Origin of the sequence: Streptomyces sp. URMC 127 (assembly GCF_051386535.1) — a bacterium.
GTDB lineage: Bacteria > Actinomycetota > Actinomycetes > Streptomycetales > Streptomycetaceae > Streptomyces.
This window is the reverse complement of sequence record NZ_JBPQTW010000033.1, coordinates 1-46,393: the sequence shown is the minus strand read 5'-3', so window position 1 is coordinate 46,393 and position 46,393 is coordinate 1. Positions and strand designations below refer to the sequence as shown.

Genomic DNA, 46,393 nt, shown 5'->3' with positions numbered 1-46,393 from the left:
GCCCCCGGGACGCCCGCCGCCCGGGGCGTGCCCACCCCCAAGGACCTCGCCACCCTCGGCCGCGGCCTCGCCGCCCAGCCCGCCGACCGCTCCGGCGGCTCCGGCAGCGGCCAGGGCGGCGCCTCCGGCCAGAGCAACGGCTCCGCCCTCGCCGCCAACGCCACCCTGCGCTGGTCCTCCGACAAGGGCTGGATCGAGCGCCCCGGCACCGGCGGGCCCGGCGAGCCCCCCGAGACCGCCGCGCTGCCGATGCTCGCCCAGCTCACCAGCGCCGAGCAGCGCTGGGCGGACCGCGAGGAGGACATCACCACCGTCGGCGGCGACCCCTTCGAGGTCGGCCAGGTCTTCGCCCGGCGCTGGGCCGAGCGCCTCACCGACGCCGTCCACCTCCAGCACCTCTCCGCCGAATACCCCCGCATCCCGCACCGCATCGACGGGGAGCTGCTGCGCTACGCCGCCCGCTTCGGCCTGCTCGCCCACAAGGACGACCAGATCGACGAGCACGACCGCTATGCCATCCGCGCCGGATTCTGGCGCGAGATCGACACCCGTACGGCGGCGGAGCGCGCTCCCGCAGGGGACTGAGCGGCACTCCGCCCGACCCGCGCCCCCCGGAGCCCGCCCCGGGCACGGGGGCGCGTACCCTCGTAGCTCGTGAGGACGGGCGTGAAAGAGGCGGCTCCAGCCGCCACGGTGTGCACCGTGCGCGGCCTGGTCAAGACCTATCCCGCCGCGCGCGGCCGGCGCGGCGCGCCCGGAACCGCCGCGGTCCGCGCCAGCGACGGCATCGACCTGGAGGTCCGCCGCGGCGAGATCTTCGGCCTGCTCGGCCCCAACGGCGCCGGCAAGTCCACCCTCGTCCGCCAGCTGACCGGCCTGCTCCGCCCCGACGAGGGCAGCGTCGAGCTCCTCGGCCACGACCTCGTGCGCCACCCCGAGCGCGCCGCCCGCCTCGTCGGCTACCTCGGCCAGCAGTCCACCGCGCTCGACGAGCTGACCGTCGCCCTCGCCGCCGAGACCACCGGCCGGCTCCGCGGCCTCACCCTGCGGGCGGCCCGCGAGGAGCGCGACGCCGTCCTCGACGAGCTGGGCCTCACCCCGCTCGCCGGGCGCCCCCTGAAGAAGCTCTCCGGCGGCCAGCGCCGCCTCGCCTGCTTCGCCGCCGCGCTCGTCGGCGACCGCCCCGTCCTCGTCCTCGACGAGCCCACCACCGGCATGGACCCCGTCGCGCGCCGCGCCGTCTGGGCCGCCGTCGACCGGCGGCGCGCCGAGCGCGGCGCGACCGTCGTGCTCGTCACCCACAACGTCATCGAGGCCGAGACCGTCCTCGACCGCGTCGCCGTGCTGGAGCGCGGCCGGATCATCGCCTGCGACACGCCCGCCGGGCTGAAGGAGCTCGTCGGCGACGAGGTCCGCGTCGAGCTCGTCTGGCGCGACCAGGCCCCCCTGCACGTCCCCGAGGTCGCGGCCCTGGGCGAGAGCGCGCAGACCGCCGGCCGGCGCTGGACGCTGCGGCTCGCCCCCGCCGAGGCGCGCGCCGCCGTCGCCGCGGTCACCGGCGGGCCCGCCTTCGCCGCGCTCGACGACTTCACCCTCACCACGCCCAGCCTGGAGGACGTCTACCTCGCGCTCGGCGGCCGCTCGGAAGGCGCGGAGGGGCTGGTGAAGGCGTGACCCGAGGCGTGTCGACCGGCTCGCCGACCGGACGGAACAGGAGCTGTGCCGGGTGAGTGCTGTATCCGCAGAGGCGGTGACCGCCGGGGCGGTCCGGACCGGGAGCGGGTCCCGGCCGCGGCCGGGCGGCGAGGACGCCGCCCCGCTCGCGCCCGCGGCGAAGCTGCTGCCCGCCCTGGCCGCCGTGTACCGCGCGCAGCTCTCGCGGGCCCGGGTCGCGCGGATCCCGCTGCTCTTCGTGGCGACGTTCCAGTCCGTCGGCATCATGATCATGATGCGGGGCGTGGTGGACGGCGGCGAGGAGGCGCGGGCCGTCGTGGCCGGCTCCAGCGTGCTCGTCGTCGCCTTCGTCGCCCTCAACCTCCTCGCCCAGTACTTCGGCCAGCTGCGCGCGAGCGGCGGCCTCGACCACTACGCGACGCTGCCCGTGCCGCCCGCCGCGGTGGTGCTGGGCGCGGCCGCCGCGTACGCCTCCTTCACCGTGCCCGGGACCGCCGTCACCGCGGTCGTGGGCAGCGCGCTCTTCGGCCTGCCGATGGGCAACCTGTGGGTGCTCGCCGCGGTCGTCCCGCTCTCCGGCGCGGCCCTCGCCGGGCTCGGCGCGGCCCTCGGGCTGCTCGCACCCCGCCAGGAGCTCGCCACGCTCTGCGGACAGCTCGGCATGTCGGCCGCGCTCCTGCTGGGCGTGCTGCCCGCCGCGCACATGCCCGCGCCCATCGCCTACGCGCGCGACCTGCTCCCCTCCACGTACGGAGTGGAGGCGCTCGCCCGCACCTTCGACGCGCGCCCCGACTGGGCCGTGGTCGCCGCCGACCTCGGCGTGTGCGCGGCCGTCGGCGTGGTGTCGCTGGCCGCGGCGACGTGGGCGTACCGCCGGGCGGCCGTGCGATGACGCGCCAGGACCGTCCTGCCGCCGGGTCCGCGGTCGCGACCTGGCACGATGACAGGGTGACCGCACCGCTGACGCCGCATGACCCGCCCTCGAACGAGCCCGGCCCCGGGGCCGGGGCCGGTCCTGACGCGGAGCACGGGCCCGTCCCCGCGGACGAGGCCGAGCGCCGTGCCGAGCTGCGCGCCGAACTGCGGCAGGCCGCGGTCGTCGCCGCGGCGGTGGCGGTCTCCGGCGTGCTGCTCGGGCTGCTGTGGGCGTGGCTGGCGCCGCGCGTCCCCCTCATCTCCGACGGCAAGGCCGTCTACCTGAAGAACAGCGAGGGCGAGCAGGCCATCGGCGCCGACGGCACGTTCGTGCTGCTGGCCCTCGGGCTCGGTGCGCTCAGCGGGGCCGTCGTCTTCTGGCTGCGGCGCCGCGGGGGCGTTCCGCTGGTGGTGGGGCTGGCGGCGGGCTCCTTCGCCGCCTCGGTGATCGCCTGGCGCCTGGGCATGTGGCTCGGCCCCACGTCCGACGTGGTGGCGGCGGCCCGCGCCGCGGGGCGCGGCGTCGTCTTCGACGCGCCGCTCAAGCTCGCGGCGAAGGGGGCGCTGCTGGCGTGGCCGCTCGCGGCGATGGCGTTGCACTTGGCTCTGACGGCGCTGTTCGGACCGCGGGACCCCGAACCGGAGCCGCACTGGGAGCCCGGGGAGCCGGGCGCTCCGGCCTGAGGCCGGTCCGGCACCGCCGGTCACCTCCGGCGGGGGTTGCGCGCCGCCGCGGCGGGGGAGAGTGCCCCGGTCCCGCCCTTTCACCGTTTCCTCCTGCGGAGGGCAGGCCTGGGCGGCCGCCCAGGACATCCCCCCGCCGCCACGGCGCATCACCACGACGGCGAGGGTCCGGCGGAATTCCCGGGCACCGGGGCGCCGGTACGTACCCCGGAACAGCCGGCCGGCTACGCCGGCCTGCGGCCGTGGTTGGCGCGGTTCTTCTTCAGGCGCCAGCGACGCTTGCGGGTGCGCTTCGACATGGGCGTCCCTCCCGAGTCGCGGGGGCGCACGCACGGCGGCCCGCTACCCGACGGTCGTAGCCCAGCGAAGGGCGGCCGTCCAGACCCCCCGCACCCGCGCGGTCACGCCCGGGCGATCGGCGCGATCACCGCGCCCGTGAGGGCGGCCAGGTCACCGGGCGAGAGCTCGACCTCCAGGCCCCGCCGCCCCGCCGAGACGCAGATGGTCGCGTGGGAGCGCGCGGAGGCGTCCAGCGCGGTCGGCAGCCGCCGGCGCTGTCCGAGCGGCGAGATGCCGCCCCGTACGTACCCGGTCGTGCGCTCCGCGGCCGCCGGGTCGGCCATCGCCGCCCGCTTGCCGCCGACGGCCGCGGCGAGGGCCTTCAGGTCGAGCGAGCCGGAGACGGGCACGACGGCGACCGTCAGCGCGCCGTCGACCTCGGCGACGAGGGTCTTGAAGACCTGCGCGGGATCCCGCCCGAGGGCCTCCGCGGCCTCCGTGCCGTAGGAGGCGGTGGCCGGGTCGTGGTCGTAGGAGTGCACGGTGAAGGCGGTCCCCGCCTTCTCCAGGGCGACGATGGCCGGGGTCGAGCCCGACCGCTGCTTGCGGGCCAAGAGTGCCGTTCCGTCCGGTCAGTTGGGGTTCGTCGGCTGCCGGGTCAGCTCCACGGCCGGCAGCGACGGGAGCTTACCGATCACCGCGGTTTCGGCGCGCAGCATTTTCAGCTCGCGCGCGAGCCGCGTCGCGGTGTCCGGCGTCTCCAGGAGCCGCTGCTTCGCCGGGACGTCGAGCATGGCCGCCGCGGCGACGAGGTAGGAGAGCACGGACGGGTCGCCCGGCAGGTCCGTCTGCCCGGCGAGCGTGCGCTCGGTCGCCCCGGCGAGCCGCTTCTGGTAGGCGCGGAAGGCCCGGACGACGCCGGAGGCCAGCGCGCCCGCCCCTTCGCCCTGCTGCTCCTCGACGTCCTCGACCTCGCCCGTCAGGTACGGCCCGGAGGCGTCGACGGACAGCAGCCGGAAGCGGGTGGTGCCGGTGGCGAGGACCTCGTACGTGCCGCCCGAGCGCTCCCGGATCGTGGCCGCCTCGGCCACGCAGCCCACGGTGTGGAACGCCTTGAGCGGGTCGGGGCCGAAGCCGGACGCCGGCCCGGGCTCGGGGCGCGCGCCCTCGGGCAGCCCGGGCGCCGTGGGCGCGACCTCGCTGCCGTCGCGGATGGCGACGACGCCGAAGCGCCGCGGAGCCTCCTCGGGGAGCGCCGACAGGTCGCGCATCAGCGCGCGGTAGCGCTGCTCGAAGACGTTCAGGGGCAGCACGAGGCCGGGGAACAGCACCGAGTTCAGCGGGAAGAGGGGCAGGCGCGCGGTGGTCACAGCCGGTAAGCCTAATGGCCTGTGCACCGTTGCCGCCCGGGCGTTCACTGCCGGCGCAGCAGCCGGGAGGCGCCCGCCGCCACGGTCGTCGCCAGCATCCAGCCGAGCAGGATGAGCACGGTGACCACCCACTGCGAGAGGCCCGTGGGCCGCCAGGCGCTGCCCTGCCCGAGGTCGATGACCGGCACGAGCAGGTCGAGGGAGTACAGCCAGGGGTTCCAGGCGGGGCCCTCGCCCGCCTTCAGCGGCGGCACGGGCCGCAGCGTGAAGTAGACGGTGGCGGCGGCCCACAGCACGGCCATCCACACGGCCGCCCGGCCGGGCCGGTAGCCGTAGGCCACCATCCAGTCCTGCAGGTAGCCCCAGGCCTTGCCGGCCGGGGGCAGCGTCTCGCGGCGGCGGCGCTGCTTGGCGAGCAGGACGGCGCGGGCGTCGGCGTCCTCGCCGCTGTCGCGCAGGGCGCTCGCCAGCTGCTCGTACGGCTCCGGCGCGTACTCCGGGGTGGCCGCGGCCACCCACTCCAGCCGCAGGCTCAAGGGGAAGCGGCCGAGCGGTATCAGCGTCTCGTAGGAGAAGCCGGCCATCACCAGGCTGCCGGGCCCGGGCCAGCTGTCGTAGCGGTCGACGAGGTTGGACACGCGGGCTCCCGAGAGCACCACGCGGCCGCGCTGCGCCCACTCGCCGAGGAAGCGCAGCTCGGGCGTCTGGATGCGGCGCAGCGACAGCTCCTGGTCGGCCTCCAGGGCGAACCGCGCCTCGCTGAAGTCGACGGCGTCGCCGAACCGGCCGTCGTCCAGCCGCACCCCGCCCCGGCACTCGAAGGCCTGGGTGCGGGTGCCGTGCGGCGGGGTGGCGGTGCCGTACGGGGGAGTGGTGCCGGTGGTGAACGGATAGCCGCGGACCCCGGCGCCCGTCAGATAGAGGGTGCGCTCGACGGTCAGCTGCGGGGCGTTGAAGGCGCGCCGGCCGTGGGGGTTGCTCAGCGTGGAGCCGCGCAGGCTCAGCGAGACCCCTATCGTCGCGGCCCGCATGCTCAGCTCGCCGTACGAGCGCATCATCTCCGCCTGCATGTCCTGACCGACGCTCATGCCGTCGGCGGCTATCGACACGCCGCGCCGGTCCGGGCGGACGACGAGCTGGTTGAGCAGCAGGTCGGTGCCTATCTGGGCGTCGGTGAGCCGTATGCCGCGCTGGACGACGCAGCGCGCCAGGTGCAGGTCGCCCTCGGCGCGCAGCCGGGCGGCCTCCAGCCGGGGGAGCGAGCAGGCGACGAGGCGCAGGGTGGTGAACTGGCTCTCGGGCAGGAGCACCTCCTGCTCGAAGCGGCAGTTGTGCATCTCGACGTAGGGCACGACCTTGCCGCCCGACAGGTCGAGGGTGCCGGTGATCTGCACGCCGTTGAGCTTGAGGGCGGTCACCCGGCCCGGCAGCGGGGCCGGGCCGTCCAGCAGCAGCAGGGCCACGACGCGGGCCCGCACGCTGCGCTCGGGGCCCCACGCGTGGGGGCCGCGCGGGTCGTTCCACTCGGGGCGGGGGGTGCGCAGGTCGTGGGTGCGGCCGGCGCGGAACGCCTTCCACATCGCCTGCTCGGTCTCGGTCAGCCCCAGCTCCGGCGGCGGGGTGCCGGCTCTCGGGTCGGTCACGCTCCGCACCCCCTCCCGTCACGCGCACCTCGGTGTACCCGTCCCATTCCCCTTGTGTGACCGGTTGAACACTCTCGGTGAAACACCTGTACCAGTGAGTGGTACGGGGCGCGGTGCGACGGGGCGGGTCTGAGACAATTACCGTGTGATCTCCCGAATCGATCTGCGCGGCGCCGCCTCCTCCGAGGCCGGTGTCGACCGCGACCTGCTGCCCCGAGCCGAACTCGACGTCGAGGCCGCCCTGGAGAAGGTGCGGCCCATCTGCGAGGACGTGCATCATCGCGGCACCGCGGCCCTGATCGACTACGCCCACCGGTTCGACGGCGTCACCCTCGACCGCATCCGGGTCCCCGCCGAGGCGATCACCCGCGCCCTCGAAGAGCTCGACCCGGCCGTCCGGGCCGCGCTGGAGGAGTCCATCCGCCGCGCCCGCATCGTCCACCGCGAGCAGCGGCGCACCGACACCACCGTCCAGGTCGTGCCCGGCGGCACCGTCACCGAGCGCTGGGTCCCCGTCCAGCGCGTCGGGCTGTACGTGCCGGGCGGCCGGTCCGTCTACCCCTCGTCCGTGATCATGAACGTGGTGCCGGCCCAGGAAGCCGGCGTCGGCTCCATGGCCGTCTCCTCCCCGCCCCAGGCCGCCTTCGGCGGTCTGCCGCACCCGACGATCCTGGCCGCCTGCGCGCTGCTCGGCATCGACGAGGTCTACGCGGCGGGCGGCGCCCAGGCCGTCGCCATGTTCGCCTACGGCACCGAGGAGTGCCGCCCGGTCAACATGGTCACCGGCCCGGGCAACATCTGGGTCGCCGCCGCCAAGCGGCTGCTCAAGGGCCGCATCGGCATCGACGCCGAGGCCGGCCCCACCGAGATCGCGATCCTCGCGGACGCCACCGCCGACCCCGTGCACGTCGCCGCCGACCTGATCAGCCAGGCCGAGCACGACCCGCTGGCCGCGTCCGTCCTCGTCACCGACTCCGAGGACCTCGCGAACGCGGTCGAGAAGGAGCTGGAGACCCAGGTCGCCGCGACCCGGCACGTCGAGGACCGCATCGTCCCCGCGCTCTCCGGCCGCCAGTCCGGCATCGTCCTGGTCGACTCCGTCGACCACGGCCTCGCCGTCGTGGACGCCTACGGCGCCGAGCACCTGGAGATCCAGACCGCGGACGCCGCGGCCGTCGCCGCCCGGGTGCGGAACGCCGGCGCGATCTTCGTCGGCCCGTACGCGCCGGTCTCCCTCGGCGACTACGCCGCCGGCTCCAACCACGTGCTGCCCACCGGCGGCTGCGCCTGCCACTCCTCCGGCCTGTCCGTCCAGTCCTTCCTGCGCGGCATCCACGTCGTGGACTACACGCGCGAGGCCCTGGCCGAGGTCGCGGGCCACGTGGTCACGCTCGCCGAGGCGGAGGACCTGCCGGCGCACGGCGCGGCGATCAAGGCGCGGTTCGAGTGGAAGGTGCCGGACGGGAAGGCGCCGGACGGAAAGTGACGCACGTGACGCACATGACCCGTATTGACGACCTCCCCATCCGGGACGAGCTGCGCGGCAAGTCCCCGTACGGCGCCCCCCAGCTCGACGTGCCCGTACGCCTCAACACCAACGAGAACCCCTACCCGCTGCCCGAGCCCCTCGTCGCCCGCATCGCCGAGCGCGTCGCCGAGGCCGCCCGGCACCTCAACCGCTACCCCGACCGGGACGCGGTCGAGCTCCGCACCCAGCTCGCCGCCTACCTCACCCGCACCGCGGGCCACGAGGTCGCCATGGCGAACGTCTGGGCGGCCAACGGCTCCAACGAAATCCTGCAGCAGCTGCTGCAGGCCTTCGGCGGGCCCGGCCGCACCGCGATCGGCTTCGAGCCCTCGTACTCGATGCACGCCCTGATCTCCCGCGGCACCGGCACCGGCTGGATCTCCGGCCCCCGCCGCGAGGACTTCACCATCGACGCCGAGGCGGCCGAGCGCGCCATCGCCGAGCACCGGCCCCACGTCGTCTTCATCTGCTCGCCCAACAACCCCACGGGCACCGCCGTCGAGGCGGAGACGGTCCTGCGGCTGTACGAGGCCGCGCAGGCGGCCCGGTCCTCGCTCGTCGTCGTGGACGAGGCCTACGGCGAGTTCAGCCACCGCCCCTCGCTGCTCCCGCTCATCGAGGGCCGGCCGAACCTCGTCGTCTCCCGCACCATGTCCAAGGCCTTCGGCGCCGCCGGGCTCCGCCTCGGCTACCTCGCCGCGGACCCCGCCGTCGTCGACGCCGTCCAGCTCGTGCGCCTGCCGTACCACCTGTCGGCCGTCACCCAGGCCACGGCGCTCGCCGCCCTGGAGCACACCGACACCCTGCTCGGCTACGTCGAACAGCTCAAGGCCGAGCGCGACCGCCTCGTCACCGAGCTGCGCGCCATGGGCTGCGAGGTGACCGACTCGGACGCCAACTTCGTGCAGTTCGGCCGGTTCGCGGACAGCCACGCCGCGTGGGAGGCCATCCTCGGCCACGGCGTGCTGGTCCGGGACAACGGCGTCCCCGGGTGGCTGCGCGTCACCGCCGGCACGCCCGAGGAGAACGACGCGTTCCTGGACGCGGTCCGCGCAGTACTTAAGGAGAACCACTCATGAGCCGCGTCGGGCGCGTCGAGCGCACCACCAAGGAGACCTCCGTCCTCGTCGAGATCGACCTCGACGGGACCGGGCAGGTCGACGTGTCGACAGGGGTCGGATTCTTCGACCACATGCTCGACCAGCTCGGCCGCCACGGCCTCTTCGACCTCACCGTCAAGACCGACGGCGACCTGCACATCGACACCCACCACACCATCGAGGACACCGCCCTCGCACTGGGTGCCGCCTTCAAGCAGGCCCTCGGCGACAAGGTGGGCATCTACCGCTTCGGCAACTGCACCGTGCCCCTGGACGAGTCCCTCGCCCAGGTCACCGTCGACCTCTCCGGCCGCCCCTACCTCGTGCACACCGAGCCCGAGAACATGGCGCCCATGATCGGCGCGTACGACACGACGATGACCCGGCACGTCCTGGAGTCCTTCGTCGCCCAGGCGCAGATCGCCCTGCACGTCCACGTCCCGTACGGGCGCAACGCCCACCACATCGTGGAGTGCCAGTTCAAGGCCCTCGCCCGGGCCCTGCGCTACGCGTGCGAGCGCGACGCGCGCGCGGCCGGGATCATTCCGTCGACGAAGGGTGCGCTCTGATGAACGGCCTGTCCACCACGCTCATCGTCGTCGGCCTGTTCCTGGTCGGCGGCATCATCTCCTTCCTCAAGCAGGGCATGCCCAAGAGCATCATCGTGCTCCTCGGCATAGGCGCCGCGATGTGCCTGACCGCCGGCACCCTCCGTATCGAAGGACTCTGGTCATGAGCGCCCCGAAGAAGAAGGTCGTCGTCTTCGACTACGGCTTCGGCAACGTCCGCTCCGCCGAGCGCGCCCTCGCCCACGTCGGCGCGGACGTCGAGATCACCGGCGACTACGAGACGGCCATGAACGCCGACGGCGTCCTCGTCCCCGGCGTCGGCGCGTTCGCCGCCTGCATGCAGGGCCTGCGCGCCGCCCGCGGCGACTGGATCGTCGGCCGCCGCCTCTCCGGCGGCCGCCCCGTGATGGGCATCTGCGTCGGCATGCAGATCCTCTTCGAGCGCGGCATCGAGCACGGCGTGGAGACCGAGGGCCTGGACGAGTGGCCCGGCGTCGTCGAGCCCCTCAAGGCGGACGTCGTCCCCCACATGGGCTGGAACACCGTCACCCCCGCCGCGGACTCCCAGCTCTTCGCCGGCCTCGACGCGGACACCCGCTACTACTTCGTGCACTCCTACGCGGTGCGCGAGTGGAGCCTTGAGGTGACCAACCCCAACATCCGCGCCCCGAAGGTCACCTGGGCCACGCACGGCGAGCCGTTCGTCGCCGCCGTGGAGAACGGCCCCCTGTGGGCCACCCAGTTCCACCCCGAGAAGTCCGGCGACGCCGGAGCCCAGCTCCTCACCAACTGGATCGGAACCCTGTGAGCAAGCTCGAACTCCTCCCCGCCGTCGACGTCCGCGACGGCCAGGCCGTACGCCTCGTCCACGGCGAGTCCGGCTCCGAGACGTCGTACGGCTCCCCCCTGGAGGCCGCCCTCGCCTGGCAGCGCTCCGGCGCCGAGTGGCTCCACCTCGTCGACCTGGACGCCGCCTTCGGCACCGGCGACAACCGCGAGCTCATCGCCCAGGTCGCCGGGGCGATGGACATCAAGGTCGAGCTGTCCGGCGGCATCCGCGACGACGCCTCGCTCGCCGCGGCCCTCGCCACCGGCTGCACCCGCGTCAACCTCGGCACCGCCGCCCTGGAGACCCCCGAGTGGGTCGCCAAGGTCATCGCCGAGCACGGCGACAAGATCGCGGTGGGCCTCGACGTCCGCGGCACCACCCTGCGCGGCCGCGGCTGGACCCGCGACGGCGGCGACCTCTACGAGACCCTCGCCCGCCTCGACCGCGAGGGCTGCGCCCGCTACGTCGTCACCGACATCGCCAAGGACGGCACCCTCCAGGGCCCCAACCTGGAGCTGCTGAAGAACGTCTGCGCCGCCACCGACAAGCCGGTCGTCGCCTCCGGCGGGGTTTCCTCCCTTGACGACCTGCGCGCGATCGCCAACCTGGTACCGGAGGGTGTCGAAGGCGCCATCGTCGGAAAGGCCCTCTACGCCAAGGCGTTCACCCTGGAAGAGGCCCTGGAGGCTGTGTCCGCATGACCGAAGCCGTGGAGCGTGTGCAGAGCGACAGTCCCTGGGAAGAGACCTTCGGTTGTGCGCGCGCGGTCGCGGCGGGAGACCGCGTGCTGGTCTCCGGCACCATGCCGTTCACCGGCACCGTGCTGCACGGCGAGGGCGATCCGTACGAACAGGCCAGGTCGGCCTTCGGCAACGCCCTCGCCGCGCTGAAGCGGTTCGGACTCGGCTCCGAGGCCGTCGTCCGCACCCGGATGTATCTGACCCACGCGCGTGACGTGGACGAGGTGGGCCGCGCCCACAAGGAGATCTTCGACGCGGTCCGCCCGGCGGCGACCCTGGTCGTCGTCTCCGGGTTCCTCGACTCGCGCGTGCTGGTCGAAGTAGAGCTGGAAGCGTACCGAGGAGCAACGAGCACATGACCCTGGCGGTCCGAGTCATCCCCTGCCTGGACGTCGACAACGGCCGGGTCGTCAAGGGCGTCAACTTCCAGAACCTGCGCGACGCGGGCGACCCCGTGGAGATGGCCAAGGTCTACGGGCAGGAGGGCGCCGACGAGCTCACGTTCCTCGACATCACCGCCTCCTCCGGCAACCGCGAGACCACCTACGACGTGGTGCGCCGCACCGCCGAGCAGGTCTTCATCCCGCTGACCGTCGGCGGCGGCGTCCGCACCGCGGCCGACGTCGACAAGCTGCTGCGGGCCGGCGCCGACAAGGTGGGCGTCAACACCGCGGCCATCGAGCGGCCCGAGCTGATCCGCGAGATCGCCGAGCGCTTCGGCCGGCAGGTGCTGGTCCTGTCGGTCGACGCCCGCCGCACCCCGTCGGGCGGCTTCGAGGTCACCACGCACGGCGGGCGCCGCGGCACCGGCCTCGACGCCGTCGAGTGGGCGCACCGCGCGGCCGAGCTCGGCGCCGGCGAGATCCTGCTGAACTCCATGGACGCCGACGGCACGAAGGACGGCTACGACACCGAGATGATCACGGCCGTGCGCAAGCACGTCACGGTGCCGGTCATCGCGAGCGGCGGCGCGGGCCGCCTGGAGCACTTCGCCCCGGCGGTGGCGGCGGGCGCGGACGCGGTCCTGGCCGCGTCGGTCTTCCACTTCGGCGACCTGCGCATTGCCGACGTCAAGACGGCACTGCGGGAGTCGGGCCACCCGGTCCGCTAGGCCGCGGCGTGCCGTGCGGCCACCCCCGGCCGGGCCGAAGCCCCGCCCGGACGGCCCCGGCTAGTCGCGTAGCAGAAGGAAGATCGCCCCGACCACCAGCGCCAGGACGATCGCCCCGATCCCGTACGCGAGGCGATGGTGCCGCAGCACCGGCAGGTACGCGTCGGCCGCGTACCGGCCCGGGCCCGTGAGCGCGAGCGCCGCCGCCGAGACGGCGACCAGGAGGGTGAACTCCACGCCCTTCGGCAGCAGGAACCCGCCCTCCCAGGTCACGCCGAGCGCATTGACCATCGTGCCCAGCACGGCGGCCGCCGCGAGCGGCGTGAGCAGTCCGAGGAAGAGGCCCGCGCCGCCGAGCGCCTCGCTCAGGCCCGCGACGACCGCCATCACCCTGGGCGCGGGATAGCCCCAGGACTCGAAGGCCTTCGCGGTCCCGTCGAGGCCGGGGCCGTCGAACCAGCCGAACAGCTTCTGCGTGCCGTGCGCCATCATGATGATGCCGAGCATCATCCGCAGGAGCAGGACCCCGAGCGAGAAGCCGGCCCCGAGGGGCGCGGCGGCGGCAGGGGCGTGGCGGGCGGATCTGCTGGCGTAGTCCATGGCGGGCACCTCTTCGGGTCGGGGCCGGGGCGGGCCCTCAGATTCCCAGCTGTGCCGCCTCCAGCTTCGCCACCGCGTCCTTGTCGCCCTCCAGCTCCACCCGTGCGGCGGCCTGGCGGCCGAAGGCGAACAGCGTCAGCTCGCCCGGTTCGCCGGTGACGGTCACCACGGGGGCGCCGCGCCGGGCGACCGCCGTGCGGCCGTCGGGCCGGCGCAGGACCAGGCCGGCGGGGGAGCGCCGGCCGAGCATCCGCGCCACCCGCTCCAGGCGGGTCCACAGCGCGTCCGCGAAGACCGGGTCCACCTCGCGCGGGGCCCAGTCCTCCTGGGCCCGGCGCACGTCCTCGGCGTGCACGTAGAACTCGACGGTGTTGGCGGCCTCGTCGATCTGCTTGAGGGCGTACGGCGACAGGCGTGGCGGCCCGGTGCGGATGAGCTGGATCAGCTCCTCGTACGGCTTGGCGGCGAACTCCGCCTGCACCCGCTCCAGGCGCGCGGCCAGGGGCTTGAAGACGATCCCGGCGGCGGCATCGGAGCGGCGCTCGCGCACGACGACGTGGGCCGCCAGATCACGCGTCCGCCAGCCGCCGCAGAGCGTCGGGGCGTTCGGGCCCGCCGACTCCAACAGATCGGCGAGGAGCAGACGTTCGCGCTGGGCGTGGGTCGACATGGCGCCACCCTACGGCCGGCGCCCCGCCGCTGCCACGCCCCGCGGCTACTTGGGCAGGGGCGCGTCCATCTTCTGGCCGCCCTGCGAGACGCTCAGCGTCATCGAGCACGTGATCTGGTCCTGGCCGCGGGAGTAGGTGACCGGGGTCGGGTAGAGCACGTACGAGTAGTAGTTCTTGCCGTCGGATATGGAGCGCATCCGGTCCTGTGCGTCCTTCTTGCACATTTCCCGGGCCTTCGTCTGGATGTCCAGCTCGGAGTCGAACTTGCCGGTCAGGGTCTCGTTGGCGATGACCTCGCCGTCGTGCGGACCGCTGCAGGGCTTCGTCTTGACCTCGCTGATGCCGGTGGACATGCGCGGGTGGTCGAAGCACTGGCCGGGCTTGAGGACCACGTACGGCACGCGGGAGACCGAGGAGGACGAGGAGGACGCGGACGGGTCGGGAACCGACGGGTCGTTGCCCGGGCCGCCCGTGCCGCCGGGGTCGGCGCTCGGCGCGGAAGGCGCGGCCGAGGGGCTCGCCGAGCCCTTGGCGACCGGGCCGTCCTTCTTGTCCTTGCCGCCGGCGGTCAGCAGGAGGCCGCCCGCGACGAGGCCGACGACCAGCACGCCGCCGATGACGATCGCGGCGACCTTCGCGCCCTTGTTGCCCGAGGGCGGCGGAGGGGGCGGCATCGGCGGGGCGAACTGCTGCCCGTACTGCTGCTGGCCGTACTGGCCGAAGCCCGGCTGCTGTCCCGGCTGACCGAAGCCCGGCTGCTGACCCGGCTGTCCGTACCCCTGCGGCGCTTGCGGCTGTCCGTAGGGCTGGGCGGGCGGCTGGGCTGACGGCGGCCCGAACTGCTGCGGCGGGCCGAACCCACCGCCGCCACCGGGCGGCTGCGGGGAGTTCGAGGGCGGAGTACTCATGGGCGAAGCATGCCGTACGCCACTGACACTCCCGCCCGGGGGGTCCCGGCCCGCCCGCGCGGCAGAATGGACCCATGACCGGCAACACCGCCCCCGCCTCCTCCCTGGACCCCGCCATCGCCGCCCGCCTCAAGCGCAGCGCCGACGGGCTCGTCCCCGCCATCGCCCAGCAGTACGACACCGGCGAGGTGCTCATGCTCGGCTGGATGGACGACGAGGCGCTCCACCGCACGCTCACCACCGGCCGCTGCACGTACTGGAGCCGCAGCCGCCGGGAGTACTGGGTCAAGGGCGACACGTCCGGACACGTCCAGCACGTGAAGTCCGTCGCCCTCGACTGCGACGCGGACACCCTCCTGGTCAAGGTCGACCAGGTCGGCGCCGCCTGCCACACAGGCGACCGCACCTGTTTCGATGCCGGTGTCCTCCCGCTGGGCCAGTAGGCTCCGCTGCCATGGCTGCCACGACCACCGGTGACGTCACCCCGGACGCCGAGACCTTCCGTACGCTCGCGAAGGACCGCCGGGTCATCCCCGTCACCCGGCGCTTCCTCGCCGACGGCGACACGCCCGTCGGCCTCTACCGCAAGCTCGCCGCCGAGCGGCCGGGCACGTTCCTGCTGGAGTCCGCCGAGAACGGCCGCACCTGGTCGCGCTACTCCTTCGTGGGCGTCCGCAGCGCCGCGACCCTCACCGCGCGCGAGGGCCGGACGCACTGGCTGGGCACCCCGCCCGTCGGCGTGCCCACCGGCGGCGACCCGCTGGAGGCGCTGCGCGCCACCGTGGCCGCCCTGCACACCCCGCGCGACCTCATGGAGGGCGCCGGGCTGCCGCCCTTCACCGGCGGCATGGTGGGCTACCTCGGCTACGACGTCGTCCGCCGCCTGGAGAAGATCGGCGAGCACGGCGGCGAGGACCGCGACCCGCTCGGCCTGCCCGAGCTCACCATGCTCCTCACCTCCGACCTCGCCGTCCTCGACCACTGGAACGGCACCGTCCTGCTGATCGCCAACGCGATCAACCACAACGACCTCGACAGCGGCGTGGACGAGGCGTACGCCGACGCCGTCGCCCGGCTGGACGCCATGGCCGCCGACCTCCACCGGCCCGCGCCCTCGTCCCCGGCGCCCCTGCCGCCCTCCGAGCTGCCCGCGTACACCGCCCGCTGGGGCGGCCCCGACTACATGGCGGCCGTCGAGGACATCAAGGAGCGCATCCGCGCCGGCGAGGCCTTCCAGGTCGTGCCCTCGCAGCGCTTCGAGACGCCCTGCACGGCCTCCGCGCTCGACGTCTACCGCGTGCTGCGGGCCACGAACCCCAGCCCGTACATGTACCTCTTCCGCTTCGACGGGTTCGACGTCGTCGGCTCCAGCCCCGAGGCGCTCGTCAAGGTCGAGGACGGGCACGCCATGGTGCACCCCATCGCCGGCACCCGGCCGCGCGGCGCCACCCCGCAGGTGGACGCCGCGCTCGCCGAGGAGCTCCTCGGCGACGCCAAGGAGCGCGCCGAGCACCTGATGCTCGTCGACCTCGGCCGCAACGACCTCGGGCGGGTCTGCGAGCCCGGCAGCGTCGAGGTCGTCGACTTCATGTCGATCGAGCGCTACAGCCACGTGATGCACATCGTCTCCACCGTCACCGGCCGCCTGGCCGCCGGGCGCACCGCCTTCGACGTGCTCACCGCCTGCTTCCCCGCCGGCACGCTCTCCGGCGCGCCCAAGCCGCGGGCCATGCAGATCATCGAGGAGCTGGAGCCGTCGCGGCGCGGCCTGTACGGCGGCTGCGTCGGCTACCTGGACTTCGCCGGGGACTCCGACACCGCCATCGCCATCCGCACCGCCGTCCTGAAGGACGGCACCGCCTACGTCCAGGCCGGCGCCGGCGTCGTCGCCGACTCCGACCCGGCGGCGGAGGACGCGGAGTGCCGCAACAAGGCCGCGGCGGTGCTGCGCGCCGTGCACTCGGCGAACCGGCTCGCCTAGCGCGACCCCGGCGGCACCGCAAACTCACCCACAAGGGATAGTGGACCCGTGAGGACTGGAAGAACCGTAGGCGCCGCGCTGCTCCTGGGCGCGGCCGGAGCCGCCCTCGCCCTGCTCGCGGGCGGCCGCACCTGGGCCGAGGGCACGACGACCGTCGCGCAGAGCACCGTGACCAAGCACGTCAGCGGCCAGGACGTCACGGGCCTGCCCGGCGCCCTGGCCGTCGTCGGCCTCGCCGCCCTCGTCGCGGTCTTCGCCGTGCGCGGCATCTGGCGCACCGTCGTGGCGGCCGGCCTCGTCCTCGCGGGCGCCGGCGTCGTGGCCGCGGCGGTCACCGGCGCGGGCGACACCTCCGCCCTGGAGGAGCAGGCCGCCAAGGCCAATGGCCTCACCAGCGGCGCCGTCGACCACGTCACCCACACCGCCTGGCCCTGGGTCGCCCTCGCCGGCGGCGTCCTGCTGCTGCTCGCCGGCCTGCTGGCCCTGCGCCACGGCCGCCACTGGCCGGCCATGTCCGGCCGCTACGAGCGCGACGGCACCCCCCGCCCGCGCCGCGCCCGGACCGCCCCGGACCCCGAGCGCCCCGAGGAGCTGTGGAAGGCCCTCGACCGCGGCGAGGACCCCACGGGCGCGTGACACGCCCCACTGCCTCCCCCGGCTCCCCCCGGATCGAGGCGGCCCCGGCCGTCGGGGAGAATGACCATCAGCGTTTTCCGCGCCCGCCGGGCGCGCCACAGCAACGAGGAGTCTTAGTCATGGCGGATGCGCACCACGGACACACCCCGGCCGCCTGGACCGGTGTCACGATCGCCTTCATCGGCTTCTGCGTCGCGGGTGCCTTCATGGTGGCCGCGAAGCCGGTCGGCTTCTGGGCCGGCATGGTCCTCATCGCGGTCGGCGGCATCGTCGGCGGCATCATGAGCATGATGGGCATGGGCCAGGGCAAGAAGGCTCCCCTGAAGGTGGTCGGGCAGGCCGGCCGGAGCTGACGCTCCGCGCTCCGCAGACCCCCAAGGCGCGGCCCGGCCCCGTACGCCCCCCGTACGACGGTCCTGAGCTGCGCCTTCGTGCTACCGGCCGGAGACTGGGCGTGTGAAGGGCTGGACGAGGGGCCGGGCAGGGGCCGCCGCGCGCCGGCTGGCCGCCCCGCTGGGCGTCGCGGCCTGCCTCGCCGCGGCCGCCGGCTACGTCGCGGCCGTGGACCCCAACCGCCCCGGCCGCTACCCCGCCTGCCCCCTGCTGCGCTGCACCGGCCTGTACTGCCCCGGCTGCGGCGGGCTGCGCGGCGTGCACGCCCTCGCCCACGGCGACCTCGCGGGCGCGCTCGGGGCGAACGCCCTGGCCGTCGCCGCGTACGCCGCGTTCGCCGTCTTCTGGTGCGTGTGGTTCACCAGGGCCCTACGAGGCCGCGGGGGCGTGTCGCTGTCGCCGCGCGCCCGCCATTGGTGGGGCCTGGGCGCCCTGGTCGTGCTCTTCACCGTCGCGCGGAACCTGCCCGTGGGCGCCGCCCTCGCTCCCTAGCGGGTGTCCGGGGGGCGTCCACAGGATGGGACCCGCGTCAACCGGATGCGAAACCTTCGCCCGGCGGCAAGTACCATCGCAGTGCCTGGTGGGGGAGGATTCCCGCCGCACCAGCCCAGACCATCCGAGTCCGGAAGGGGGCCGCTCGCGTGAGTGTGCTCGACGAGATCATCGAGGGCGTCCGTGCCGACCTCGCGGAGCGGCAGGCGCGCGTCAGCCTCGACGAGCTCAAGGAGCGGGCTGCCAAGGCGCCGCAGGCCAAGGACGGTGTCGCCGCCCTCCGCGGCGAGAACGTCGGCGTGATCTGCGAGGTCAAGCGGTCCAGCCCCTCCAAGGGCGCGCTCGCCGCCATCGCCGACCCGGCCGGCCTCGCCGCCGACTACGAGGCGGGCGGCGCGTCCGTCATCAGCGTGCTGACCGAGCAGCGCCGCTTCGGCGGCTCGCTGGCCGACCTGGAGGCCGTCCGCGCCCGGGTCGACATCCCCGTCCTGCGCAAGGACTTCATCGTCACCGCCTACCAGCTGTGGGAGGCCCGCGCCTACGGCGCCGACCTGGCCCTGCTGATCGTCGCCGCGCTGGAGCAGGAGGCCCTGGTCTCCCTCATCGAGCGCGCCGAGTCCATCGGCCTCACGCCGCTGGTCGAGGTGCACGACGAGGAGGAGGTCCAGCGCGCGGTCGACGCCGGCGCGCGGATCATCGGCGTCAACGCCCGCAACCTCAAGACCCTTGAGGTGGACCGGGGCAACTTCGCCCGGGTCGCCCCGGAGATCCCGGACGGCATCATCAAGATCGCCGAGTCCGGCGTGCGCGGCCCGCACGACCTCATCGCCTACGCCAACGACGGCGCCGACGCCGTGCTGGTGGGCGAGTCCCTGGTCACCGGCCGCGACCCCAAGGGAGCCGTCGCCGACCTGGTCGCCGCCGGCGCGCACCCGGCGCTGCGGCACGGGCGGGGCTGACCGGCCATGATCGCGTACGCACGGCTCGCCCGCGGCTGCAGGCCGCGCGGCTGCCGTGCGCCCGCGCGGCGCGTCCTCGGGCGCCGCGTGCGGTACCACATCGGCTGTGAGCCGGGTCAGATCAACGGGATGCGATGGCGCGGCACCGCCGCACCGTAGCTTCCTGTCATCGCCGGGTGCGGCGCAGTCGCGCCTGCGGCGGGCCGTTCCGCCCGCCGTCACCCGGAATCCTCACAGACCTGTTCGAGGAGTACATCCGTGTCCTCTGACTTCTTCACCCCGGACCCCGAAGGCCGAGTGCCCAACGCCTCCGGCTACTTCGGCGCGTTCGGCGGGAAGTTCATCCCCGAGGCCCTCGTCGCCGCCGTCGACGAGGTCGCCGCCGAGTACGAGAAGGCCAAGGCCGACCCCGCCTTCGCCGCCGAACTCGCCGACCTGATGGTCAACTACACCGGCCGCCCCAGCGCCCTCACCGAGGTGCCGCGCTTCGCCGCGCACGCCGGGGGCGCCCGCGTCTTCCTCAAGCGCGAGGACCTCAACCACACCGGCTCGCACAAGATCAACAACGTGCTGGGCCAGGCCCTGCTCACCAAGCGCATGGGCAAGACCCGCGTCATCGCCGAGACCGGCGCCGGCCAGCACGGCGTCGCCACCGCCACCGCCTGCGCCCTCTTCGGCCTCGACTGCACCATCTACATGGGCGAGGTCGACACCGAGCGTCAGGCGCTGAACGTCGCCCGCATGCGGATGCTCGGCGCCGAGGTCATCGCCGTGAAGTCCGGCAGCCGCACCCTGAAGGACGCCATCAACGAGGCGTTCCGCGACTGGGTCGCCAACGTCGACCGCACCCACTACCTCTTCGGCACGGTCGCGGGCCCCCACCCCTTCCCGGCCCTCGTCCGCGACTTCCACCGCGTCATCGGCGTCGAGGCCCGCCGCCAGATCCTGGAGCGCGCCGGCCGCCTGCCGGACGCCGCCGTGGCCTGCGTCGGCGGCGGCTCCAACGCCATCGGCCTCTTCCACGCCTTCCTCCCCGACGAGGGCGTGCGCCTGATCGGGTGCGAGCCCGGCGGCCACGGCCTCGCCACCGGCGAGCACGCGGCCACCCTCACCGCCGGCACCCCCGGCATCCTGCACGGCTCCCGCTCCTACGTCCTGCAGGACGAGGACGGCCAGATCACCGAGCCGTACTCGATCTCGGCCGGCCTCGACTACCCCGGCATCGGCCCCGAGCACTCCTACCTCAAGGACACCGGCCGCGCCGAGTACCGCGCCGTCACCGACGACGAGGCCATGCAGGCCCTGCGCCTGCTCTCCCGCACCGAGGGCATCATCCCGGCCATCGAGAGCGCGCACGCGCTGGCCGGAGCCCTGGAAGTCGGCCGCGAGCTCGGCGAGGACGGGCTGATCCTCGTCAACCTCTCCGGCCGCGGCGACAAGGACATGGACACCGCAGCCCGCTACTTCGGGCTGTACGACGCTTCGGGGGAGAAGTAATGGCCGGCAACATCGAACTGCTCAGCTCCGTCCTGGCCGCGGCGAAGGCGGAGAACCGCGCCGCCCTCGTCGGCTACCTCCCCGCCGGCTTCCCCACCGTGGACGACGGCGTACGGGCCGTCACGGCCATGCTCGACGGCGGCTGCGACGTCGTGGAGGTCGGCCTGCCGCACAGCGACCCCGTCCTCGACGGCCCGGTCATCCAGACCGCCGACGACATCGCCCTGCGCGGCGGCGTCAAGATCGTGGACGTCATCCGCACCGTGAAGGAGGCGCACGAGATCACGGGCGCCCCCGTGCTGTGCATGACGTACTGGAACCCGGTCGACGCCTACGGCGTGGAGCGGTTCGCCGCCGACCTCGCGGCCGCCGGTGGCGCGGGCTGCATCCTGCCCGACCTGCCCGTCGAGGAGTCCGAGGCCTGGCGCAAGGCCGCCGAGCAGCACGGCCTCGCCACCGTCTTCGTGGTCGCCCCCAGCAGCCGCGACGAGCGCCTCGCCAAGATCACGGCGGCGGGCAGCGGCTTCGTCTACGCGGCCTCGCTGATGGGCGTCACCGGCACCCGCGAGTCCGTGGGCAACGAGGCGCAGGACCTGGTGCGGCGCACGCGCGCGGTCACCGGGCTGCCGGTCTGCGTCGGCCTCGGCGTCTCCAACGCCGCCCAGGCCGCGGAGGTCGCGGCCTTCGCCGACGGCGTGATCGTCGGCTCGGCCTTCGTCAAGCGGCTCCTGGACGCACCCGACCCGGAGAGCGGCCTGGCCGCCGTCCGCGCCCTCGCGGGCGAGCTGGCCGAGGGCGTGCGCAAGCGCGGGTAACCCTTTCGCGCGGGTAACTCTTTTGAAGGAACCGGCGAGCGGGGGCGCGCTGCGGCGCGCCCCCGGTTCGTTGTAGGGGGATGTGAGCCAGAAGAACTCGGACGGTAAGCGCAGCGCCCGCGAGCGGCTGCAGGAACAGCGGCAGCGCGAAGAGGCCCGGAGCAGGCGCAGGCGCACGCTGATCGCCGCCGCGGCCGTCGTCGCCGTGCTCGGCGCGGGCGCCGGCATCGCGGCGGTCGTCGCGAGCTCGGGCGGCGAGAAGAAGGAGGCCGCCGGCCCGCTCGTCGCCCCCCAGGGCGCCACCGGCAAGGACAGCGTCACCATCCCCGTCGGCAAGCCCGCCGCGAAGGCCACCCTCGTCGTCTACGAGGACTTCCGCTGCCCCGCGTGCGCGCAGTTCGAGAACGGCTTCCGGGACACGGTCAACCAGCTGGAGCAGAAGGGCGAGCTCAAGGCCGAGTACCACATCGTCACCCTGATCGACGCCAACCTCGGCGGCAGCGGCTCGCTCAACGCCGCCAACGCCGCGGCCTGCGCCCAGGACGGCGGGAAGTTCTCCGCCTACCACGACCTGCTCTACAAGAACCAGCCGCCGGAGACGGACGACGCCTTCGGTAAGAAGGCGCGCCTGCTGGAGCTGGCCGGCCAGGTGCCCGGGCTGGACACGCCCGCCTTCCGCACGTGCGTGGACGACGGCACGCACGACAGCTGGGTGAAGAAGTCCCACGAGGCCTTCGGCAAGACGTCCTACCGCGCCACCCCGACCGTGCTGCTGAACGGCAAGAGCATCTACGGCGACCCCGCCAACCCCCTCACGCCGGACAAGCTGCGGCAGATGGTGGCCGAGGCCGCGAAGGGCTGAGCGGGCGGGCAGGGGCGTTACGCAGCTGTTGCGCCGGGTGGGTTGCCGTTCCGTCGCCCCGGCAGGGTAGCGTCGGGGATGTCATGGAACTCGCATACATTCCCAGCCCCTCGACCGGCGTGCTCCACCTCGGCCCGGTCCCGCTGCGCGGCTATGCCTTCTGCATCATCATCGGCGTCTTCGTGGCGGTCTGGCTGGGCAACCGGCGGTGGATCGCCCGCGGCGGACGGGCGGGGACGGTGGCGGACATCGCCGTCTGGGCGGTGCCCTTCGGGCTCGTCGGCGGCCGGCTCTACCACGTCATCACCGACTACGAGCTGTACTTCGGCGAGGGCCGCAACTGGGTCAATTCCTTCAAGATCTGGGAGGGCGGCCTCGGCATCTGGGGCGCGGTCGCGCTCGGCGCGGTCGGTGCGTGGATCGGCTGCCGGCGCCGCGGCATCCCGCTGCCGGCCTGGGCGGACGCCCTCGCGCCCGGCATCGCCGTGGCCCAGGCGATCGGCCGCTGGGGCAACTGGTTCAACCAGGAGCTCTACGGCAGGCCGACGGACCTGCCGTGGGCGCTGAAGATCGACGCGGACCCGGCGATCGGCCGGGTGGCGGGCACGTACCACCCGACGTTCCTGTACGAGTCGCTGTGGTGCCTGCTGGTCGCGGCCCTGGTGATCTGGGCGGACCGCCGCTTCACGCTCGGGCACGGGCGCGCGTTCGCGCTGTACGTGGCCTCGTACACGGTGGGCCGCTTCTGGTTCGAGTACCTGCGCGTCGACGACGCGCACCACGTGCTGGGGCTCCGGCTCAACGGCTGGACGTCGATCGTGGTGTTCGTGGCGGCTGTCGCCTACATGATCATCTCCGCGAAGAGGGTCCCTGGCCGGGAGCGCGTGGTGGAACCGGCGGTTGACGGTGACGCGCCCGCGGAGGACGCGTCCCCCGAAAAGAAGAAGGTCTGACGGGACGCTCGGCACCGCCGGAACCCGCCGCAGTGGCTGATCGCCGCCGCGGCGGGTTTTTCGCGCCTGCGGCGCGACCACTTGCCGCAGGCAAGAAAGACCCGCCGCGACGGCGATCAGCCCCCACCGGGGAGCCCGGCGGTGCCGAACGGGCCCGAGCCCGCAGGGCGACCGTCGCCGGCAGGCAAGAAGCCCCCGCCGCCGCGGCGCGTAACCCCCACCGGGGTCACCGGCGGTGCCGAACCGGCCTCAACGCGTACGTTCTGCCAGGTCAGCAAGGCCTTACTTGCTAGCGGATCATCGTGTTCGTGCGTACCTTCGAAGCCATCGGGGGGCGCACGGGCAAGCCGTCACGCCCCGGCGAAGGGAGCGAACCGGAGATGTCTGTCCTGGAAGCCGTCGCGGCACCGCACATAGCGCACCGCGACAACCACACCCACCGCGACGTGAACGGCGGCTGGCTCCGCCCCGCGGTGTTCGGTGCCATGGACGGGCTGGTCTCCAACGTCGCGCTCATGGCGGGCGTGGCGGGCGGATCGGCCTCCTCCGAGACGATCGTCATCGCGGGCCTGGCCGGCCTCGCCGCCGGCGCGTTCTCGATGGCCGCCGGCGAGTACACCTCCGTCGCCTCGCAGCGCGAGCTCGTCCTCGCCGAGCTGGACGTGGAGCGCCGCGAGCTGCACAAGCACCCGGCCGACGAGCTGGCGGAGCTGGCCGCGCTCTACGAGTCGCGGGGCGTGGAGCCCAAACTGGCGATGGAGGTCGCCATGCAGCTCTCCCGCGACCCGGAGCAGGCGCTGGAGATCCACGCCCGCGAGGAGCTCGGCATCGATCCCTCCGACCTTCCGTCGCCGATGACCGCCGCCGTGTCGTCGTTCGGCTCGTTCGCGCTGGGCGCGCTGCTGCCCCTGCTGCCGTACCTGCTGGGGGCCACGGCCCTGTGGCCGGCCGTGCTGCTGGCGCTGCTCGGCCTGTTCGCCTGCGGCGCCGTCGTGGCGCGGGTGACGGCCCGCTCGTGGTGGTACAGCGGCCTGCGCCAGCTGTTCCTGGGCGCCGCGGCGGCGGGTGTGACTTACGCCCTCGGTATTGCCTTCGGCACCGCCCTCGGATAATGCTTATGCGGGGTCCCGCATAACGTACGGATGACGGAGCGGTTTCAGGCCCTCGACGACCGGGCACAATCCGGGAGCGCAGCGGGCAACGCCGCCCGCTCTTGCTGTGTCCGGCGCCGCCGGGCCGGGCGATCCCCGAGGCTTCCGGCAGCTCGCCGCATCACCCCGCAGTGTCCACATGCTGAACCGGTGCTTCCACTTTTCGGGAAGCACCCCATCATGTAACCTGCACCAACTTCTCTTCCGCAGAGGGCCAACGTCGTCCCTCGGCACCTGCACTGGCCACCCGGCCAGGACGGCCAAGACGACGACGGGAGCCGCCGATGCGATCCGCATCCCACCCCGCCCAGCAGGGAATGTACGACCCGCGGAACGAGCACGACGCCTGTGGTGTCGGCTTCGTCGCGACCCTCACCGGCGAGGCGAGCCACGCGCTCGTGGAACAGGCGCTCACCGTCCTGCGCAACCTGGAGCACCGCGGCGCCACCGGCTCCGAGCCGGACTCCGGCGACGGCGCGGGCATCCTGCTGCAGGTCCCCGACGCCTTCCTGCGGGAGAGCGTCGCCTTCGCCCTCCCCGAGCCCGGGGCGTACGCCGCCGGCATCGCCTTCCTGCCCGCGGACCCCGCGGAGGCGGACACCGCCGTCTCGTCCATCGAGACGATCGCCCGCGAGGAGGGCCTCGCCGTCCTCGGCTGGCGCACCGTCCCCGTCGCCCCCGAGCTGCTCGGCGCGAGCGCCCGCGCCACCATGCCGGACTTCCGCCAGCTCTTCGTCAGTGACGGGGAGAGCACCGGACTCGCCCTGGACCGCAAGGCGTTCGTGCTGCGCAAGCGCGCCGAGCGCGAGGCCGGGGTCTACTTCCCCTCGCTCTCCGCCCGCACCCTCGTCTACAAGGGCATGCTGACCACCGGCCAGCTGGAGCCGTTCTTCCCGGACCTCTCCGACCGCCGCTTCGCCACGGCCATCGCGCTGGTCCACTCCCGCTTCTCAACCAACACCTTCCCTAGCTGGCCGCTCGCCCACCCGTACCGCTTCGTCGCCCACAACGGCGAGATCAACACCGTCCAGGGCAACCGCAACTGGATGCGGGCCCGCGAGTCGCAGCTGGCCAGCGACCTCTTCGGCGCCGACGGCAAGAGCATCGAGCGCATCTTCCCCGTCTGCACCCCCGACGCCTCCGACTCCGCCTCCTTCGACGAGGTCCTGGAGCTCCTCCACCTCGGCGGCCGGTCCCTGCCGCACAGCGTGCTGATGATGATCCCCGAGGCCTGGGAGAACCACGCCTCCATGGACCCGGCCCGCCGCGCCTTCTACCAGTACCACTCCACCCAGATGGAGCCCTGGGACGGCCCCGCCTGCGTCACCTTCACCGACGGCACCCTCGTCGGCGCCGTCCTCGACCGCAACGGCCTGCGCCCCGGCCGCTACTGGGTCACCGACGACGGCCTCGTCGTGCTCTCCTCCGAGGTCGGCGTCCTCGACATCGACCCGGCGCGCGTCGTCCGCAAGGGCCGCCTCCAGCCCGGCCGGATGTTCCTCGTCGACACCGAGCGCCACCGCATCATCGAGGACGACGAGATCAAGGCCGAGCTCGCCGCCGCCGCGCCCTACGGCGAGTGGCTGGAGGCCGGCCTGATCGACCTGGCCGACCTCCCCGAGCGCGAGCACATCGTGCACACCCACGCCTCGGTCACCCGCCGCCAGCAGACCTTCGGCTACACCGAAGAGGAGCTGCGCGTCATCCTCGCCCCCATGGCCAAGGCCGGTGCGGAGCCGATCGGTTCGATGGGCACCGACTCGCCGATCGCCGCGCTCTCCGAGCGGCCCCGGCTGCTCTTCGACTACTTCACCCAGCTGTTCGCGCAGGTCACCAACCCGCCGCTGGACGCCATCCGCGAGGAGCTCGTCACCTCGCTGGTCTCCTCCCTCGGCCCGCAGGGCAACCTCCTGGAGCCCACCGCCGCCTCCTGCCGCAGCGTCACCCTGCCGTTCCCCGTCATCGACAACGACGAGCTCGCCAAGCTCATCCACATCAACGCCGACGGGGACATGCCGGGCCTGAAGGCCGTCACCCTCTCCGGCCTCTACCGCGTCACCGGCGGCGGCGACGCCCTGGCCGCACGCCTGACCGAGATCTGCGCCGAGGCCGACGCCGCCATCGCCGACGGCGCCCGCCTCATCGTCCTCTCCGACCGCCACTCCGACGCCGAGCACGCGCCGATCCCCTCGCTGCTGCTCACCTCCGCCGTCCACCACCACCTCATCCGCACCAAGCAGCGCACCCACGTGGGCCTGCTGGTCGAGGCCGGCGACGTCCGCGAGGTCCACCACGTCGCCCTGCTCATCGGCTACGGCGCCGCGGCCGTCAACCCCTACCTGGCGATGGAGTCCGTCGAGGACCTCGTCCGGGCCGGGACGTTCCTCACGGACATCGAGCCCGAGGACGCGATCCGCAACCTCATCAAGGCCCTCGGCAAGGGCGTCCTGAAGGTCATGTCCAAGATGGGCATCTCCACCGTGGCCTCCTACCGCGGCGCCCAGGTCTTCGAGGCGATAGGCCTGGACGAGACCTTCGTCGACACCTACTTCCACGGCACCGCCACCAAGATCGGCGGCGCCGGCCTGGACGTCATCGCCCGCGAGGTCGCCGCCCGGCACGCCAAGGCCTACCCGGCCACCGGCATCGCGGCCAGCCACCGCCGCCTCGACATCGGCGGCGAGTACCAGTGGCGCCGCGAGGGCGAGCCGCACCTGTTCGACCCCGACACCGTCTTCCGGCTCCAGCACGCCACGCGCGCCCGCCGCTACGACATCTTCAAGCAGTACACCGAGCGCGTGAACGAGCAGTCCGAGCGGCTGATGACGCTGCGCGGCCTGTTCTCCCTCAAGACCGACCGGCAGCCCGTTCCGCTGGACGAGGTCGAGCCCGTCAGCGAGATCGTCAAGCGCTTCTCCACCGGCGCCATGTCGTACGGCTCGATCTCCCGCGAGGCCCACGAGACCCTCGCCATCGCCATGAACCGGCTGGGCGGCAAGTCCAACACCGGCGAGGGCGGCGAGGACCCCGAGCGCCTCCACGACCCCGAGCGCCGCTCCAGCATCAAGCAGGTCGCCTCCGGCCGCTTCGGCGTGACCAGCGAGTACCTGGTCAACTCCGACGACATCCAGATCAAGATGGCCCAGGGCGCCAAGCCCGGCGAGGGCGGCCAGCTGCCCGGCCACAAGGTGTACCCGTGGGTGGCGAAGACCCGCCACTCCACGCCCGGAGTCGGCCTGATCTCGCCGCCCCCGCACCACGACATCTACTCCATCGAGGACCTCGCCCAGCTCATCCACGACCTCAAGAACGCCAACCCCGCGGCCCGCATCCACGTGAAGCTGGTCTCCGAGGTCGGCGTCGGCACGGTCGCGGCGGGCGTCTCCAAGGCCCACGCCGACGTCGTCCTGATCTCCGGCCACGACGGCGGCACCGGCGCCTCGCCCCTGACCTCGCTCAAGCACGCCGGCGGCCCCTGGGAGCTCGGCCTCGCCGAGACCCAGCAGACGCTGCTCCTCAACGGCCTGCGCGACCGCATCGTCGTGCAGACCGACGGCCAGCTGAAGACCGGCCGCGACGTGATCGTCGCCGCCCTCCTCGGCGCCGAGGAGTTCGGCTTCGCCACCGCCCCGCTCGTCGTCTCCGGCTGCGTCATGATGCGCGTCTGCCACCTGGACACCTGCCCGGTCGGCATCGCCACCCAGAACCCCGTCCTGCGCGAGCGCTTCAGCGGCAAGGCCGAGTTCGTCGTCAACTTCTTCGAGTTCATCGCCGAGGAGGTCCGCGAGCTCCTCGCCGAGCTGGGCTTCCGCACCCTCAAGGAGGCCGTCGGCCACGCCGAGCTCCTCGACACCGGCCGGGCCGTGACCCACTGGAAGGCCCAGGGCCTGGACCTCGCCCCGCTGCTGCACGTGCCGGAGCTGCCCCCGGGCGCCGTCCGCCACCGCACCACCGAGCAGGACCACGGCCTGGCCAAGGCCCTCGACAACGAGCTCATCGAGCTCGCCGCCGACGCCCTGGCGGTCCCCTCGGCCGAGGACGCCCGGCCCGTCCGCGCCCAGGTCCCCATCCGCAACATCAACCGGACCGTGGGCACCATGCTCGGCCACGAGGTCACCAAGCGCTTCGGCGGCGCCGGCCTGCCCGACGACACCATCGACATCACCTTCACGGGCTCCGCCGGCCAGTCCTTCGGCGCCTTCCTGCCCCGCGGGATCACCCTGCGCCTGGAGGGCGACGCCAACGACTACGTCGGCAAGGGCCTCTCCGGCGGCCGGATCGTCGTCCGCCCCGACCGCGGCGCCGACCACCTCGCCGAGTACTCGGTCATCGCCGGCAACACCCTCGCCTACGGCGCGACCGGCGGCGAGATGTTCCTGCGCGGCCGCGTCGGCGAGCGCTTCTGCGTCCGCAACTCCGGCGCCACCGTGGTCTCCGAAGGAGTCGGCGACCACGGCTGCGAGTACATGACGGGCGGCCGCGCCGTCGTCCTCGGCGAGACCGGGCGCAACTTCGCGGCCGGCATGTCCGGCGGCGTCGCCTACGTGATCGACCTCGACCCCGACAACGTCAACAAGGAGCTGGCCGCCGCCGTCGAACCCCTCGACGCCGCCGACCGGCAGTGGCTGCACGACGTCGTGCGCCGCCACCACGAGGAGACCGCCTCCACCGTCGCGGCCGGCCTCCTCGCCGACTGGGACACCGCAGCCGGCCGTTTCCGCAAGGTCGTCCCGGCCACCTACAAGGCAGTGCTCGCCGCCAAGGACGCCGCCGAGCGAGCGGGTCTCTCCGAGACGGAGACCCACGAGAAGATGATGGAGGCGGCGACCAATGGCTGACCCCAAGGGCTTCCTGACCACCGGGCGCGAGGTCGCCGAGACCCGCCCCGTCGCCGAGCGCGTCCGCGACTGGAACGAGGTGTACGTCCCCGGCTCCCTGCTGCCGATCATCGGCAAGCAGGCCGGCCGCTGCATGGACTGCGGCATCCCCTTCTGCCACAACGGCTGCCCGCTCGGCAACCTCATCCCCGAGTGGAACGACTACGCCTACCGCGACGACTGGCGGGCGGCCAGCGAGCGGCTCCACGCGACCAACAACTTCCCCGAGTTCACCGGCCGGCTCTGCCCCGCCCCCTGCGAGGCCGCCTGCGTGCTGGGCATCAACCAGCAGCCCGTCACCATCAAGAACGTCGAAGTCACCATCGTCGACAAGGCGTGGGCCGCGGGCGACGTCACCCCGCAGCCGCCCGAGCGGCTCTCCGGCAAGACCGTCGCCGTCATCGGCTCCGGCCCCGCCGGCCTGGCCGCCGCCCAGCAGCTCACCCGCGCCGGCCACACCGTCGCCGTCTACGAGCGCGCCGACCGCGTCGGCGGACTGCTGCGCTACGGCATCCCCGAGTTCAAGATGGAGAAGCGGCACATCAACCGCCGCATCGAGCAGATGCGCGCGGAAGGCACCAAGTTCCGCACCGAGGTGGAGATCGGCCGCGACATCGACGCGGCGAAGCTGCGGGGGCGCTACGACGCGGTGGTGATCGCCGCCGGTGCCACCACCTCCCGCGACCTGCCCGTCCCCGGCCGCGACCTCAAGGGCATCCACTTCGCCATGGAGTACCTGCCCATGGCCAACAAGGTGCAGGAGGGCGACCTGACGGTCTCCCCGATCAGCGCCGAGGGCAAGCACGTCGTCGTCATCGGCGGCGGCGACACCGGCGCCGACTGCGTCGGCACCGCCCACCGCCAGGGCGCGGCCTCCGTCACCCAGCTGGAGATCATGCCCAGGCCGGGGGAGGAGCGCGGCGCGAACCAGCCCTGGCCCACCTTCCCCATGCTCTACAAGGTCACCTCGGCCCACGAGGAGGGCGGCGAGAGGGTCTACTCCGTCTCCACCACGCACTTCGAAGGCGACGAGGACGGCAACGTCCAGTGGCTGCACCTGGTCGAGGTCGAGTTCACCGACGGCAAGCTCGTCCAGAAGCCCGGCACCGAGCGGCGCATTCCGGCCCAGCTCGTCACCCTCGCCATGGGCTTCACGGGCACCGACCGGCAGAACGGCCTCGTCGAGCAGTTCGGCCTGGAGCTGGACGCCCGCGGCAACATCGCCCGCGACGCCGACTACGCCACCAACGTCCCCGGCGTGTTCGTCGCCGGCGACGCCGGGCGCGGCCAGTCCCTCATCGTCTGGGCCATCGCCGAAGGCCGCTCCGCCGCCCGCGGCGTGGACCGCTACCTCACCGGCACCAGCACCCTGCCGGCCCCGGTCCGCCCCACGGACCGCGCCCTGGCGGTCTGACCCGCTGGAAAGCCCGCCCGGCGGGAGACCCCGCCGGCGGAAAGAATCCGCCCGGCGCACCAGCCCGCCCGGCGGAAAGAGCTCGCGGCGCCTGCCCCACCCCGACCACAGGCGGCAGGCGCCGCGCAGTCCTGCGCCCTAGCCGGCCCGGCGCACCAGCAGATCGCGGAACTCCACCTTCGCGTCCTCCGTGTACACCCCGACGCTGCCCTCCCGGTACGGGCGCTCCCGGTCCTCGTAGGCGACCAGCCCCCGGCCGCCGACGCTCACCTCCATGCGCGCCCCGCGCTGCGCCACCCGCACGAGCGACCACGCGCCGACGGGGAACCGCCCCTGGCCGGTCGCCAGGAAGCGCTGCCCGCCCTCGTAGGCCGGGTCGCGCTTGCCGAGCTCCCAGCCGTTCGGCTTGAGGGTGATGTAGTAGAAGTGCTCGGGGTCGGAGTACGCCCACAGCAGCCACGGCACCTCCCACGGGTTGGGCGCGGGCGTGCGCAGCTGGGCGACCGTGCGCATGCGCGCCTCGAAGTCCACGTCCTCGAAGCGCTCCGTGGAGACGATCAGCCCGGCGTGGGTCTCGTCCGGCACGCGGGAGGGCCGGGGGGAGAGGAAGAGGCCGTCGTGGCGGCCGATGTTCTCGCCGTGGCCGTCGAAGACCGACCGCCACGGGCCGTGGACCGATCCCTCGGCCCACGGCCGGTCCGGTTCCTCGTCACCGGACCAGAGGCTGCTCACCGCGAGGGCGGCGCCCGCCACCGCGAGGGCGGCGAGCAGTGCGAGGCCGAGCAGCCGCTGAACTCTCGTCATGCCGTCGAGTATGACCCCGGCCCCTCGGGGCGGGTGGTGACCAGTTCGGCGGTATCGCCGTCCTCCGCGTCGGCGCCGAAGTCCTCCGCGAGCTGGGCGATGATGCGGTCGGTGGCGCGGCCGTCCCCGAAGGGATTGCCCGCCGTGGCCATCCGCGCGTACGCGGCAGGATCATCCAAAAGGTGGACGGCGGCCTCCAGGATGGACTCCGGTTCGGTGCCCACGAGCCGGGCCGCCCCGGCCTCGACGGCCTCGGGGCGCTCGGTGGTCGTGCGCAGGACGAGGGCGGGCTTGCCGAGGGTGGGGGCCTCCTCCTGGATGCCGCCGGAGTCGGTGAGGACCAGGTCGCAGGCGGCGAGGGTGGCGGAGAAGTCGAGGTAGCCGAGCGGCTCGGCGATCTCGATGTGCGGGTGGCCGGCCAGCTCGGGCAGGAGCGCCTCGCGGACGGCGGGGCTCTTGTGGAGCGGCAGCACCATCTCCACGTCGCCCCGGTCGGCGAGCCGCCGCAGGGCCCGGCCCATGGCGCGCATCACGGTTCCCTGGTTCTCGCGGCGGTGCAGCGTGACGAGCACGCGCCGCAGACGGGTGCGGAAGAGGCTGCGGCCGGTGCCCTCCTCCAGCACCCACAGGAGGTTGTCGATGACGGTGTTGCCGGTGGTGAACACCTCGGCCCCGGGGACGCCCTCGGCCGTCAGGTGGTCGGCGGCCCGCTGCGTGGGGGCGAAGTGCCAGCGCGCCATCCGGCCTATGAGGCGCCGGTTGAGCTCCTCGGGGAAGGGGTTGTCGAGGACTCCGGTGCGCAGCCCGGCCTCGACGTGGGCGATGGGGATGTGCTCGTAGAACGCGGCGAGGGCGCCGGTCAGGGCGGTGGTGGTGTCGCCCTGGACGACGACGAGGTCGGGGCGCTCGGCGCGGACCACCTCGCCGAGGCCGTCCACGAGGCGGGCCGTGAGCGTGGACAGCTGCTGCCGGTCGCGCATGACGTCGAGCTGGGTGTGGACCGGCACGCGCAGCAGGCCGAGCATCTGCTGGAGCATCTCGCGGTGCTGGCCGGTGGTGACGACGAGCGGTTCGAAGAGCGGGGAGAGCGCCATGGCGCGTGCCACGGGCGCGAGTTTGATGGCCTCGGGTCGGGTGCCCAGCACGAGCATGGCGCGTACGGGCGCGGTGATGAGGTCAGCGGACATGGTTCTCCCTGGGAAGGGCCTGACGAGCGAGCGGAGTGGGAGTGGTTTCAGGTGCGCGCGGTCTTCAGCCACGTCTGCTTGCCGGTGAGCATCCGCCACAGCCCCCACCATCCGGCCGCGAACCAGATGTAGCCGTAGAAGATGAAGACGTGCGACAGCAGGATCGAGCGCACGAGCCCGAGGCGGCGTTCGCGCCGGCGGTAGACGAAGCCGTACGCGTAGGCCGCGGTGAAGGAGAGCAGGTACGGGCCGATGATCCACATGGGGGTGATCAGCGGGCGCCCGGCCTGCACGGAGCCGATGGCGGTACCGGCCACCGCGACCAGGAAGGACAGCGGCAGCAGCGAGGTGAGCAGGATGAGGACCGGGCTGGAGAGGTGGTAGAGCAGGTCGACGGCGGCGCGGGTGGGGACGGAGCGCAGGATCAGCGGCACCAGCCCCGCCGACTGCAGGTGTCCCTGGAACCAGCGGGAGCGCTGGCGCACCAGGCGGCGGACGTCGAGCACGGCCTGCTGCGAGACCGCGGCGGCGGTGCAGTGCTGGTTGGTCCAGCCGCGGGCGATGAGACGGACGCCGAGGTCGAGGTCCTCGGTCAGCGAGTCGCTCCAGGGGCCGCCCTCGCCGCCGGGGGCGGCGAGGGAGTCGAGCGCGGCGAGCCGCATGAACTGTCCGTTGCCGCCCATTCCGACGCTGCCGATGTAGCGCCGGGCGCACTGGAAGATGTCGCCGTAGATGACGAATTCCATGTCCTGGAGCCGGGCCAGCAGGCCCTGGTCGCGGTTGTACATGCGTACGCCGACCTGGGTGGCGCCGACGCGCGGATTGTCGAAGAAGGGGTCGACGGACTGGACCACGTGTTCGTCGAGCCGGCCGTCGGCGTCGACGACGCAGACGATGACGTCGTGCGGGTCGTAGCCGTCCATGAGGCCCGACTCGCGCAGGTGGCGGATTCCGGCGTTGAGGGCGGCGCCCTTGCCGCGGCGGGCGTTCGGCAGGGCGCGCTGCAGGAGGCGGACGCGCTCGGGGTCGGCGGCGCGGGCGATGGCGGCGGTGCCGTCGTCGGAGGCGTCGTCGATCACCAGGGCCAGGAAATTGCCTGCGGGCAGGGCGGTGATGCGGGCGAGGCTTTCCGCGAGGACCTTTTCCTCGTTCAGGCAGGCGAGCAGAAAGACGTACAGGCGTTTCCGGCGGGGGCCCCGGACGCGGCGCATCCGGCGGCGGGAGAGCAGGAACATCGTGGTGTTGTAGCAGCCCGCCATCACGATGATGGCGATGGCGGATCCGAGCAGGACCGCGCCGGTCAAGGCCGGCCGCCCGGGCTGCGGTCCACTGCGGCGCGGACGGCGAACCAGAGCTTGACGGCTATGAGGGTGAGGGCGGTCGCGCAGTAGAGCAGGAATCCGGCCCCGGCGGCTTCCTGCAGTCCCCTGGCAAAGGGAATGCCCGGCAGCACTTCCGGTGCCACGGTGAGCCCGGCCATGGGCAGGACGGATCCCAGAGCGGGTTTTCCGTACATGAGTTCTCCCCCGTATGTCGCCTCGATGCGAGGCAAGGCATGCGCAGGGAAGGTATCAGATCTGACGAGTATTACTGTCGGACTTGGTGGCTATTGTTGGAGCGGAATCTCAAATTCGAAGAACCTACCGGTCGTTATGCCTGATCGTGGCCGGATGTGACGCGTGTGATTTCTGGTCTGCACCAATTTTCCTGAACGGAACTGCCCGCTCGGGACCGAACTTGTCTATTGACATGCATCCATCCCGGCCAGAAGAATCTGCGGACTGTCGGGCCCCTGTAAGAACGGCAGGGGTGGCGACCTTTGCGTTATCAGGGGGAATTCCATGCAAAAGAAGCGAGGGAGATCCAGGAAGTTCCGGATCTCCGCCGTCGCCATGCTCCTCGCCGCCCTGCTGGGCGGCGTCCTGCTTTCCTGGCCCGCCGGGGCCGCGATATCCAAGCCCGCGCGCAGCACCGACGCCGTGAACCCGCTCGCGCTCTCCCCGCAGAGCAAGCAGGACCTCACCGCCGCCGCCAGGGCACAGCTCGCCAACGACCGCCTGCGCCGCACGGGCGCCCTCACGGTCACCCCGGCCCCCGTGACGAAGGCCGTCACCACCGCAGCGGCGCTCGCCGCACCCGCCGGCACCTCGGCCCTCGTCCTCTACGACACCGCCGGCCCCTACGGGCAGCTGGGCGAGCTCTACGCCATGGCGACCGCCAACCTCGCCGGCCACTTCGGCACCGTCACCGCCAAACCCGTCTCGGCCTACACCGCCGGCATGGTCAACCAGTACACCGCCACGGTCTACCTCGGCTCGACCTACTACGGGGGCACCCTCCCCGACGCCGTCCCCGCCGCCTTCTACCAGGACGCCATGGCCACCAGCCGCCCCGTCACCTGGATCGGCGCCAACATCTGGAACATGGCCGGCGCGGTGGGCGTCACACAGTTCAAGCAGAAGTACGGCTGGGACCCCACCAACTCCTTCTACGAGACCGGCGGCTCGGTCGGCAACATCAACCAGGTCACGTACAAGAACCAGCAACTGACCCGGAAGATCCCCGCAGGCCAGGACGGGGGAGTGCTCCACCCCGCCATCGTCACCGGCCCCGGCTACCCCGCCGTCACCACCCTCGCCGTGGCCAAGGACGGCACCTCCGGCGCCACCAGCCCCTGGGCGATCCGCTCCGCGAACCTCACCTACCTCGGCGAGATCCCCTTCGCCTACGTCTCCGAGAGCGACCGCGTCATCGTCTTCGAGGACCTCCTCTTCGACGCCCTCGCACCCGGGACCGCCGAACGCCACCGGGCCTTCGTCCGCCTGGAGGACATCAGCCCCAAGTCCGACCCGGCCGAGCTGCGGGCCATCGCCAACTACCTCAAGTCCCAGAAGATCCCCTACGGGATCAACGTCATCCCCGTCTACACCGACCCCAAGGGCGTCTACAACAACGGCGTCCCCGAGACCATCACCCTCGCGCAGGCCCCAGCCGTCGTCACCGAACTCAAGAACATGCTCGCGGGCGGCGCCGTCCTGATGAACCACGGCTACACCCACCAGTACGGCACCGCGAACAACCCCTACAACGGCGTCACCGGCGACGACTTCGAGTTCTTCCGCGCCCACGTCGACGCCGCGGACAACGTGATCCTCGACGGACCGCCCGCGGAGGACTCCACCGCCTGGGCCCAGAGCCGCGTCACCCAGGCCCTGGCCGGATTCGCCGCCGCCGGACTGCCCAAACCGGCCCTGTGGACCACTCCGCACTACGCCGCCTCCGCCACCGACTACCGTGTCCTGGGCCAGAACTACTCCGCACGCCTGGAGCGCTCGTTGTACTTCGCCGGCACGCTCACCGGTGGCACACCGGACACCAGCCGCTACATCGGCCAGTTCTTCCCGTACGCCGTCAAGGACGTCTACGGCACCACCGTCCTGCCCGAGGACATCGGCAACTACGAGCCCGAGGCGTACAACAACCACCCGCCCCGGCTCCCCGCCGACCTCATCGCCTCCGCCAAGGCCAACCTGGCCGTCCGCGACGGCGTCGCCAGCTTCTTCTACCACCCCTACTACCCGGTGGCGCCGCTCCAGCAGACGATCGAGGGCATCAAGGCCCTCGGCTACACCTTCACCGGCCCCACGGACCTGAACAAGTGAACGCCGGGAAGAGGGCGGCCGGAGCGCTGCTCACAGCCGCCCTCCTCCTCGCCGCAAGCCTCACCGGCTGCTCCCCGGGCCCGGACCGGACCCCGGACTCCGGCGAGGAGACCACGCCCGCCCCCACCGGCAGCGCAAGGGCGGCCGGAATGCGCGGCATCACCCTCCCCTCCTGGAACACCGGCGACTACGCCGGCCCCGACGCCGCGCCCTACCTGCGCCAGATCGCCGCCACCGGCGCCCGCTGGGTCACCTTCACCCCCACCTGGTACCAGGACGGCACCACCGACGCCGGCATGCACACCACCGGCGAGACCGCGGACGACGACGCCCTGCGGCACATCATCGGCCTCGCCCACGCGACCGGCCTGAAGGTCATGGTCAAACCCCACGTCGACCTCGCGAAGGGCGGCGACCGGGCCGGCATCCGGCCCGCCGACCCGGACGCCTGGTTCACCGCGTACGAGCACTTCATCACCCACTACGCCGAACTCGCCGCCGCCACCAAGGCCGAACAGCTCGCCGTCGGCACCGAACTGGCCGGCACCTCCCGCGACGGCACCCGCTGGAGCAAGGTCATCCGCGCCGTCCGCGCCCGCTACCACGGCACCCTCACCTACGCCGCCAACTACGACGAATACCGCACCGTCCCCTTCTGGGACGACCTCGACCTCATCGGCATCGACGCCTACTGGCCCCTCGCCGACCGCCCCACCGCCGACACCGCCCGCCTCCGCGCCGCCTGGAAGCCCATCACCGGCGAACTCGCCGCCTTCTCCGCCCGCCACCACCGCAAGATCCTCTTCACCGAAGCGGGCTACGTCAGCCAGCGCGGCACCACCACCGCCCCCTACTCCTGGACCGTCAGCAAGAACGCCGGCGAGGACGAACAGGCCGCCGCCTACGAGGCGCTGCTCACCGCCCTCGACGGACAGCCCTGGTGGGCAGGGGTCTGCTGGTGGATGTGGGACGACTGGCCGGGCGCCGGCGAAACACCGCGCCGGCTCGCCTACACCCCGCACGGCAAACCGGCGGAGAGCGTGCTGCGCAAGCGCTGGGGCGCCCAGGAGTGAGGGAGCTCGCCCCTCCGCCGGCCGGGCACCCCCGGCCTGCGCGCGGGCGCCGCCTACCGTCTCCGGTCCACCGGGAACAGGGCCGTGACCTCCCAGCCGCCCTCCGGCGCCGGGCCCGCGCGCAGCACTCCGCCCATCGCCTTCGCCCGCTCGCTCAGGCCCACCAGGCCGAAGCCGCCGCCGCGGGCCTTCTCCGGGAGCCCGGCCGCGTGCCGGCCGTCGTCGGCGATGCGCAGTTCGACGCCCGCCGGCACCCCGCGCACGCCGATCCGCACGGCCGTGGCGTCGGCGGCGTGCTTACGGATGTTGGTGAGGGCCTCGCGCACCACGCGGTGGACGCCCGCGGCGACCTCGGCGGGGATCCAGTCCTCCAGGCCCTGCTCGACGTAGAGGACGACGGGCGGACCGGTGCGCGCGAACGCCTCGGTGAGGGCGCGCACCTCGGGCAGCCCGGCAACCGGCTCCGTCTCCGCCTCCCCCTCCCGCAGCACGCCCACCAGGCGGCGCATCGCGCCGAGCGCCTCGCCCGCGGAGGTCTCGATGCGCTCGAAAGCCCCGGCCGCCGCGGGCCCGTCCAGCGCGGTGAAGCGGGCGGCCTGGGCCTGCACGGCAATGCCGGTGACGTGGTGGGCGACGAGATCGTGGAGCTCGCGGGCGAGCTCGAGGCGCTCGGCGGTGCGGACGGCGGCCATGTCCCGCACGCGCCGGGCGGCGTGGCCGCGCAGGAGCAGCGAGTACGTGCCCACGACGACCAGCAGCATCGAGAACAGGGCCGTGAACCACTCCGGGTTGAGGTCGCGCATGGGCGCGGCCACCACGGCGACGGCGAGCAGCGGGCCCAGGACGCTCGCGACGCGGTCCCGGGACTTGCTGACGACGAGGGTGAGCAGGACGAGCAGGGCGATGCCCTCACCCATGCCCCACACGGCGCGGGGATGCGGCCCGATCATCAGGACGGCGGAGGCGGTCAGGGACACCCCGGCCGCGACGCCCGCCCGCACGGTCAGAGGGATCCACGCGTAGGGCACGGCGCACAGGCACACCAGGACGCCCGAGGCGAGCACGACGGCGTGCGGCTCGCTGGGCCGGCGGGCGAGCGTGCTGCCCTCGAAGGCCACGAGGCACAGCAGCGCGGCCCCCAGGGCACCCTTCGCGACGACCGCCCACCGGGGGTGCCGGGCGGCCCAGCCGGCCCACCCGGCCCGTCCGGTCACGTCCCGCCCGCGGCCAGCCCGCTCTCCCACGCCCAGGCGGCGATCTCGACGCGGTTGCGGGCGGCGAGCTTCGTCTGCACGTTGGCCAGGTGCGTCTTGACCGTGGACAGGGAGACGAAGAGCTCGGCGGCGATCTCGGCGTTGGTCGCGCCGCGCGCCAGGCAGCGCACGACGTCGGCCTCGCGGTCGGTCAGCGGCTCGGCGGGGGCCCGCACCGGGCCCGCCGGGCTGCCGGGAGCCATGTCCCGCAGGAGGCGGACGGTGATGGCGGGCGAGATCAGGGAGTCGCCCACGGCTGCCGCGTGCACGGCCTCGACGAGCATGGCGGGGCTCGCGTCCTTCAGCAGGAAGCCGGAGGCGCCGTTGCGCAGCGCGGTGTGCACGTACTCGTCCAGGTCGAAGGTGGTGACGATGACGATGCGCGGGCGCCCGCCGAGCTCCGGCCGGGCGGCCGCGCGCTCCGACAGGCGGCGGGTGACCTCCAGGCCGTCGAGCTTGGGCATGCGGATGTCCAGGAGCAGCACGTCGGGCTCGTGCTCCTCGACGGCGGCCAGGGCGGCCTCGCCGTCCACGACGTCGGCGACGACCTCCAGGTCGGGCCGGCTCTCCAGGATCATGCGGAAGCCGGTGCGGACCATCTCCTGGTCGTCCGCGATGACCACGGTGATCGCCATACTCGTTCCTTGCGGTTCCTCGTGCTGTGCCGGCCGTACCGCACGGCCCTGCGGCATGACCCGCCGTACGGGGGCTCTCCGGTGCCGCCCGCGCCCCTCCATGTCAGCCGGGGCCGCGGGCCGCCGCAACCGCGGGTCAGGCCTCCGTGCGGCCGGACCGGCGGGCGGCGAGGCGGCGCACGCCGTACGCACCGCCGCCCAGGGCGAGCAGGCAGGCGCCGCCCGCGAGGGCCGGGGCGCCGATGTCGTGCCGGCCCTTGATGACCTCGCCCGCCTCGACGACCCGCTTGACGGGGTTGCTGGAGGCGGCGTGCAGGACGCGCGGGCGGGGCGAGGCCTGGGGCTCGCCGCTGTTGCGCACGGTGACGACATGGCCGGAACCGGTGGTGGTGCCGCCGGCGGGCTTGGTGCCCTTGCCACGGACCGCGGTGGGCTCGGCGCCGTCGGGGGTGTGCCGCAGGGCGCCCGAGGCGAAGTCGTAGTAGTTCGTCAGCTGGGCCCCGTCCAGGGAGGCGCGCAGCGTCGGCTTGCGGGTGTCCCCGCCCAGGATGCGCAGGTGGAGCCGGTCGATGTCGGCCGCGGGGCGGGAGGCGTCGATGACGCGCCGCTGCTTGCCGTGCTTGGTCACCGTGACCGTCGTGCCGCGCTCGCCGGAGGCCAGCTGCGCCCGGCTGCCGTCGGGCAGCCGGACCTGCCGGACGACCGCGGTGCGGCCGGAGCCGCTGTCGCTGCCGCCCGCGGCGGCGGAGCGGGCGTCCGCGGCGAACGCACTGGCCGTCGGCCAGGCGACCGCGCCGACGGCGGCGGCGAGGACGGTGGCGGCGGCGATGCGGTGCTTGGCGGACACGGGGGCCCTTTCCGTAACGGTCGGCTCGGCTGCGGCCGCCGGGCGGCGGACCACGACCTTCACGTTACGGGCCTTCACGGCGCTCACACCTCGACTGTCCGACCATTCTCGCCTCGGCCGAAAGGATGACGAAGGCCCGCCCACGTCATACCGGAGTCGTGCGGGCGGGTGCCGGAAGCGGGTGCGTGATTGGGCCGTACGGGCGGCCGGTGCCGCCCGTACGGCGCAGCGAGTGGTGCGGCGTACTCATGCGGTGCCGGGCCGGTACGTTCCCTCCGCCGCGGCGGTGATCAGCCGCGACGGCGAGGGTCCGGCGGAATCACCGGGTCCCCGCACGTACGGCAGGAAGAAGCACCCCGCAGGGGTCACGCGCCGCCCAGCCTCGCCGCGGCGCTCTTGATGTCCGCCGCGAACGTGCTCACCTCGGTGTAGACGCCCGGGTAGTGGGGCCGCGCGCAGCCCTGTCCCCAGCTGACGATGCCGACCTGGACCCACGCGCCCGCGCCGTCCTTGCGGAACATCGGGCCGCCGGAGTCGCCCTGGCAGGTGTCGACGCCGCCCTGGTCGAGGTATCCGGCGCAGATCTCCTCGCCGGGTATGAGGTTGCCGTACGCCTGCTGGCAGGCGGTGTCGTCGACGAAGGGCACGGTGGCCTTCAGCAGGACCCGCTGCTGGGCGCCGCCCTCGCGGTCCGCGCCCCAGCCCGCGATGGTGAAGGTGCCGTTGTTGTACGCGGTGGTGTCGGCGGTCTTGAGCGTCGGCAGGTCGACCGGCCGGGCGAGCTTGATCAGCGCCCAGTCCTTGCCGGAGCCGTTGTAGCCGGGTGCCTGGATGACCTGGGTGGACTTGACCTTGATCGCCTGAGAGGAGCTCAGGTCGGCGACCCCGGCGGTGGCGGTGATGGAGGTGTTGGCGCCGCTGCCGCTGACGCAGTGGGCGGCGGTGAGGACGATCTGCTGGGTGTAGAGCGATCCGCCGCAGCCCATGGACAGCCGCACCATCCACGGGAACTCGCCCTGCTGGGCGGGGGTGCCGCCGACGACGCCCTCGTGGGGGCGGGGGTCGCGCGGGCCGTCGGCGAGGGCGGTGCCGGCCGCGAGCGTGAGCGCGGCCAGGGCCGCGGCACCCGCGGCGAGGGTTCTCCTGAGCGTGCCGGTGAAGAGGAAGGTGCGCAAGGGTCTTCCTTTCGTGGGAGGTTACGCGGCGAATGGCAGGCTCATGACAATCCGGCCGTCCGATTACCGGAATCGAGCCTTCGCTGCGCGGTGCGATTATGAGCAGCGAACGAACGTGCGACAAGCACCCCGTTTCGGCCAGCCCCTCCCGCAGCCCCGCCACCGGCGCCGAGGACTGCCGCCTCGCGGCACACCCCCCGTACAGTGGAGACGACGGGCGCAGCGGCCGGCAGGGGGACCCCAGGGGGTGGTCACGCGTGGGCACCGGGACCGGAACGGGCAACGGCGTCGAGATCGTGCACGGCTACCCGCACATCGAGACCGTCCGCGCCGCGATCACCGCACTCTACAAGCGCCTCTCCTACGACACGGTGCACACCTTCGAGCTCAGCGTGCCCCCGGCCGACGTCGCCTTCGACGACGACGAGAACCCCTACCTCGGCGTGCAGCGCGTCGCCGGCGCCATGGTGCGCCACCTGCGCCTGCCCGACGCCCGCATGATCGTCAGCTTCCGCGACATGCGGCACGCCGGAAGCGTCGAGCTCGCCGCCGGGCCCGAGTACTTCATCGAGCTCAACTCCCGCTTCAAAACCCACCGCAAGGACATCGGCGCCGCCCTCTCCCACGAGGTCATGCACGTCTACCTGCACCGCCTCGGCCTCGCCTTCCCCGGCACCCGCGACAACGAGGTCCTCACCGACACCGCCGCGGCCTACCTCGGCTCGGGCTGGCTGCTGCTCGACGCCTACCGCGAGTCCGCCGTCTCCACGCAGAAGCTCGGCTACCTCACCCCCGAGGAGTTCGGCTACGTCCTCGCCAAGCGCGCGCTCGCCTTCGGCGAGGACCCCTCCCCCTGGTTCACCAGCCCCCAGGCGTACGAGGCGTACACCAAAGGCCTCGCGGAGGCACGCCGCGACGGCCGCCGCCCCCCGCTCGCCGCGGCCGGACGCCTCGGCCGCCACCGCTACGCCCGCGACCGCCGCGCCGTCCAGAACGCCCGGCGCAGCGCCCCCTCCGGCTGGGGCTACGCCTTCGAGGGCCACGACCCGCTGCGGGTGAGCTTCCCGTGCCCCACCTGCCACCAGCGCATCCGGGTGCCGGTGCGCGGGAGCGTACGGGTGCGGTGCGGCCTGTGCCGGTCGGTGCTGGAGTGCGACACCTGACCCGGTCGTACGTCCGTACTAGGACTGCCCGTAGCAGAGGCAGAAGGGGTGCCCCGCCGGGTCGCTGAAGACCAGGAAGCCCTTCCCCTCACCGCCGTTGTCGTGCAGGAACACCGCCCCGAGCCCGGTCACCTCGCCGCGCGCCCGCTCCGCGTCCTCGCGCGTGCCCACCGCGAAGTCCAGGTGGAACTGCTGCGGGAACGCCGGGTCCGGCCAGCGCGGCGGCCGGTGGTCCTTCGCCTCCTGGAAGGCGATCCGCTCCCCGGCGGGGGAGGCCAGCACCACCCAGGACGGGTCGGAGGCGTCCGCCTCCCAGCCCAGGATCCGGCCGTAGAAACCGGCCAGCGCGGCCGGGTCCGGGCAGTCGATGACGGGATACATCAGCTTCGCGATCACGAACCGATCCTGCCCCGCCGCGGACAGGAGTCCAACACCCGTACCTCTTTTGTCCATGGGCGCCACGCCCCTCGCGCTCCACTGTGATCCCGTGGCCACCGGTACCCAGGAGGAGCGCAGCGTGGACGACACCGCCCCGCACACCCCCACCCGCCGCGCCGTGGTCGCCACGGGTGCCGCCGGGCTCGCCGCCCTCACCACCGGGCTCACCACCGGGTCCACCGGGACGGCCCGCGCCGCCGCACCCCCGGCCGAAGCCGTCCTGCGCTCCACCGCCCTCGACGTACGCGTCGCCACCGCCTTCCCCTACGTCATCTCCTACACCGACCGCACCACCCAGGACGTCATCCACGGCCAGGACGACCCCGTCACCACCCTCCTCATCGACGAGCACGACCACACCCCCCGCGTCACCACCACCCTCCGCGCCGACCACGCCGCGTACACCCTCACCCTGAGCGGCGGCACCCGCATCGACATCGAGATCCGCGTCACCGGCATGCGCGTCGACTGGCGCGTCACCCGCATCACCGAAACCCCCGCCCAGCGCATCGGCACCCTGCGCATCCCCGGCCTCGCCCTGCTCAGCGTCCGCAGCACCCAGCCCGGCGCCGAGCTCCTGGCCGCCCGCATCCAGCTCGACAAAGCGAAGAACGGCGACACCCTCGTCCGCCCCGGCCCGCACACGCCCGCCGACGAGGCGCCCATCGGCTGCGCCTACGCCGTCGTCAGCACCGGCCGGCTCGCCGCCGCCGTCGACGCCAACACCGTCCAGGACCGCCCGGACGCCGCCACCGCCTGGGAGAACGGCCGCCTCCGCCGCCAGACCCGGACCCGGCCCTACGGCACCGAGGCCCGCATCACCTGCGGCCAGTGGACCCACCGCGCCGCGGGCGCCGCCACCACCGACACCGAACCCCTGCCCCACGCCACCGTCATCGTCACCCGCGACCGCAACGGCGACGGCCACGCCGACTGGCAGGACGCCGCCATCGCCCTGCGCGACATCATGACCGAGCCCCTCGGCGCCGCCGACCAGCACCTGCGCGTCGTCCCCCACATCCCCTTCAACTTCGCGAGCCAGGCGACGAACCCCTTCCTCGCCACCCTCGACAACGTCAAACGCATCGCCCTCGCCACGGACGGGCTGCGCCAGTTCACCCTCCTCAAGGGCTACCAGTCCGAAGGCCACGACTCCGCCCACCCCGACTACGGCGGCAACTACAACACCCGCGCCGGCGGCCTCACCGACCTCAACACCCTGCTACGCGCCGGAAGGAAGTGGAACAGCGACTTCGCCGTCCACGTGAACACCACCGAGTCCTACCCCGTCGCCCACGCCTTCTCCGAAACCCTCGCCGACAAGGACAACAGACAGTGGGACTGGCTCGACCAGTCCTACAAGATCGACGCCCGCCGCGACCTGCTCTCCGGCGACATCGTCCGCCGCTTCCGGCAGCTGCGCGACGAGACCGACCCCGCCCTCACCACCCTCTACATCGACGTCTACCGCGAGTCCGGCTGGACCTCCGACCGGCTCCAGCGCGCCCTGCGCGACCAGGGCTGGCAGATCACCACCGAATGGGGCCACGGCCTGGAACGCTCCAGCCTCTGGGCGCACTGGGCCAACGAGACCGACTACGGGCCCGACACCTCACGCGGCATCAACTCCCGCCTCATCCGCTTTCTCCACCACCATCACAAGGACGTCTTCGCCGACAAGTGGCCCCTCCTCGGCACGCCCAAGCTCGGCACCTTCGAGGGCTGGCAGGGCAAGACCGACTGGGAACCCTTCCACCGCCTGCTGTGGACGGAGAACCTCCCCGCCAAATACCTGCAGGCCCACCCCATCCGCACCTGGGGCGAGCACGAGATCACCTTCGAGGGGCCGGCACGCACCGCCGTGAGCGACGCCGACGGCACGCGGACCATCACCACCGACGGGCGCACGGTCTACCGCGGTGGCACCTACCTCCTGCCCTGGCAGCCGCGCGAGGCCCTCGACCCGGCCAAGCTCTACCACTACCACCCCACAGGCGGCACCACCCGCTGGCAGCTGCCGCGCGGCTGGGCCCACCGCAGCACGGTCGTCCTCCACCGGCTCACCGACCAGGGCCGCACCGACCCCGCCGAGCTGCCCGTCCACGACGGCCACGTCACCATCGAGGCCGCACCCGGACAGCCGTACGTCCTCACCCGCGGCCACGGCCGCTCCCCGGAACCCGCCTGGGGCGAAGGCACCCCCCTGTACGACCCCGGCTTCCACTCCGGCAACCTCGACGGCCGGCAGGTCACCGGCCCCGCGACCGTCGAACGCAGCCCCCTCGGCGACTGGGAACTCGTCATCCACGGCGGAGCCGCCGCCACGGTGGGACAGCGGCTCGCCCGGCTGAAACCCGGCACGTATGCCGCCTCCGTACAGGTCGAGGTCGGCGCCACCGCCGGGGAGCGGCGCCGGGCCGGCCTCGAGGTCCGCACCGCCGACGGCGTCACCGCCGCCAACTGGACGGACACCTCCACCGCCGTCAACCACGTCGCCGCCGACCGCAAACACGGCACCCGCTTCCAGCGCATGACCACCCGCTTCACCGTGCCGCCGGGCGGCGGGCCCGCCACCTTGACCCTGACCGCCGCCGAGGGCGCCGCACGCGTCCGCTTCGACGCCCTGCGGGTCGTCGCCGCGCCGGCGCCCGCCGAGCGCGCGGGCGCCCTCGTCTTCGAAGACTTCGAACACGTCCCCCACGGCTGGGGCCCCTTCGTCAAAGGCGACGCCGGCGGCGCCACCGACCCCCGCACCCACATCGCCCAGCGCCACGCGCCCTACACCCAGCGCGGCTGGAACGGCAAAGCCGTGGACGACGTCATCGACGGAACCCAGTCCCTGAAATCCCGCGGCGAGAACACCGGACTCGTCTACCGCACCGTCCCCCACACCGTCCGCTTCCGGCCCGGACAGCGCTACCGCATCACCTTCCGCTACGAGAACGAGACCGCCGGACAGTACGCCTGGATCACCGGCGTGGACACCCCCGAAAGCCGCGAACTGCAGCGCACGCCGCTGCCCGCCGCCCACACACCGTCCACGCACACGTACGAGTTCACGGCCCCGGAGACGGGCGAGGCGTGGGTGGGGCTGCGCAAGACGGGCGACAGCGGAACGGCGGAGTTCGTCCTGGACGGCTTCACAGTCTACGAAGCGGGCAGCACGACGGGCCTCTAGCGGCGCCGGCCCGCCGGGCCTCTAGCGGCCGGCACGCCGGGCTCCTAGCGGCCGGCCCGCCGGGCTTCCAGCGGCCGGCCCGCCGGGCCTCTGGTGAAGCTCACCGCCATGCGCGAAGATCGGCCCACGCCGCCGACACCGCGGGAGGCCGGGACCCGTGTACCAGACATGGATGCGCTACTTCAGCCCCGGCCCCGTCCACCACCGCCTCGGCCTCGTCTGCCTCGGCGTCGGCCTCCAGCACGGGGCACTGCCCGCCGTGGCCCCGCAGCGTGACCCAGCCTCCTCGGGCGCGATGGGCGTTGGTCCACGACTGGAGGGTGTCGT

The 46,393-nt window shown here is 73.3% G+C and carries 44 protein-coding genes and 1 pseudogene; 30 read left to right on the top strand and 15 right to left on the bottom strand.

The features are described from left to right. The 4 genes and pseudogenes from ACSNOH_RS10945 to ACSNOH_RS10930 form a co-directional block, all read left to right on the top strand. Nucleotides 1-585: pseudogene (locus ACSNOH_RS10945) on the top strand (NYN domain-containing protein); the annotation flags it as partial. A gap of 108 nt (nucleotides 586-693) precedes the next feature. Further along, a complete protein-coding gene (locus tag ACSNOH_RS10940) occupies nucleotides 694-1,674 on the top strand; it encodes an ABC transporter ATP-binding protein (protein WP_436721071.1) in 981 nt (326 codons plus the stop codon). A gap of 52 nt (nucleotides 1,675-1,726) precedes the next feature. Beyond that, on the top strand, nucleotides 1,727-2,566 hold the full coding sequence (locus ACSNOH_RS10935; protein WP_436721068.1) for an ABC transporter permease: 840 nt from the start codon (nucleotides 1,727-1,729) through the stop codon (nucleotides 2,564-2,566). Nucleotides 2,567-2,622: 56 nt separating this feature from the next. Continuing rightward, a complete protein-coding gene (locus ACSNOH_RS10930; protein ID WP_436721067.1) occupies nucleotides 2,623-3,273 on the top strand; it encodes a hypothetical protein in 651 nt (216 codons plus the stop codon). A 401-nt stretch (nucleotides 3,274-3,674) separates the two neighbouring features. On the opposite strand, the gene ybaK is transcribed toward ACSNOH_RS10930, so the two are convergent. Genes ybaK through ACSNOH_RS10915 form a run of 3 tightly spaced genes read right to left on the bottom strand, consistent with a single transcriptional unit; the run spans nucleotide 3,675 to nucleotide 6,565 of the window. After that, complete coding sequence (ybaK, locus tag ACSNOH_RS10925; protein WP_436721066.1) at nucleotides 3,675-4,166, bottom strand: Cys-tRNA(Pro) deacylase; 492 nt, start codon at nucleotides 4,164-4,166, stop codon at nucleotides 3,675-3,677. A gap of 18 nt (nucleotides 4,167-4,184) precedes the next feature. Beyond that, complete coding sequence (locus tag ACSNOH_RS10920) at nucleotides 4,185-4,922, bottom strand: LON peptidase substrate-binding domain-containing protein (protein WP_436721065.1); 738 nt, start codon at nucleotides 4,920-4,922, stop codon at nucleotides 4,185-4,187. Nucleotides 4,923-4,966: 44 nt separating this feature from the next. Then, nucleotides 4,967-6,565, bottom strand: a complete 1,599-nt coding sequence (locus tag ACSNOH_RS10915; protein ID WP_436721064.1) for an oxidoreductase — start codon at nucleotides 6,563-6,565, stop codon at nucleotides 4,967-4,969. Between the two features lie 145 nt (nucleotides 6,566-6,710). On the opposite strand from ACSNOH_RS10915, the gene hisD reads away from it, so the two are divergent. From hisD to hisF, 8 genes are read left to right on the top strand one after another with little or no spacing between them, the layout of a single operon-like run. After that, a complete protein-coding gene (gene hisD, locus ACSNOH_RS10910) occupies nucleotides 6,711-8,051 on the top strand; it encodes a histidinol dehydrogenase (RefSeq protein ID WP_436721063.1) in 1,341 nt (446 codons plus the stop codon). Between the two features lie 14 nt (nucleotides 8,052-8,065). Beyond that, the gene (locus tag ACSNOH_RS10905; protein WP_436721070.1) at nucleotides 8,066-9,172 is read left to right on the top strand and encodes a histidinol-phosphate transaminase; all 1,107 of its coding nucleotides are present in this window, start codon (nucleotides 8,066-8,068) and stop codon (nucleotides 9,170-9,172) included. Then, entirely contained in the window at nucleotides 9,169-9,762 is a 594-nt protein-coding gene (gene hisB, locus ACSNOH_RS10900) for an imidazoleglycerol-phosphate dehydratase HisB (protein ID WP_436721062.1), read from the top strand. Before ACSNOH_RS10905 ends, hisB begins: the two co-directional genes overlap by 4 nt. Beyond that, a complete protein-coding gene (locus ACSNOH_RS10895) occupies nucleotides 9,762-9,929 on the top strand; it encodes a hypothetical protein (RefSeq protein WP_436721061.1) in 168 nt (55 codons plus the stop codon). Before hisB ends, ACSNOH_RS10895 begins: the two co-directional genes overlap by 1 nt. Continuing rightward, nucleotides 9,926-10,570 (top strand): imidazole glycerol phosphate synthase subunit HisH, encoded by a 645-nt coding sequence (hisH, locus tag ACSNOH_RS10890; protein ID WP_436721060.1) that lies wholly within the window; start codon nucleotides 9,926-9,928, stop codon nucleotides 10,568-10,570. The genes ACSNOH_RS10895 and hisH overlap by 4 nt, the downstream gene beginning before the upstream one ends. Next, nucleotides 10,567-11,292: a bifunctional 1-(5-phosphoribosyl)-5-((5-phosphoribosylamino)methylideneamino)imidazole-4-carboxamide isomerase/phosphoribosylanthranilate isomerase PriA gene (priA, locus tag ACSNOH_RS10885; protein ID WP_436721059.1), complete on the top strand. Its 726-nt coding sequence runs from the start codon at nucleotides 10,567-10,569 to the stop codon at nucleotides 11,290-11,292. Before hisH ends, priA begins: the two co-directional genes overlap by 4 nt. Then, a complete protein-coding gene (locus tag ACSNOH_RS10880) occupies nucleotides 11,289-11,690 on the top strand; it encodes a RidA family protein (protein WP_436721058.1) in 402 nt (133 codons plus the stop codon). The genes priA and ACSNOH_RS10880 overlap by 4 nt, the downstream gene beginning before the upstream one ends. Further along, nucleotides 11,687-12,442: an imidazole glycerol phosphate synthase subunit HisF gene (hisF, locus tag ACSNOH_RS10875; protein ID WP_436721057.1), complete on the top strand. Its 756-nt coding sequence runs from the start codon at nucleotides 11,687-11,689 to the stop codon at nucleotides 12,440-12,442. The genes ACSNOH_RS10880 and hisF overlap by 4 nt, the downstream gene beginning before the upstream one ends. A 60-nt stretch (nucleotides 12,443-12,502) precedes the next feature. Here the strand turns inward: hisF and ACSNOH_RS10870 are convergent, their stop codons facing one another. From ACSNOH_RS10870 to ACSNOH_RS10860, 3 genes are read right to left on the bottom strand one after another with little or no spacing between them, the layout of a single operon-like run. After that, on the bottom strand, nucleotides 12,503-13,042 hold the full coding sequence (locus ACSNOH_RS10870; protein ID WP_436721056.1) for a DoxX family protein: 540 nt from the start codon (nucleotides 13,040-13,042) through the stop codon (nucleotides 12,503-12,505). Between the two features lie 37 nt (nucleotides 13,043-13,079). Then, the gene (locus ACSNOH_RS10865) at nucleotides 13,080-13,712 is read right to left on the bottom strand and encodes a TIGR03085 family metal-binding protein (RefSeq protein ID WP_436721055.1); all 633 of its coding nucleotides are present in this window, start codon (nucleotides 13,710-13,712) and stop codon (nucleotides 13,080-13,082) included. Nucleotides 13,713-13,757: 45 nt separating this feature from the next. Then, nucleotides 13,758-14,621 (bottom strand): hypothetical protein, encoded by an 864-nt coding sequence (locus ACSNOH_RS10860; RefSeq protein WP_436721054.1) that lies wholly within the window; start codon nucleotides 14,619-14,621, stop codon nucleotides 13,758-13,760. 74 nt (nucleotides 14,622-14,695) lie between these two features. Between ACSNOH_RS10860 and hisI the strand changes: the two genes are divergently transcribed. The 14 genes from hisI to ACSNOH_RS10790 all read left to right on the top strand — a co-directional run bounded on the left by hisI (nucleotide 14,696) and on the right by ACSNOH_RS10790 (nucleotide 30,651). Further along, the gene (gene hisI, locus ACSNOH_RS10855; RefSeq protein WP_391830942.1) at nucleotides 14,696-15,064 is read left to right on the top strand and encodes a phosphoribosyl-AMP cyclohydrolase; all 369 of its coding nucleotides are present in this window, start codon (nucleotides 14,696-14,698) and stop codon (nucleotides 15,062-15,064) included. A gap of 11 nt (nucleotides 15,065-15,075) precedes the next feature. Continuing rightward, nucleotides 15,076-16,602 carry an anthranilate synthase component I gene (locus ACSNOH_RS10850; RefSeq protein WP_436721053.1) on the top strand — a complete coding sequence of 509 codons (1,527 nt, stop codon included), beginning with the start codon at nucleotides 15,076-15,078 and terminating at the stop codon, nucleotides 16,600-16,602. Between the two features lie 48 nt (nucleotides 16,603-16,650). Continuing rightward, entirely contained in the window at nucleotides 16,651-17,238 is a 588-nt protein-coding gene (locus ACSNOH_RS10845; RefSeq protein ID WP_436721052.1) for a TIGR02234 family membrane protein, read from the top strand. A 119-nt stretch (nucleotides 17,239-17,357) separates the two neighbouring features. Next, the gene (locus ACSNOH_RS10840) at nucleotides 17,358-17,591 is read left to right on the top strand and encodes an HGxxPAAW family protein (RefSeq protein WP_436721051.1); all 234 of its coding nucleotides are present in this window, start codon (nucleotides 17,358-17,360) and stop codon (nucleotides 17,589-17,591) included. A gap of 103 nt (nucleotides 17,592-17,694) precedes the next feature. Then, nucleotides 17,695-18,123, top strand: coding sequence for a DUF2752 domain-containing protein (locus tag ACSNOH_RS10835; protein ID WP_436721050.1), 429 nt, complete (start codon nucleotides 17,695-17,697; stop codon nucleotides 18,121-18,123). 149 nt (nucleotides 18,124-18,272) lie between these two features. After that, a complete protein-coding gene (gene trpC / locus ACSNOH_RS10830; protein WP_436721049.1) occupies nucleotides 18,273-19,082 on the top strand; it encodes an indole-3-glycerol phosphate synthase TrpC in 810 nt (269 codons plus the stop codon). A 6-nt stretch (nucleotides 19,083-19,088) separates the two neighbouring features. Further along, nucleotides 19,089-19,241, top strand: coding sequence for a tryptophan biosynthesis modulator TrpM (trpM, locus tag ACSNOH_RS10825; protein ID WP_436721048.1), 153 nt, complete (start codon nucleotides 19,089-19,091; stop codon nucleotides 19,239-19,241). Between the two features lie 99 nt (nucleotides 19,242-19,340). Then, nucleotides 19,341-20,579 carry a tryptophan synthase subunit beta gene (gene trpB, locus ACSNOH_RS10820; RefSeq protein ID WP_436721047.1) on the top strand — a complete coding sequence of 413 codons (1,239 nt, stop codon included), beginning with the start codon at nucleotides 19,341-19,343 and terminating at the stop codon, nucleotides 20,577-20,579. After that, nucleotides 20,579-21,394 carry a tryptophan synthase subunit alpha gene (gene trpA / locus ACSNOH_RS10815; protein ID WP_436721046.1) on the top strand — a complete coding sequence of 272 codons (816 nt, stop codon included), beginning with the start codon at nucleotides 20,579-20,581 and terminating at the stop codon, nucleotides 21,392-21,394. The genes trpB and trpA overlap by 1 nt, the downstream gene beginning before the upstream one ends. An 82-nt stretch (nucleotides 21,395-21,476) precedes the next feature. Further along, on the top strand, nucleotides 21,477-22,256 hold the full coding sequence (locus ACSNOH_RS10810) for a DsbA family protein (protein ID WP_436721045.1): 780 nt from the start codon (nucleotides 21,477-21,479) through the stop codon (nucleotides 22,254-22,256). 83 nt (nucleotides 22,257-22,339) lie between these two features. After that, the gene (gene lgt, locus ACSNOH_RS10805) at nucleotides 22,340-23,209 is read left to right on the top strand and encodes a prolipoprotein diacylglyceryl transferase (protein ID WP_436721044.1); all 870 of its coding nucleotides are present in this window, start codon (nucleotides 22,340-22,342) and stop codon (nucleotides 23,207-23,209) included. Between the two features lie 380 nt (nucleotides 23,210-23,589). Next, on the top strand, nucleotides 23,590-24,321 hold the full coding sequence (locus ACSNOH_RS10800) for a VIT1/CCC1 transporter family protein (protein ID WP_436721069.1): 732 nt from the start codon (nucleotides 23,590-23,592) through the stop codon (nucleotides 24,319-24,321). A gap of 323 nt (nucleotides 24,322-24,644) precedes the next feature. Further along, complete coding sequence (gene gltB, locus ACSNOH_RS10795; RefSeq protein ID WP_436721043.1) at nucleotides 24,645-29,198, top strand: glutamate synthase large subunit; 4,554 nt, start codon at nucleotides 24,645-24,647, stop codon at nucleotides 29,196-29,198. Further along, on the top strand, nucleotides 29,191-30,651 hold the full coding sequence (locus ACSNOH_RS10790; RefSeq protein WP_436721042.1) for a glutamate synthase subunit beta: 1,461 nt from the start codon (nucleotides 29,191-29,193) through the stop codon (nucleotides 30,649-30,651). Before gltB ends, ACSNOH_RS10790 begins: the two co-directional genes overlap by 8 nt. A gap of 138 nt (nucleotides 30,652-30,789) precedes the next feature. On the opposite strand, the gene ACSNOH_RS10785 is transcribed toward ACSNOH_RS10790, so the two are convergent. The 4 genes from ACSNOH_RS10785 to ACSNOH_RS10770 are packed head-to-tail and all read right to left on the bottom strand — an operon-like array spanning nucleotide 30,790 to nucleotide 34,158. After that, complete coding sequence (locus ACSNOH_RS10785) at nucleotides 30,790-31,455, bottom strand: family 16 glycoside hydrolase (RefSeq protein ID WP_436721041.1); 666 nt, start codon at nucleotides 31,453-31,455, stop codon at nucleotides 30,790-30,792. After that, nucleotides 31,452-32,642, bottom strand: a complete 1,191-nt coding sequence (wecB, locus tag ACSNOH_RS10780; protein WP_436721040.1) for a non-hydrolyzing UDP-N-acetylglucosamine 2-epimerase — start codon at nucleotides 32,640-32,642, stop codon at nucleotides 31,452-31,454. The genes ACSNOH_RS10785 and wecB overlap by 4 nt, the downstream gene beginning before the upstream one ends. Before the next feature lie 47 nt (nucleotides 32,643-32,689). Then, nucleotides 32,690-33,946, bottom strand: a complete 1,257-nt coding sequence (locus ACSNOH_RS10775; protein ID WP_436721039.1) for a glycosyltransferase family 2 protein — start codon at nucleotides 33,944-33,946, stop codon at nucleotides 32,690-32,692. Beyond that, on the bottom strand, nucleotides 33,943-34,158 hold the full coding sequence (locus ACSNOH_RS10770) for a hypothetical protein (protein ID WP_436721038.1): 216 nt from the start codon (nucleotides 34,156-34,158) through the stop codon (nucleotides 33,943-33,945). Before ACSNOH_RS10770 ends, ACSNOH_RS10775 begins: the two co-directional genes overlap by 4 nt. Nucleotides 34,159-34,483: 325 nt before the next feature. On the opposite strand from ACSNOH_RS10770, the gene ACSNOH_RS10765 reads away from it, so the two are divergent. Both ACSNOH_RS10765 and ACSNOH_RS10760 read left to right on the top strand, forming a co-directional pair. Further along, on the top strand, nucleotides 34,484-36,304 hold the full coding sequence (locus ACSNOH_RS10765; protein ID WP_436721037.1) for a DUF2334 domain-containing protein: 1,821 nt from the start codon (nucleotides 34,484-34,486) through the stop codon (nucleotides 36,302-36,304). Next, nucleotides 36,301-37,377 (top strand): glycoside hydrolase family 113, encoded by a 1,077-nt coding sequence (locus ACSNOH_RS10760; RefSeq protein ID WP_436721036.1) that lies wholly within the window; start codon nucleotides 36,301-36,303, stop codon nucleotides 37,375-37,377. The genes ACSNOH_RS10765 and ACSNOH_RS10760 overlap by 4 nt, the downstream gene beginning before the upstream one ends. 53 nt (nucleotides 37,378-37,430) lie before the next feature. Here ACSNOH_RS10760 and ACSNOH_RS10755 read toward each other — a convergent pair whose 3' ends face one another. From ACSNOH_RS10755 to ACSNOH_RS10740, 4 genes are all read right to left on the bottom strand, one after another. Next, a complete protein-coding gene (locus ACSNOH_RS10755; protein WP_436721035.1) occupies nucleotides 37,431-38,591 on the bottom strand; it encodes a sensor histidine kinase in 1,161 nt (386 codons plus the stop codon). Further along, nucleotides 38,588-39,265 (bottom strand): response regulator, encoded by a 678-nt coding sequence (locus tag ACSNOH_RS10750; protein WP_436721034.1) that lies wholly within the window; start codon nucleotides 39,263-39,265, stop codon nucleotides 38,588-38,590. The genes ACSNOH_RS10755 and ACSNOH_RS10750 overlap by 4 nt, the downstream gene beginning before the upstream one ends. A 136-nt stretch (nucleotides 39,266-39,401) precedes the next feature. Next, nucleotides 39,402-40,199 (bottom strand): hypothetical protein, encoded by a 798-nt coding sequence (locus ACSNOH_RS10745; protein ID WP_436721033.1) that lies wholly within the window; start codon nucleotides 40,197-40,199, stop codon nucleotides 39,402-39,404. 278 nt (nucleotides 40,200-40,477) lie between these two features. Beyond that, nucleotides 40,478-41,287, bottom strand: a complete 810-nt coding sequence (locus ACSNOH_RS10740) for a S1 family peptidase (protein ID WP_436721032.1) — start codon at nucleotides 41,285-41,287, stop codon at nucleotides 40,478-40,480. 257 nt (nucleotides 41,288-41,544) lie between these two features. Here ACSNOH_RS10740 and ACSNOH_RS10735 point away from each other — a divergent pair, with 257 nt between their 5' ends. Continuing rightward, nucleotides 41,545-42,450 carry a hypothetical protein gene (locus ACSNOH_RS10735; RefSeq protein ID WP_436721031.1) on the top strand — a complete coding sequence of 302 codons (906 nt, stop codon included), beginning with the start codon at nucleotides 41,545-41,547 and terminating at the stop codon, nucleotides 42,448-42,450. An 18-nt stretch (nucleotides 42,451-42,468) separates the two neighbouring features. Here ACSNOH_RS10735 and ACSNOH_RS10730 read toward each other — a convergent pair whose 3' ends face one another. After that, a complete protein-coding gene (locus ACSNOH_RS10730) occupies nucleotides 42,469-42,846 on the bottom strand; it encodes a VOC family protein (RefSeq protein ID WP_436721030.1) in 378 nt (125 codons plus the stop codon). 91 nt (nucleotides 42,847-42,937) lie between these two features. Between ACSNOH_RS10730 and ACSNOH_RS10725 the strand changes: the two genes are divergently transcribed. Further along, a complete protein-coding gene (locus ACSNOH_RS10725; protein WP_436721029.1) occupies nucleotides 42,938-46,066 on the top strand; it encodes an endo-alpha-N-acetylgalactosaminidase family protein in 3,129 nt (1,042 codons plus the stop codon). Nucleotides 46,067-46,393: the final 327 nt, after the last annotated feature.

Bases quoted from the DNA above. Each gene is read 5' to 3' on its own strand.
- ACSNOH_RS10905 (WP_436721070.1), top strand. From the start codon at position 8,066: ATGACCCGTATTGACGACCTCCCCATCCGGGACGAGCTGCGCGGCAAG.
- hisB (WP_436721062.1), top strand. From the start codon at position 9,169: ATGAGCCGCGTCGGGCGCGTCGAGCGCACCACCAAGGAGACCTCCGTC.
- ACSNOH_RS10895 (WP_436721061.1), top strand. From the start codon at position 9,762: ATGAACGGCCTGTCCACCACGCTCATCGTCGTCGGCCTGTTCCTGGTC.
- hisH (WP_436721060.1), top strand. From the start codon at position 9,926: ATGAGCGCCCCGAAGAAGAAGGTCGTCGTCTTCGACTACGGCTTCGGC.
- ACSNOH_RS10880 (WP_436721058.1), top strand. From the start codon at position 11,289: ATGACCGAAGCCGTGGAGCGTGTGCAGAGCGACAGTCCCTGGGAAGAG.
- hisF (WP_436721057.1), top strand. From the start codon at position 11,687: ATGACCCTGGCGGTCCGAGTCATCCCCTGCCTGGACGTCGACAACGGC.
- ACSNOH_RS10870 (WP_436721056.1), bottom strand. From the start codon at position 13,042: ATGGACTACGCCAGCAGATCCGCCCGCCACGCCCCTGCCGCCGCCGCG.
- ACSNOH_RS10865 (WP_436721055.1), bottom strand. From the start codon at position 13,712: ATGTCGACCCACGCCCAGCGCGAACGTCTGCTCCTCGCCGATCTGTTG.
- ACSNOH_RS10860 (WP_436721054.1), bottom strand. From the start codon at position 14,621: ATGAGTACTCCGCCCTCGAACTCCCCGCAGCCGCCCGGTGGCGGCGGT.
- hisI (WP_391830942.1), top strand. From the start codon at position 14,696: ATGACCGGCAACACCGCCCCCGCCTCCTCCCTGGACCCCGCCATCGCC.
- ACSNOH_RS10850 (WP_436721053.1), top strand. From the start codon at position 15,076: ATGGCTGCCACGACCACCGGTGACGTCACCCCGGACGCCGAGACCTTC.
- ACSNOH_RS10840 (WP_436721051.1), top strand. From the start codon at position 17,358: ATGGCGGATGCGCACCACGGACACACCCCGGCCGCCTGGACCGGTGTC.
- trpM (WP_436721048.1), top strand. From the start codon at position 19,089: ATGATCGCGTACGCACGGCTCGCCCGCGGCTGCAGGCCGCGCGGCTGC.
- trpA (WP_436721046.1), top strand. From the start codon at position 20,579: ATGGCCGGCAACATCGAACTGCTCAGCTCCGTCCTGGCCGCGGCGAAG.
- lgt (WP_436721044.1), top strand. From the start codon at position 22,340: ATGGAACTCGCATACATTCCCAGCCCCTCGACCGGCGTGCTCCACCTC.
- ACSNOH_RS10800 (WP_436721069.1), top strand. From the start codon at position 23,590: ATGTCTGTCCTGGAAGCCGTCGCGGCACCGCACATAGCGCACCGCGAC.
- gltB (WP_436721043.1), top strand. From the start codon at position 24,645: ATGCGATCCGCATCCCACCCCGCCCAGCAGGGAATGTACGACCCGCGG.
- ACSNOH_RS10790 (WP_436721042.1), top strand. From the start codon at position 29,191: ATGGCTGACCCCAAGGGCTTCCTGACCACCGGGCGCGAGGTCGCCGAG.
- ACSNOH_RS10785 (WP_436721041.1), bottom strand. From the start codon at position 31,455: ATGACGAGAGTTCAGCGGCTGCTCGGCCTCGCACTGCTCGCCGCCCTC.
- wecB (WP_436721040.1), bottom strand. From the start codon at position 32,642: ATGTCCGCTGACCTCATCACCGCGCCCGTACGCGCCATGCTCGTGCTG.
- ACSNOH_RS10770 (WP_436721038.1), bottom strand. From the start codon at position 34,158: ATGTACGGAAAACCCGCTCTGGGATCCGTCCTGCCCATGGCCGGGCTC.
- ACSNOH_RS10765 (WP_436721037.1), top strand. From the start codon at position 34,484: ATGCAAAAGAAGCGAGGGAGATCCAGGAAGTTCCGGATCTCCGCCGTC.
- ACSNOH_RS10750 (WP_436721034.1), bottom strand. From the start codon at position 39,265: ATGGCGATCACCGTGGTCATCGCGGACGACCAGGAGATGGTCCGCACC.